The 56,508-nt window shown below is 64.6% G+C and carries 50 protein-coding genes, 1 tRNA gene and 1 pseudogene (1 of these 52 running past the window's edge); 26 read left to right on the top strand and 26 right to left on the bottom strand.

Annotated features, from left to right (window positions below; genetic code table 11):
- Nucleotides 1-1,098, top strand: partial view of an EAL domain-containing response regulator gene (locus tag ABIB66_RS09625; protein WP_354254722.1) — the 3' portion only. It extends 111 nt beyond the left edge of the window; 1,098 of the gene's 1,209 nt are visible here — the last part of the coding sequence; its start codon lies beyond the left edge, outside the window; the stop codon is at nt 1,096-1,098.
- A 20-nt stretch (nt 1,099-1,118) separates the two neighbouring features.
- Here the strand turns inward: ABIB66_RS09625 and ABIB66_RS09620 are convergent, their stop codons facing one another.
- Nucleotides 1,119-1,973, bottom strand: a complete 855-nt coding sequence (locus ABIB66_RS09620; RefSeq protein WP_354209634.1) for an NAD(P)H-dependent oxidoreductase — start codon at nt 1,971-1,973, stop codon at nt 1,119-1,121.
- Between the two features lie 93 nt (nt 1,974-2,066).
- On the opposite strand from ABIB66_RS09620, the gene ABIB66_RS09615 reads away from it, so the two are divergent.
- Complete coding sequence (locus ABIB66_RS09615) at nt 2,067-3,002, top strand: LysR family transcriptional regulator (protein ID WP_354254721.1); 936 nt, start codon at nt 2,067-2,069, stop codon at nt 3,000-3,002.
- An 18-nt stretch (nt 3,003-3,020) separates the two neighbouring features.
- On the opposite strand, the gene ABIB66_RS09610 is transcribed toward ABIB66_RS09615, so the two are convergent.
- From ABIB66_RS09610 to ABIB66_RS09600, 3 genes and pseudogenes are all read right to left on the bottom strand, one after another.
- Nucleotides 3,021-3,881, bottom strand: coding sequence for a DMT family transporter (locus ABIB66_RS09610; RefSeq protein ID WP_354209636.1), 861 nt, complete (start codon nt 3,879-3,881; stop codon nt 3,021-3,023).
- Nucleotides 3,882-4,135: 254 nt separating this feature from the next.
- Nucleotides 4,136-5,116: a Bug family tripartite tricarboxylate transporter substrate binding protein gene (locus tag ABIB66_RS09605; protein WP_354254720.1), complete on the bottom strand. Its 981-nt coding sequence runs from the start codon at nt 5,114-5,116 to the stop codon at nt 4,136-4,138.
- A 108-nt stretch (nt 5,117-5,224) separates the two neighbouring features.
- A pseudogene (locus tag ABIB66_RS09600) lies at nt 5,225-6,239 on the bottom strand (FAD-dependent monooxygenase).
- Between the two features lie 62 nt (nt 6,240-6,301).
- Here ABIB66_RS09600 and ABIB66_RS09595 point away from each other — a divergent pair.
- Nucleotides 6,302-7,213 (top strand): LysR family transcriptional regulator, encoded by a 912-nt coding sequence (locus ABIB66_RS09595; RefSeq protein WP_275174487.1) that lies wholly within the window; start codon nt 6,302-6,304, stop codon nt 7,211-7,213.
- A 44-nt stretch (nt 7,214-7,257) separates the two neighbouring features.
- On the opposite strand, the gene ABIB66_RS09590 is transcribed toward ABIB66_RS09595, so the two are convergent.
- Together ABIB66_RS09590 and ABIB66_RS09585 are read right to left on the bottom strand one after the other, a co-directional pair.
- Nucleotides 7,258-7,347 (bottom strand) — tRNA-Ser (locus ABIB66_RS09590).
- A gap of 527 nt (nt 7,348-7,874) precedes the next feature.
- Entirely contained in the window at nt 7,875-9,002 is a 1,128-nt protein-coding gene (locus ABIB66_RS09585) for an ROK family protein (protein WP_275174160.1), read from the bottom strand.
- 332 nt (nt 9,003-9,334) lie between these two features.
- On the opposite strand from ABIB66_RS09585, the gene rplU reads away from it, so the two are divergent.
- The 3 genes from rplU (at nt 9,335) to ABIB66_RS09570 (ending at nt 10,842) form a co-directional block, all read left to right on the top strand.
- The gene (gene rplU / locus ABIB66_RS09580) at nt 9,335-9,727 is read left to right on the top strand and encodes a 50S ribosomal protein L21 (protein ID WP_027566432.1); all 393 of its coding nucleotides are present in this window, start codon (nt 9,335-9,337) and stop codon (nt 9,725-9,727) included.
- A gap of 97 nt (nt 9,728-9,824) precedes the next feature.
- Nucleotides 9,825-10,094, top strand: coding sequence for a 50S ribosomal protein L27 (gene rpmA, locus ABIB66_RS09575; protein WP_007598923.1), 270 nt, complete (start codon nt 9,825-9,827; stop codon nt 10,092-10,094).
- 154 nt (nt 10,095-10,248) lie between these two features.
- Nucleotides 10,249-10,842, top strand: a complete 594-nt coding sequence (locus tag ABIB66_RS09570) for a GNAT family N-acetyltransferase (protein ID WP_354209639.1) — start codon at nt 10,249-10,251, stop codon at nt 10,840-10,842.
- Nucleotides 10,843-10,992: 150 nt separating this feature from the next.
- On the opposite strand, the gene ABIB66_RS09565 is transcribed toward ABIB66_RS09570, so the two are convergent.
- Complete coding sequence (locus ABIB66_RS09565) at nt 10,993-11,907, bottom strand: DMT family transporter (RefSeq protein ID WP_354209640.1); 915 nt, start codon at nt 11,905-11,907, stop codon at nt 10,993-10,995.
- Between the two features lie 273 nt (nt 11,908-12,180).
- Between ABIB66_RS09565 and ABIB66_RS09560 the strand changes: the two genes are divergently transcribed.
- From ABIB66_RS09560 to ABIB66_RS09550, 3 genes are all read left to right on the top strand, one after another.
- A complete protein-coding gene (locus ABIB66_RS09560; protein ID WP_354209641.1) occupies nt 12,181-12,660 on the top strand; it encodes a MaoC family dehydratase in 480 nt (159 codons plus the stop codon).
- Between the two features lie 101 nt (nt 12,661-12,761).
- On the top strand, nt 12,762-13,802 hold the full coding sequence (gene obgE / locus ABIB66_RS09555; protein WP_027515026.1) for a GTPase ObgE: 1,041 nt from the start codon (nt 12,762-12,764) through the stop codon (nt 13,800-13,802).
- Nucleotides 13,803-14,036: 234 nt separating this feature from the next.
- Nucleotides 14,037-15,671: an alkaline phosphatase family protein gene (locus tag ABIB66_RS09550; protein WP_354209642.1), complete on the top strand. Its 1,635-nt coding sequence runs from the start codon at nt 14,037-14,039 to the stop codon at nt 15,669-15,671.
- A 247-nt stretch (nt 15,672-15,918) separates the two neighbouring features.
- On the opposite strand, the gene ABIB66_RS09545 is transcribed toward ABIB66_RS09550, so the two are convergent.
- On the bottom strand, nt 15,919-16,884 hold the full coding sequence (locus ABIB66_RS09545; protein WP_354209643.1) for a Bug family tripartite tricarboxylate transporter substrate binding protein: 966 nt from the start codon (nt 16,882-16,884) through the stop codon (nt 15,919-15,921).
- 166 nt (nt 16,885-17,050) lie between these two features.
- On the opposite strand from ABIB66_RS09545, the gene proB reads away from it, so the two are divergent.
- The 10 genes from proB to ABIB66_RS09495 all read left to right on the top strand — a co-directional run bounded on the left by proB (nt 17,051) and on the right by ABIB66_RS09495 (nt 26,823).
- A complete protein-coding gene (proB, locus tag ABIB66_RS09540; protein ID WP_354209644.1) occupies nt 17,051-18,172 on the top strand; it encodes a glutamate 5-kinase in 1,122 nt (373 codons plus the stop codon).
- Between the two features lie 266 nt (nt 18,173-18,438).
- Complete coding sequence (locus tag ABIB66_RS09535) at nt 18,439-19,734, top strand: glutamate-5-semialdehyde dehydrogenase (RefSeq protein WP_354254719.1); 1,296 nt, start codon at nt 18,439-18,441, stop codon at nt 19,732-19,734.
- Nucleotides 19,735-19,754: 20 nt separating this feature from the next.
- A complete protein-coding gene (locus tag ABIB66_RS09530) occupies nt 19,755-20,399 on the top strand; it encodes a nicotinate-nucleotide adenylyltransferase (RefSeq protein WP_354209646.1) in 645 nt (214 codons plus the stop codon).
- A gap of 238 nt (nt 20,400-20,637) precedes the next feature.
- Nucleotides 20,638-20,994: a ribosome silencing factor gene (rsfS, locus tag ABIB66_RS09525; RefSeq protein ID WP_007604366.1), complete on the top strand. Its 357-nt coding sequence runs from the start codon at nt 20,638-20,640 to the stop codon at nt 20,992-20,994.
- 94 nt (nt 20,995-21,088) lie between these two features.
- Entirely contained in the window at nt 21,089-21,571 is a 483-nt protein-coding gene (gene rlmH / locus ABIB66_RS09520; protein WP_354209647.1) for a 23S rRNA (pseudouridine(1915)-N(3))-methyltransferase RlmH, read from the top strand.
- 33 nt (nt 21,572-21,604) lie between these two features.
- Nucleotides 21,605-22,951 carry a murein hydrolase activator EnvC family protein gene (locus ABIB66_RS09515; RefSeq protein ID WP_354209648.1) on the top strand — a complete coding sequence of 449 codons (1,347 nt, stop codon included), beginning with the start codon at nt 21,605-21,607 and terminating at the stop codon, nt 22,949-22,951.
- Nucleotides 22,948-24,303, top strand: coding sequence for a S41 family peptidase (locus ABIB66_RS09510; RefSeq protein ID WP_018459850.1), 1,356 nt, complete (start codon nt 22,948-22,950; stop codon nt 24,301-24,303). Before ABIB66_RS09515 ends, ABIB66_RS09510 begins: the two co-directional genes overlap by 4 nt.
- Nucleotides 24,304-24,447: 144 nt before the next feature.
- Nucleotides 24,448-25,680 (top strand): divergent polysaccharide deacetylase family protein, encoded by a 1,233-nt coding sequence (locus tag ABIB66_RS09505; RefSeq protein ID WP_354209649.1) that lies wholly within the window; start codon nt 24,448-24,450, stop codon nt 25,678-25,680.
- Nucleotides 25,681-25,755: 75 nt separating this feature from the next.
- Complete coding sequence (locus tag ABIB66_RS09500; protein ID WP_007604352.1) at nt 25,756-26,259, top strand: RNA pyrophosphohydrolase; 504 nt, start codon at nt 25,756-25,758, stop codon at nt 26,257-26,259.
- Between the two features lie 63 nt (nt 26,260-26,322).
- Nucleotides 26,323-26,823: an RNA pyrophosphohydrolase gene (locus ABIB66_RS09495; protein WP_275174176.1), complete on the top strand. Its 501-nt coding sequence runs from the start codon at nt 26,323-26,325 to the stop codon at nt 26,821-26,823.
- 189 nt (nt 26,824-27,012) lie between these two features.
- Here ABIB66_RS09495 and ABIB66_RS09490 read toward each other — a convergent pair whose 3' ends face one another.
- From ABIB66_RS09490 to ABIB66_RS09470, 5 genes are all read right to left on the bottom strand, one after another.
- The gene (locus ABIB66_RS09490) at nt 27,013-27,420 is read right to left on the bottom strand and encodes a F0F1 ATP synthase subunit epsilon (RefSeq protein ID WP_354209650.1); all 408 of its coding nucleotides are present in this window, start codon (nt 27,418-27,420) and stop codon (nt 27,013-27,015) included.
- Nucleotides 27,421-27,506: 86 nt separating this feature from the next.
- A complete protein-coding gene (atpD, locus tag ABIB66_RS09485; protein WP_275174178.1) occupies nt 27,507-28,949 on the bottom strand; it encodes a F0F1 ATP synthase subunit beta in 1,443 nt (480 codons plus the stop codon).
- 52 nt (nt 28,950-29,001) lie between these two features.
- Nucleotides 29,002-29,877 carry a F0F1 ATP synthase subunit gamma gene (locus tag ABIB66_RS09480; RefSeq protein ID WP_007604344.1) on the bottom strand — a complete coding sequence of 292 codons (876 nt, stop codon included), beginning with the start codon at nt 29,875-29,877 and terminating at the stop codon, nt 29,002-29,004.
- Between the two features lie 152 nt (nt 29,878-30,029).
- A complete protein-coding gene (atpA, locus tag ABIB66_RS09475; protein ID WP_106945574.1) occupies nt 30,030-31,559 on the bottom strand; it encodes a F0F1 ATP synthase subunit alpha in 1,530 nt (509 codons plus the stop codon).
- Nucleotides 31,559-32,119 carry a F0F1 ATP synthase subunit delta gene (locus ABIB66_RS09470; RefSeq protein WP_007604340.1) on the bottom strand — a complete coding sequence of 187 codons (561 nt, stop codon included), beginning with the start codon at nt 32,117-32,119 and terminating at the stop codon, nt 31,559-31,561. The genes atpA and ABIB66_RS09470 overlap by 1 nt, the downstream gene beginning before the upstream one ends.
- A 646-nt stretch (nt 32,120-32,765) precedes the next feature.
- Between ABIB66_RS09470 and ABIB66_RS09465 the strand changes: the two genes are divergently transcribed.
- A complete protein-coding gene (locus ABIB66_RS09465) occupies nt 32,766-33,275 on the top strand; it encodes a septal ring lytic transglycosylase RlpA family protein (protein ID WP_354254718.1) in 510 nt (169 codons plus the stop codon).
- A 161-nt stretch (nt 33,276-33,436) separates the two neighbouring features.
- On the opposite strand, the gene ABIB66_RS09460 is transcribed toward ABIB66_RS09465, so the two are convergent.
- On the bottom strand, nt 33,437-35,647 hold the full coding sequence (locus tag ABIB66_RS09460) for a primosomal protein N' (RefSeq protein ID WP_354209651.1): 2,211 nt from the start codon (nt 35,645-35,647) through the stop codon (nt 33,437-33,439).
- A 111-nt stretch (nt 35,648-35,758) separates the two neighbouring features.
- Here ABIB66_RS09460 and ABIB66_RS09455 point away from each other — a divergent pair, with 111 nt between their 5' ends.
- Nucleotides 35,759-36,724 (top strand): tyrosine recombinase XerC, encoded by a 966-nt coding sequence (locus tag ABIB66_RS09455; RefSeq protein ID WP_354209652.1) that lies wholly within the window; start codon nt 35,759-35,761, stop codon nt 36,722-36,724.
- Nucleotides 36,725-36,824: 100 nt separating this feature from the next.
- A complete protein-coding gene (locus tag ABIB66_RS09450; RefSeq protein WP_354209653.1) occupies nt 36,825-37,415 on the top strand; it encodes a DUF4337 domain-containing protein in 591 nt (196 codons plus the stop codon).
- A gap of 160 nt (nt 37,416-37,575) precedes the next feature.
- On the opposite strand, the gene ABIB66_RS09445 is transcribed toward ABIB66_RS09450, so the two are convergent.
- The 10 genes from ABIB66_RS09445 to zapE form a co-directional block, all read right to left on the bottom strand.
- On the bottom strand, nt 37,576-38,106 hold the full coding sequence (locus ABIB66_RS09445; protein ID WP_275174187.1) for a hypothetical protein: 531 nt from the start codon (nt 38,104-38,106) through the stop codon (nt 37,576-37,578).
- A 33-nt stretch (nt 38,107-38,139) separates the two neighbouring features.
- Nucleotides 38,140-39,537: a dihydrolipoyl dehydrogenase gene (lpdA, locus tag ABIB66_RS09440; RefSeq protein ID WP_354209654.1), complete on the bottom strand. Its 1,398-nt coding sequence runs from the start codon at nt 39,535-39,537 to the stop codon at nt 38,140-38,142.
- 56 nt (nt 39,538-39,593) lie between these two features.
- Complete coding sequence (locus ABIB66_RS09435; protein ID WP_473321716.1) at nt 39,594-40,355, bottom strand: SDR family oxidoreductase; 762 nt, start codon at nt 40,353-40,355, stop codon at nt 39,594-39,596.
- A gap of 52 nt (nt 40,356-40,407) precedes the next feature.
- Nucleotides 40,408-41,652, bottom strand: coding sequence for a 2-oxoglutarate dehydrogenase complex dihydrolipoyllysine-residue succinyltransferase (gene odhB, locus ABIB66_RS09430; protein ID WP_354209655.1), 1,245 nt, complete (start codon nt 41,650-41,652; stop codon nt 40,408-40,410).
- Between the two features lie 184 nt (nt 41,653-41,836).
- A complete protein-coding gene (locus tag ABIB66_RS09425) occupies nt 41,837-44,806 on the bottom strand; it encodes a 2-oxoglutarate dehydrogenase E1 component (RefSeq protein WP_354209656.1) in 2,970 nt (989 codons plus the stop codon).
- Nucleotides 44,807-44,943: 137 nt separating this feature from the next.
- The gene (gene sucD / locus ABIB66_RS09420) at nt 44,944-45,828 is read right to left on the bottom strand and encodes a succinate--CoA ligase subunit alpha (RefSeq protein ID WP_275174194.1); all 885 of its coding nucleotides are present in this window, start codon (nt 45,826-45,828) and stop codon (nt 44,944-44,946) included.
- A 34-nt stretch (nt 45,829-45,862) separates the two neighbouring features.
- Nucleotides 45,863-46,342, bottom strand: coding sequence for a DUF1579 family protein (locus ABIB66_RS09415; protein ID WP_275174195.1), 480 nt, complete (start codon nt 46,340-46,342; stop codon nt 45,863-45,865).
- Between the two features lie 4 nt (nt 46,343-46,346).
- Complete coding sequence (gene sucC / locus ABIB66_RS09410; RefSeq protein ID WP_027566399.1) at nt 46,347-47,543, bottom strand: ADP-forming succinate--CoA ligase subunit beta; 1,197 nt, start codon at nt 47,541-47,543, stop codon at nt 46,347-46,349.
- 219 nt (nt 47,544-47,762) lie between these two features.
- Nucleotides 47,763-48,731: a malate dehydrogenase gene (mdh, locus tag ABIB66_RS09405; RefSeq protein WP_354209657.1), complete on the bottom strand. Its 969-nt coding sequence runs from the start codon at nt 48,729-48,731 to the stop codon at nt 47,763-47,765.
- A 262-nt stretch (nt 48,732-48,993) separates the two neighbouring features.
- Nucleotides 48,994-50,178 carry a cell division protein ZapE gene (gene zapE, locus ABIB66_RS09400; RefSeq protein ID WP_354064670.1) on the bottom strand — a complete coding sequence of 395 codons (1,185 nt, stop codon included), beginning with the start codon at nt 50,176-50,178 and terminating at the stop codon, nt 48,994-48,996.
- Nucleotides 50,179-50,317: 139 nt separating this feature from the next.
- Here zapE and ABIB66_RS09395 point away from each other — a divergent pair, with 139 nt between their 5' ends.
- Nucleotides 50,318-50,572, top strand: coding sequence for a type II toxin-antitoxin system VapB family antitoxin (locus ABIB66_RS09395; RefSeq protein ID WP_354209658.1), 255 nt, complete (start codon nt 50,318-50,320; stop codon nt 50,570-50,572).
- A 53-nt stretch (nt 50,573-50,625) separates the two neighbouring features.
- On the opposite strand, the gene thpR is transcribed toward ABIB66_RS09395, so the two are convergent.
- On the bottom strand, nt 50,626-51,162 hold the full coding sequence (gene thpR, locus ABIB66_RS09390) for an RNA 2',3'-cyclic phosphodiesterase (RefSeq protein WP_007598862.1): 537 nt from the start codon (nt 51,160-51,162) through the stop codon (nt 50,626-50,628).
- Nucleotides 51,163-51,335: 173 nt separating this feature from the next.
- Entirely contained in the window at nt 51,336-51,983 is a 648-nt protein-coding gene (locus ABIB66_RS09385) for an arylesterase (RefSeq protein WP_354209785.1), read from the bottom strand.
- A gap of 55 nt (nt 51,984-52,038) precedes the next feature.
- Here ABIB66_RS09385 and ABIB66_RS09380 point away from each other — a divergent pair, with 55 nt between their 5' ends.
- The 3 genes from ABIB66_RS09380 (at nt 52,039) to ABIB66_RS09370 (ending at nt 56,390) form a co-directional block, all read left to right on the top strand.
- Complete coding sequence (locus tag ABIB66_RS09380) at nt 52,039-52,761, top strand: ABC transporter ATP-binding protein (protein ID WP_354064674.1); 723 nt, start codon at nt 52,039-52,041, stop codon at nt 52,759-52,761.
- A complete protein-coding gene (locus ABIB66_RS09375) occupies nt 52,758-55,328 on the top strand; it encodes an ABC transporter permease (RefSeq protein WP_354209659.1) in 2,571 nt (856 codons plus the stop codon). The genes ABIB66_RS09380 and ABIB66_RS09375 overlap by 4 nt, the downstream gene beginning before the upstream one ends.
- 270 nt (nt 55,329-55,598) lie before the next feature.
- Complete coding sequence (locus ABIB66_RS09370; protein ID WP_007604312.1) at nt 55,599-56,390, top strand: Bax inhibitor-1/YccA family protein; 792 nt, start codon at nt 55,599-55,601, stop codon at nt 56,388-56,390.
- The last annotated feature ends 118 nt before the right edge of the window (nt 56,391-56,508 follow it).

Below are 56,508 nucleotides of genomic sequence, written 5' to 3'. Positions count from 1 at the left end.
CTCGCGGAGGTGCTGGAGGATCTCGGCTTCGTCACCACCGAATGCGCCAGCGCCGAGGAGCTGCAGAGCGTGCTGACGAGCGAATTGCCCGACCTGATCCTGCTCGGCATCGCCGCCGACGGCATCGAGCCCGGCAAATTTCTCGAGACGCTGGTGCGCGAGGCCTTCGACGGCAGGGTTCTGACTGTCGGCGCCCGCGAGTCGATTATCGTCAGGGCCGTGCAGCAGGTCGGCGAGGAATACGGCCTCAAGATGCTGCCGCCGCTGACCACGCCCTTTGCCGCGGAGACGTTGCGCGAGCGCGTCGCGATGCTGTTGCCCGAGGAGCCGGCGCCGAGCCCGGCCGTGCATGTCGGCGAGGCCCTGCACGCCGGCTGGCTCGAGCTGTGGTATCAGCCCAAGATCGATGCGCGCACGCTGATCCGCAATAGCGCCGAGGCGCTGGTGCGGATGCGGCATCCGACCTGGGGCCTGGTGCCGCCGGCCTATTTCATCCCCGAAGAGGACGACCCGAATCTGCGCGACCTCTCCGAATTCGTGATCGAGCGCGCCATGCAGGACTGGCACTATCTGCTGGAGCAGCAGAGCCCGGTCGATCTCGCGATCAATTTGCCGTCGTCCTATCTGAAGGAGCCTCAGGCCGTGCGCGATCTCTGCCGCCGCATGCCGACGCATCCGGCATTCGGCGGGCTGACGATCGAGATCGACAGCGAGGAGGCGATCCGCGACCTCGATCTCCTCGTCGAGGTCGCCCGCGAACTGCGTCTGCACAATGTCGGCCTGTCGATCGACAATCTCGGCGCCAACTGGCCGTCGCTGATGGACCTCGGAAAAATTCCCTTCATCAAGCTGAAGGCCGACCGGCACTTCGTCACCGGCAGCGGCACCGATCGCCTCAAGCGCACCGTGTGCCGCCACATCGTCGAGCTTTCGCATGGCTATGGCGTGCGCGCCGTCGCCGAGGGCGTCGAGAGCCGCGCCGACCTGGTCGCTGCCAACGAGCTCGGCTTCGACCTCGTGCAGGGTTTTCTGTTCGGCAAGCCGATGCCGCTGAAAAAGTTTGCGCGGAGCACGCTGACGCGAACGGTGATGGGGTGATGTCATGCGCGGGCGGCGGATTACGCCGTTGCCGCGCAATCCTCCGTCGCCGAGCGCATGGAGCTCACCTCGCCATTGGGGCTGCGTGCCTCGGCCTGCTCGACGTGAAGCGCGAAGCCGGTCGCGCCGGAATGCTCGAGTCCCGCGCGGAGCTGCATGCTCGGAATCAGGTAATCGCCGCCATTCTGGCGCCGATAAGGAATCGGCGATGTCGTCGCAAGCGTTCGCATCCTCTCGCGCAAACGTTCGGCCGTCGCCTGGAAACCGGCTTCGTCCAGCTTGTCGGCCTTGTAGACAACGAACGGCGGAAGCACGTCGTATCCCGGATAATAGAGGATGCCGTGATTGATCGGGAACAGCAGGTCGTCGATCGGCCCGTTGATCCCGCGCGCCGAATAATGCTCCTGCCAGCCGCCGGCGCTCACGATCAGCATCGCGCGTTTGCCCGCTAGCCTGCCTTCGCCGTAACGGTCGCCCCACCGCTTGTCGCTGTGCTCGCCGACGCCATAGGCGAAACCGTAGGCGAACACGCGGTCGACCCAGCCCTTGAGAATGGCGGGCATGCTGAACCACCACAGCGGAAATTGCAGGATCAGGACGTCCGCCCACAGCAGCTTCTCGATCTCGGCCTTGACGTCCGCGGTGAGTGTGCCCGATTCGAACGCCTGCTTGGAGGCGGCGGCCGGCGCCAGCCGCGCGTCCCGCGGCAGCAGCGGAAAGTCGGCGCGACCGATTTCGGATGTCCAGCCCTGGGCGTAAAGGTCTGACACCCGCACCTCGTGTCCCTCAGCCTCGAGTTCTCTGACGGCGACATCGCGGAGCGAGCCATTGAGGGAGCGCGGCTCGGGATGAGCGAAGACGATCAACACTTTCATGATCAGCTCCTTGGTTGATGATTTCGAGCCACCAGGTAGCGTGCACCGCTGCAATTCGGTAGTTGTCGCCAATGGATAGGATCATGCCGAAATATGGATAGATCGGACGTTACGCTCGAACGCATGCGCAGCTTCGTGCGGGTCGCCGAGCGCGGCAGCCTGTCCGCGGTCGCGCGCGAGCTTGTTCTCGGCCAGTCGACAGTGACGCGGCATCTTCGGGAACTGGAGCAGGCCGTCGGCGTGCCGCTGCTCACGCGGACCACGCGCAGCGTGACGATGACGGAGGAGGGACGCCGCTACTATGCCGACTGCGTGCAGATCCTGCGCCTGGTCGAACTGGCGGTCGACGAGGCGCGCAGCACGCGCGGCGCGCCGGCCGGAACGGTGCGCGTCTCCTGCACCGCGGCCTTCGGTGTGCTCCATGTCAGTCGTTTCGTGTTCGCGTTCCAGGACCGCTATCCTGACGTGACGGTTGATCTCAGCCTGACCGACGAACGGATCGACCTTGTGCGGGAAGGTGTCGATATCGCCCTGCGTCTGGGGCCGCTCCCCGACAGTTCGATGAAGCTCAGGCTGCTTGGTCAGTCGCGGCGGGTGCTCGTGGCCGCACCCGACTATCTGGCTTCGCACGGAAGGCCCACGCGCCCGCAGGATCTCGCCAGCCACGAGGGTGTCAGGATGTCGAACATCGCCGGCAGCGACGTGCTCGTGCTGCACGGGCGGCGCGGCGGCCGCCATGTGGTCCCGTTCGCAGGGCGGCTGCGGGTGGATCACGGGCTTGCCGCACGCGAGGCGCTCGCGGCCGGTCGTGGCAATGCGCCGGCCCATCTTTGGCTCGTCGACGACCTGCTTGCCTCAGGCCAACTTGAGCACGTGCTTCAAGACTACGCGCCGCCTTCCGTTCCGCTCAACATGCTGATTGTCCCGGAGCGGTCCGGCATCGCGCGGGTACGGCTGCTGATCGATTTTCTCGCCGAGAGGATCGCGCGGCTGCCGGGGATCGAAAAGCCGCAACCGGGCAAGAACTAAGGTCACATCAATTCGGCCTCAGGCAAACCGCCGCGCGAAGAAGACGCAGGCGACCACCAGCGCGGTCGCGACGATCATGCTCCAGGCGACGGGTTCGTGCAGAAGCAGGCCGGCAAGGGCGAGGCCGAAGAACGGCTGGAGCTGCTGCAACTGGCCGACGCGGGCGATGCCGCCGATCGCAAGCCCGCGGTACCAGAAGATGAAGCCGACGAACATGCTGAAGACCGAGACGTAGGCGAGCCCGATCCAGGCGGGCACACTGATGCCGCTCCATGTCGAGGGCCAGGTGAGAATCGCGACCGGCAGCATCAGCGGCAGCGACAGCAGCAGCGCCCAGGAGATGACCTGCCAGCCGCCGAGCCGGCGCGACAGCGCGGCGCCTTCGGCATAGCCGAGCCCGCACAGCACGATCGCCGCGACCATCAGGAGATCGCCGGTGAGCGATGCGGTGCCGTCGTTGGACAGCGCAAAGCCCGCGACGGTGGCGCTGCCCAAAATCGCGAACAGCCAGAACATCGGCTGCGGCCGCTCGCCGCCGCGCAGCACGCCGAAGATCGCGGTCGACAGCGGCAGCAGCCCGATGAAGACGATCGAATGCGCCGAGGTGATGTGCTGGAGCGCGAGCGCCGTCAGCAAGGGAAAACCGACCACGACGCCGATGGCGACGATGGCGAGCGAGACGAGATCTCCGCGCGCCGGCCGCGCCTGACGGAGCAGGCCGAGCACGGCCACGCCGATCAGCGCCGCAATGACCGCGCGCACCGAGGTCAGGAACAGCGCGGAGAACCCGCCGACCGCCACGCGCGTCGCCGGCAGCGAGCCGCTGAAGATGATGACGCCAAGAAGCCCGTTGCCCCAGCCGCTGCCGGAAGATTGCATGGTGGTCTCGCCCTTGTCGGTGGTGATCCCAACTGGAGCGGCCAGCCGGGGTGGCGTGACGATTACCTGTAAGCTTTCCAACGCCCAACAACAAAAAGCGCGAAAACAACCCCATGCACAGTAGCCGGGGGCTGCAAGATCAATGACTTACGTGGGGGCGAAATCGCCTGACTAGACCGCGATCGTGATGCGGCGGGCGCTGAGGGCGAGCCGGGGATGACCGTCGACGAGCAACGGGGCTACGCAGACGATACTTAATTCGCCTTGATGCCCGCTTCACTGATCAGCTTGCCCCATTTCGAGCTTTCGCTTTGGATGAAGTGGCTGAACTGCTCGGGCGAGGTCGGTGCAGGCTCTGCGCCAAGCGTCCGGATCTTCTCGACCACCGACGGGTCCTTCAGGGCTTTTCCGAAGGCTTCGTTCAACCGGCCGACGATATCGGCTGGCGTGCCGGCCGGAGCAACCAGCCCGAACCAGCCAACGGATTCGAAACCCGCAATCCCGCTCTCGGCTAGTGTCGGCACATCGGGCAAGGACGACAGACGCTGCGCAGACGACACACCGATGGCGTTGAGCTTGCCTTCGAGGATCAGTTGCCTCGATGCGGGGATTTCCAGTACCGCGAAGGGGACATGGCCTGCGAGAACGTCGACCGTCGCCGGCGCGGTCCCGCGATAGGGGACCAGCTCCATGGCGATCGCGGTCTTCTGCGTGAACAGTGCTGCGGTCAAGTGCATGGCTGTCGAATTGCCGCCATGTCCGATCGACAACGCGCCCGGCTTGGCCTTGGCGAGCGCGATCGTTTCCGCGACCGTATGCGCCGGCACGTTCGCTGACGCAACCAGCACGAAGGGAATTTCCGCGAGCAGGGTGATCGGCGCAAGATCCTTCAGATCGAACGGCATCGACGAATTGAGATGCGGATTCACCGTCAGGCTGCCTGCCGGCGCGACGCCGAGCGTATAGCCATCAGGCTTGGCCTGCGCGACCGCGGCCATGCCGATGTTGCCTCCAGCACCCGCGCGGTTCTCGATCACGAGACCCTGTTTGAGCTCGGCAATGACCAGCGGTTCGAGCGCGCGGATGACGGTATCGGCGCTGCCGCCGGGCGGAAAGGTCACGATGATCTTGATCAATTGCTCGGGATAGGCCGCTCGGCCCGCCTCCAGCGGCAACACGGCGAAACTCGCGGCCGTCAGCACGGCCATAATGCGGCGGCTTACAACGTGAAACACGTTTCCCTCCCCGGTGCGTTCTTGTTTGTGAACCACGCCTTTGTGAACTACGACTTTGTAAACCACGTCCTGACGGACTCGCCGCGAGACCGTCCGCTTCAAATCGCGTTACGCCGAAGCGCCAGTAATGCGCGTCAGCAAGCCTTGTGGGTCCGCCGGCGCGGCCTGCCCGCGCCAGGCGATGTGCTGATCGGGCCGCGCCAGCACCAGCTTCTCGGCATACGCGCCGTTCGCTTCGTCCGGCGCGATGTCGAGCAGCGCGAGCGGAATGCCGCGCTGCTCTGCGGCAGACTTCAATGGCGCCACATCGATCGCCGGATCGAACCGCAGCAAAGTGTAGCCGGCGCCGAAGGCATCGTAGAGCGATCGCCCGTCCCGCAGAAACAGGTGCGGCGCGCGAGCGCCCGGCACGGTGGAGGGCGTGAAGCTGCCCATCGCGTAGGCCGGCGGCGTCTCGCCGTCATAGGCGATGATCGGCGAGGCATCGTAATAGTAGCCGAAGTTCAATCCGGCACAGCAATATTGCTGAACGTTGAGATCGTAGGCCGCCCTGGCCAGCGCTGCGCGCGCCGCGTGGCCGCGCGGCGTGTCGTGCTCGATCTCCGCGGAGACTCCGCCACGCTGCGCCATCATCTTCATCGCATGGTCCATGGCAAAGCGAGCGCGGTTGAGCGGCGGCATGGCTGAACAGGATCGGCTCGAGATAGACTTGGTTGATCCGGTGGGGCGGCTCCGGCGTCGGCCACCAGGTATCGGGGCCACCAGTGGCGCTGTAGCGGCGTGCGCGCGAGGGAATGTCGATGCGGCACAGCTCGATGCCGGTCGCCGTGGTCCGGTAGGAGCAGTCGTTCGGGAAATCTGCGGGCAGGCCTGCGTCGCGCAGCTTTGCGGCGACGCCGAGCCGGCGGAAGATCTCCATCGAACGCGCCGAGACGTGATTGCATTTGACGCTGGGCGGATCGCCGGCATGGCGGATCTCCGCGACCACGACGTCGATCCCACGGGAAGCCAGATCCATCGCCGCGGTCAATCCGACGGGCCCGGCGCCCACCACCAGCACCTGTGTCCTCATGTTCGTTTCCGATCCCTTGGCGATCGTGGCTTCACCGTCCACGACATGCATTTTATTGCATGCTCGCTTATGTGATAAGCCGGAAAGAACTCATCAATTCATGAGCTTTACCTATGAACGTCACCTTGCGGCAATTGCAGGCCTTCACCGGCGTGTACCGCACGCGCAGCATCACGCGGGCCGCGCGCGAGCTGGGGATCACGCAATCGGCGGCGAGCCTGTTGATCCAGCAGCTCGAAGCGCAGCTTGGCGTCAAACTGTTCGATCGCTCCACTCGTTCGGTGCAGCCGACGCTGGCCGCTGACGAGGCAGTTCATGCCGCCGAACGCATGCTGGGCGATGCGCTGGGCCTGTCGCGGCGCATGCGCGACCTGGCGCAGGCGCGCGCCGGCCGGGTCGCGTTTCTCGCCTCAGCCGGTACCGCATCGGCGCTGCTGCCCTCGGTGCTCGCAAAATTCCGGGCAGGCTATCCCGATATCGAAATCGACATGCGCGATGTCGCCGCCGACGATCTCGTTCCGCGTCTGATCGCGACGGATGCGGAGTTCGCGATCGGCAGCGTCGAGGGAGAATTCGCGGAGCTGACGGTCGAGACGCTGACCCGCGGCCGCCTGAGCGCCATCGGCCGGCGCACCGCCGACTTCGCGGCACGCCGCTCGCTGACATGGGACGAGTTGGCTCAGATGCCCACGATCGCGATGCGGGGCGAGACGCGGATTCGCATGCAGATCGATCAGGCGCTGGGCACCCAGGGCAAGCACCTCAACCCAACCTATGAAGTGACGCTGATCAACACCGCACTCGCCATGACGGCGCAGGGTCTCGGCCTCGCGATCCTTCCTGCGACGATGCTGCCGGCGGATCAATTTCCGACTCTGATCGCAAAGCCGCTGATACGTCCTGCCATCACCCGCCCGGTGTCGCTGCTGCAGCGCCAGGGGCGGACGTTGTCGCCAGCCGCGCAGGCGTTTGTGGCGACGGCGCGGACGGCGCTGGCGGAGCGAGAGCCGGCAAGATCAGACTGATCTGCCGAGCTTTCTGGAAGCCGTTTTATTGTGGCGGATGATATTGGCGGAGAGGGAGGGATTCGAACCCCCGATAGGCTTGCACCTATGCCGCATTTCGAGTGCGGTGCATTCGACCACTCTGCCACCTCTCCTGAAGGCGCCAAGTCAAGGAGCAGGGCCCCTGTGGTTCGGGCGTTAATAGGCGAGGATGGCGGGCCAGACAAGGCTGGGAGGACGAAAATCGGGCCGGTTTTGCGGCTGGGCCCCATGATGTCGCGGTGGTGATGGGGACGACCGCGGATTTCGGCGGCGGTTTGCGCGGAATTTGGTCTGGACCGTTCGCTAATGACCCGGCGCGAGGTCGAGCCGGTAGCATCGAGGCTCGAATCACTGGTGCCTGAAAAGGCGGGGTGGGACCGCCAGACGCGGTAAACACTGGCGGTCCCGTGCCGCTCATTGAAATACTGGCTGGGAAGGGCGGCTTCGCCGGCCAGGTGAGGCGACGGTTCCGACCGTAGCGTGCGGCCCGTGCACCGCAACGCAATCCGGTCCTTAACCTAACCAGTCAAGGTTACTCTGGAGCCGTTTACGTTCCGATGGGATCGGAACGGGGCTCCAGATTCCTGTTTTTGACGCGTTTTCTTCACGCGAACCGGTGTCCACTTCGCTCGAAAACGCTTCAGTCGGACTTGGCTTTTTTCTTCCCGTTGCCCGTGGAATCGCCGTCTTTGTCCTTGCCGTTGTCCTTGCGGCGGTTGGTGAAGCGGGCATTGCCCAGCCCGGTGCCGATGGTGAGCACGCCCCAGCGATCGACGTCCTGCATGAACGGCACCTCTGAGAGGCCCTGAACCACGCCGTCATTGTGCATCAGGATCGCGGTGTCGTGCTCGCCGATCTGCGGAATGCCCTCGAGCAGGCTCGCCGGCAGGTTGAACTTGCTGCTCTCCCAATTGCCCGGCAGGTTCTGCGCGCCTTTCTCGATGGAGCCGTCCGCGTTGATCACGCCGGGACAGGCGATGCCGATGAACGGCGCCAGCTTGAAGCCTTCCTTCTCGGCCTCGGTGATCAGCCCCTTCAGCATCTTGGTGAGCCGCTTCACCGCGCCTTCGCGCGTCGGCTCGTCGTCGGCATGACGCCACAGCTCGGACTTCACGACCTTGGCTTTCGACAGGTCTTTTGCCTTCTTCCAGCTGGTCTCCACCAGGCCGCAGCGGATGTTGGTGCCGCCGATATCGACGGCGAGGATGCTGTCATGGGCTTCGAAGATCCATGACGGCGCCAGATGCAGCGCGCCGATCAGGCCGGCCTCATCGGGGTGATGGCGGATCGGCACCATGTCCATCTTGAAACCCTCGGCCATGAGGATGATCTCGGTGCGCGCGATCGCGAGCTCGCCGAGCCGGGAATCGCGAAAGCCGCCGCCGACCACGATGCGCTCGGTCTTGGCCCAGGCCTTGGACTTGAGGAAACGCCGCGTGACATAAGCGAGCTCCTGGGCGAAGTCCTCGATGGCGCTATGCACCACCGCCCAGGCCTCGGTGTCGTCGCCGACCAGGATGGCATCCAGCGTCTTCTTGCTGATCTCATCCGACGGCTCCTTGCCGAACGGGTCCTCGCCGGACTTGCGCAGCGGCTTGCGCCAGCGCTCGAGAATCTCCCGGAACGCGCCCTTGCTGGCGCGGTCGCCGATGAAGCCGTCCTCGTCCTTCATCTCGATGTTGAAGCTGTCGATATCCACCGACGGCAACCGCTCCGCGCCGTGATGGGCGATGCCCGTCGTCGTCTTGACCAGCTCGTCTGTTGCCATGGTAAGCCCCTTGCCCGTGTGACCTAATTCGCGGGGACAACGGCGGCGGAACCCGTTGGTTGCGGTGCCGTCGGAAATTCGCTGCGGGGCCGGATCGGGCCCAAATGCTTCAAATCGGGCCGTTTTCGCCGGCTTTTCCTTGACTCTGCGCGGTCAGCGGCTATAAATCCCGCAACCGGCGCGGGGCGTTTCTCGCGCCGCTTGTTTTTGCGTGGGTTTTCAAAGGGATAACTCCCGCCCGCACAAAGCTCGCATAAACCCATAACGACTGACAAAAAGCCGGCCCCGACACCATGTCGCGAGGCCGGGAATGAACACGAAGGAAAACAACGATGTTCGCAGTCATCAAAACCGGCGGCCGGCAGTACCGCGTCGTTCCGGATGATGTCCTGGAAGTAGGCAAGATCGAAGGCGAAGTCGGCTCGATCGTGCAGCTCAATGAAGTTCTCCTGGTCGGCGGCGACACGCCGATCCTGGGTCTGCCCACGGTCGCAGGCGCGTCCGTTGCGGTCGAGGTGCTCGACCACAAGCGCGGTCCCAAGGTCATCGCTTTCAAGAAGCGCCGCCGCAAGAACTCGCGCCGCAAGCGCGGCTATCGCGACGAGATCACCGTGCTGCGCATCTCGGAGATCCTGACGGACGGCGCCAAGCCCACCAAGGGGCCGCGTCCGAAGCGGGAGAAGGTCGTCAAGCCAGAGACCACGACCGAAGAGGCCGCCGCATAATTTGATCACGCATCATCACGAATTGATGCGTGAGAAATTGTGAAATGATTCCGTCAAGGAATTGATCTAGAAATACTCAGGATTTCGGAGACGAGCCATGGCTCACAAAAAAGCAGGCGGTTCATCGCGTAACGGTCGCGATTCCAAGGGCAAGCGCCTCGGGATCAAGGCGTTCGGCGGGGAAGTTGTGATTCCCGGCAACATCATTGCGCGTCAGCGCGGCACCACCTGGCATCCCGGCCTTAATGTCGGCATGGGCACGGACCACACCTTGTTCGCCAAGGTCGAAGGCCGCGTAACGTTCCAGGCCAAAGCCAACGGCCGCACCTTCATCTCGGTGCTCCCGCTCGCAGAGGCGGCTGAATAGACGGTGGATCAAATTTGGAGTCCGCCGGGTCCCAGACCGAACCGGCGGAGTCCTTGAGATCATAGAGATCGAAGGCTCCAGGGGAGGCGGGAAACCGGCCTCCCCTTTCGTTTGCGTGCTCACTTTTCACTTAGTGACTTCGACGGAGCCGGACATGTTGCAGGATTTCTCGAGCGTGACCTTGCGGGAGGCGAGACCCAGCGTCGTCGCCACCGAGCGGCTGACCTTGCGGCGGCCGACCCTCGCCGACGTCAGGACCATCGCCCTCCTCGCCAACGACCGCCGCGTCGCCGAAAACACAAGGCGCCTCCCGCATCCCTATTCGCAGGACGACGCCGTCGCCTTCATCCGCGCCACCGCCGCGCCCGGCAGCGAGACGGTGTTCCTGATCGAGCATGACAGCGGGCCCGTCGGCATGGTCGGCATCGACTGCTCCACGCCCGACAATGCCGAGCTCGGCTATTGGCTCGGCGTCGAGCATTGGGGCCGGGGCTTTGCCACCGAGGCCGCGCGCGGCGCGATCGACTTCTTCTTCGAGGAGTTCGAGGACGATCATCTCTATGCAGGTGCGCGCGTCACCAACCCGGCGTCGCGCAACGTGCTGGAGAAGTGCGGCTTCCAGTGGAGCGGCGTCCAGCTGCATCGCTTCATGGCGCTGGGCTCGTCCACGCCCGTCGACTGCTTCCGCCTGTCACGCGGCGTGTGGGCATCGCTGAAGAGCTGGAGCAGTGCGCGAAGGGTGAGGTAGCCAGCCTAGCCATACGATGTCGTCCCGGCGAAGGCCGGGACCCATGACCACGACCGTTGGTAGCGCGAAGGCTCCCACTCCGAGTCTTCGCCAAACTGCACCCTGTGGGTATGGGTCCCGGCCTCCGCCGGGACGACACCGTAGTTGTGGTTACGCCGGCGGATTCACATCCACGTCCCCACGCCCGAGATCGCGTTCACGCAAGTAAATATAGAACCCGGCGCCGATGATGATGGCGGCGCCGACTATGGTGGCGATTTCGGGCACGTCGCCGAACACGACGAAGCCGAAGATCACCGCCCAGACGATCATCGAATATTGATAGGGCACGACGACGCTGGCCGGCGCGAGCTTGAGCGAGCGGTTGACGCAGAACAGCGCCGTGACCGAGACGCATCCCGCCAGCGCGAAGATCACGAGGCTACCTGATGTCGGCGGCACCCAGTTGAACGCCGACAGCACCGCACCCAGCAGGAACGTGCCGACGAATTGCGACGACGCCATCACGATATCGGGCGTCTTGCGCAGGCTGCGCGTGATCAGCATCAGCGTTGCGAAGGACAGGCTGCCGCCAAGCGCGATCAGCGCCGGCAGGCTCACCGTCTGTGCCGACGGCCGCAGCGCGATCAGCACGCCGCAGAAGCCGATCAGGATCGCCGTCCAGCGCCGCCAGCCGACCTTCTCGCCGAGAAAGATCGCCGACATCGCGGTGACGAAAATGGGCCCGGCGAGATAGTAGGTGATGACGTCGGCGAGCGGCAAATAGACCGTCGCAAGGAAGAAGGCCGCCACTTCCAGCGTCGACAGCACCACCCGAAACAGCTGGAGGCCCGGCCGCTCCAGATGCAGGAACTGGTGACGCTGCCGCCAGACCAGCGGCGACAGCAGCAGCAGCGCCGCGCAGGCGCGCAGGAACAGCAGCTGCCCCACCGAATAAGTCCCGACCAGGAACTTGCCCATGGCATCGCCGAACGAGAACATGAAGATCGACAGCACCATGAGCCCAATGCCGGCAAGGCGCGCCGAGCGTTCGTCATAGGCCGAGAGATTCTTGAAGAGGGGCATTGCTGTCGTTCGTGGAAACGCGTCATTGCGAGGAGCTCTTGCGACGAAGCAATCCAGACTGTTTCCACGGAGACAGTCTGGATCGCTTCGCTTCGCTCGCAATGACGAGCGGAGAGAGCGTCGGGATGGCGACCGGAGTCGCTTGCGGTCGTTTTAATGACGTGAGCGCCCGCGACAAGCCCACGCCAGCCGAATTGAACGGATTGCCGCACTCTTCGCGTCGCGGTAGCGATAGGCGTCACCCGAACGAAAGAGCCAGGAAAGAGCCTCGCCATGACCGACTTCGACCCGGCCCGGCATCGCATGATCCCCGCGCAACGCTGGTTTGAGGATTTCGCGGTCGGCGAGCGTTTCGTGCTGCCGAGCCGCACGCAGACGACGGCCGTGTTCGCGGCGTTCCAGACCGCGAGCGGCGATACCCATCCGGTGCATTACGATGTGGAGTATTGCCGCAGCCGCGGCATGCCGCATCTGCTCGCCCACGGTTTCCAGACGCTGATCCACACCGCGCCCGGCGCGGGCCTGTTTCCCTTCATGGTCGAGGACTCGCTGGTCGGCTTCCTCGAGCAATCCAGCCGGTTCCTCAAGCCGGTGTTCGCCGACGATACAATCTATCCCGCGCTCGAGGTCACCGAGCTGGTGCCGGGACGCTCGACCGGCGCGGTGACGCTCAAAAGCACCGTGTTCAACCAGCGCAAGGAGCTGGTGCTGGAGGGCACGCAGAAATTCCTGATCCGGCGCCGGCCCAACTAACGTTGTGCCGGGGTTAAGCACGCCCCAAAATCGCGGAAATTCAGCCGATTTGCGGGTCTATCCGGGTTGCCGCGCGGGACCGGCTGGCCTACCTATGGCCCATGAAATTCCTTGACGAAGCAAAGGTCTATATCCGCTCCGGCGACGGCGGAAACGGCTGCGTGGCGTTCCGCCGCGAAAAATTCATTGAATTCGGCGGCCCCTCCGGCGGCAATGGCGGCCGCGGCGGCAATGTCATCATCGAGGTCGCAGACGGCCTGAACACGCTGATCGACTATCGCTACCAGCAGCACTTCAAGGCCCAGAAGGGCGAGAACGGCTCGGGCTCGGACCGCCACGGCGCCAATGGCAAGTCGATCGTGCTGAAGGTCCCCCTGGGCACGCAGATCTTCGATGAAGATCGCGAGACCATGATCCACGACTTCACCACGGTCGGCGAAAAGTTCGTGCTGGCCGAAGGTGGCAATGGCGGCTTCGGCAACGCCCATTTCAAGACCTCGACCAACCGCGCCCCGCGCAATGCCAATCCCGGCCAGCCCGGCGAGGAGCGCTGGATCTGGCTGCGGCTGAAGCTGATCGCGGATGCCGGCCTCGTCGGCCTGCCCAATGCCGGCAAGTCGACCTTTCTCGCCAAGGTCAGCGCGGCCAAGCCGAAGATCGCCGACTATCCCTTCACCACGCTGCATCCGCAGCTCGGCGTCGTGAATGCCGACGGCCGCGAATTCGTGCTGGCCGACATCCCCGGCCTGATCGAAGGCGCGCATGAAGGCGTCGGTCTCGGCGACCGCTTCCTTGCCCATGTCGAGCGCTGCCGCGTGCTGCTGCATCTCATCGATGCGACCTGCGAGCACGCCGGCAAGGCCTACAAGACGGTGCGAACCGAGCTGGACGCCTATGCCGGACAGCTCACCGACAAGATCGAGATCGTCGCGCTGAACAAGATCGACGCGGTCGAGCCGGACGAGTTGAAGAAGCAGAAGGAGCGGCTGAAGCGCGCCGCCAAGAAGACGCCACTGCTGCTCTCCGCCGCCACCGGCGACGGCGTGCAGGAAGCGTTGCGCGCATTGGCGGATGTGATCGGCGAGAGCCCGGTCTCCGCCAAGGCAAAGAGCGCGGCGGAAGCGGAGCCTTGGTCGGTTTGATCTCTCGCCGTCGTCCCGGCGAATGCCGGGACCCATAGCCACAGGCAGAGTTTTGGCGAAGACTCGTGGCTCGGTACTCCCGCCGACCACGATTGATAAATCACGCGGTATGGGTCCCGGCCTTCGCCGGGACGACGTTGGAATGTGAAGTTGCGAGAAGGCGCATCACCCCCTTCTTGTCTTCGCGCCTTCGATAGCGCAGCATCGGCAATCAAGATACGGCAGGGATGATTCATGGCGCGCGCGAAGAACGTTCTCTGGATCATGTGCGACCAGCTTCGCTATGACTATCTCGGCTGCACCGGCCATCCCACGCTGAAGACGCCGAACATCGACGCCATGGCGAAGCGCGGCGTGCTGTTCAGCAAGGCCTATGTGCAGTCGCCGATCTGCGGCCCGTCGCGGATGTCGTTCTACACCGGGCGCTACATGCGCTCGCACGGCTCGCACTGGAACGGCTGGCCGTTGCGGGTCGGCGAGCCCACCCTCGGCGATCACCTCAAGAACCTCGGCGTGCGCAACGTGCTGGTCGGCAAGACCCACATGGCGCCCGATCTCGAAGGCATGAAGGCGCTCGGCATCCCGCCGGAATCGATGATCGGCGTGCACGTCGCCGAATGCGGGTTTGAGCCCTATGAGCGCGACGACGGCCTGCATCCCACGGGGCGACCGCGTCCGAAATACGACGAATATCTGCGCCAGCAGGGTTTTGATGCGCCCAATCCCTGGGAGCATTGGGCCAATTCCGGCGCGGCCGAGGACGGCTCGCTCCAGAACGGCTGGCTGCTCGTGCACGCCGACAAGGCCGCGCGCGTGCCGGATGAGCATTCCGAGACGCCCTACATGACGCGCCGCGCGATGGACTTCATCGGCGAGGCCGAGACCGACGGCAGGCCATGGTGCCTGCATCTGTCCTACATCAAGCCGCACTGGCCCTATATCGCGCCCGAACCTTACGCCAGCATGTATTCGGCATCGGACATGATCCCGGTGATCCGCTCCGAGCGCGAGCGCCAGAATCCGCATCCGGTGTTCGGCGCCTATATGGACATGCGCTACTCCCGCAACATGGCGCGCGACGATGCCCGCGAGAAGGTGATCCCGACCTATATGAGTCTGATCACCCAGATCGACGACCAGATGGGCGTGCTGATGAAATTTCTCGAGGAGCGCGATCTGCTGGACACCACCATGATCGTGTTCACCTCCGATCACGGCGATTATCTCGGCGATCACTGGATGGGCGAGAAGGACCTGTTCCACGAGCAGTCGGCGAAGATTCCGTTGATTGTCATTGATCCCTCGAAGGAGGCGGATGCGACGCGCGGCACGTGCAACGATGCGCTGGTCGAAGCCATCGATCTCGCGCCGACCTTCGTCGACTATTTCGGCGGCAAGGTGCCGGGCCACATCCTCGAAGGGCGCTCGTTGCTGCCGCTGCTGCGCGGCGAGAGCCCGCCGGATTGGCGCAAGGTGGCGTTCTCCGAATACGACTATGTCATGCAGGACGTGCGGCTGAAGCTGAACCAGCCGATCGAGCGCTGCCGCCTGTTCATGGTGTTCGACGGCCGCTGGAAATACATCCACGCCTCCGGCTTCCGTCCGATGCTGTATGACCTCGAAACCGATCCGGAAGAGTTTCTGGATCGCGGCGACGATCCTGAGTGCGCCGGCATCATCGCGCGATTGCAGGCGGAATTGTTCGACTGGGCGCTGCATCCCAACGACCACATCACGACACCGCGCGAGAAGATCGCCGCCTACGCCGACAACCAGCTCCAGGTGAAGGGCGGCATCCTGATCGGCATCTGGGATGAAGCAGAGCTGGCGTCGATCAAGGACGGCATCGCGCAGCGCGCGAAGCTGTGAGGTGCGGGCAGCGTCTCAGTTTCGAGCTTGTGGCAACAACTCACAGATCTGAGCCAACAAGGCGCGAAGATCACTCCGCTCGAACGCTAATCGGGTTTGAAATGCGTTTTCATGAATGTGAACGCCGTTACAGACCTCATTCAGCGCATTGTTCAGCATGTACAATTCATCACGAGTCACTCGGAGATCAGCTTCTTCTTCATTGATTCTCAAACAGATCATCGTCCCAAGACCTCCCTTGCGAAGCTCAATTCTCGATCTTGTATCCCGTCGCCTTCACGATCGGCTGCCAGAACGCGGCGTTGGCGGCGAGCTCCTTCGTCAAGCCATCCGCACTGCTGCCCACCGGAATGAGCCCGATCGCGGTGAGTTTTTCCTTCACCTCGGGCTTGGCGAGCGCGGCGCTTGCGGCCGCGCCGAGCTTGCTCGCGAATTCCGGCGAGCTGCCGGCGGGAAGCCACATGCCGTACCAGGCGTCCGCGACGAGATCGATGCCGCTCTCCTTCAGCGTCGAGACTTCCGGAGCGAACGGCGAACGTTCGGCGCTCGCGACCGCGATGATCTTCACGCCCTTGGCGCGATGCTGCGGCAGCGCATCGGCCAACGTGACGATGCCGAACGAGATGTGACCGCCGATGATGTCGTTGAGGATGGGCGCGCTGCCCCGATAGGGCACGCGCGTCATGGGAATGCCGAGGTCTTTCTCGAGCTTGGAGCCCATGAAATGCGGGATGGTGCCGTTGCTCGGCACACCGAACGACGCCTTGTCCGGATGCGCTTTCAGCCAGGCAACAAATCCCTTGAAATCCGCGGCGTCGATCGCCGGACTGATGACGACGGCGAACTCAAACCGCGCCAGCAGCGACACCGGCACGAAATCCTTTGCGGTATCGAAGCTCGGGGTCGTCTCCACCATCGGCAGCAGGTACATCGTCGGCCCGGTCGTCACCAGCACCATGCTGCCGTCGGGGCTGCCCCCCTTCACCGCCTTGATGCCGATCAGACCGTCACCACCGGTGCGGTTCTCGACCACGATGGTCCGCTGCAGCGCCGGCGCCATCTCCTGCGCGATCAGCCGGCACAACGTGTCGCCGCCCGCTCCGGCCGCGAACGGGAAGATCATTTTTGTCAGCCCGACCTGAGCTTGCGCCGCGCCCGCTTGCGCCAACAACGGCAACCCGAGGCATCCGGCGATGAAGTTGCGGCGATCCATTGGTTTCCTCGTTGAGTCTATTATGGTTGGCGACAGTTAGAGCCAGACGAGCGTTCCGGACAAGCGCCGTTTACCGGGCCTGCCGCCTTGCGCCGGCCATCGTCCTGCTGCAAAAGCAGGCCTTACCGGCGCCGCTCTCCAGCACATACACACACCACATACACAGATGGCCAGCCCCGAACTCAGTCAATTCCGCCGCATCGTCGTCAAGGTCGGCTCCGCGCTGCTGGTCGATTCCGACAAGGGCGAGGTGCGCGCGTCCTGGCTTGCCGCGCTCGCCGACGACATGGCTAAGCTGCATCGCGAGGGGCGGGACGTTCTCGTCGTCTCTTCCGGCTCGATCGCGCTCGGCCGCAGCCGCCTGAAATTGCCGCGCGGCCCGCTGAAGCTGGAGGAGAGCCAGGCGGCCGCCGCCGTCGGTCAGATCGCGCTGGCGCGGATCTGGTCGGAGGTCCTTGGCGCCCACGGCATCGGCGCCGGCCAGATCCTGGTGACGCTGCAGGACACCGAGGAGCGCCGCCGCTATCTCAACGCGCGCTCCACCATCGGCAAGCTGCTGGAGTGGCGCGCGATCCCCGTGATCAACGAGAACGACACGGTCGCGACCAACGAGATCCGCTACGGCGACAATGACCGCCTCGCCGCGCGCGTCGCCACCATGGCGAGCGCCGACCTGCTGGTGCTGCTGTCCGACATCGACGGGCTTTACGATGCCCCGCCGAAGAACAACCCGAACGCCAAGCTCATTCTGGTCGTCGACAGCATCTCCTCGGAGATCGAGGCCGTCGCAGGCGACGCCGAGTCCGAGCTGTCGCGCGGCGGCATGCGCACCAAGGTCGAAGCCGCAAAAATCGCGACCACCGGCGGCACGCATATGCTGATCGCCTCCGGCAAGATCGAGCATCCCCTTCAGGCGATCGCCGATGGCGGCCGCTGCACCTGGTTCCTGACGCCCGCCAATCCCATTACGTCGCGAAAGCGCTGGATCGCGGGCTCGCTGGAGCCGAAAGGCACCCTGACGATCGACGCCGGCGCCGTCGCGGCGCTGCGCGCCGGCGCCAGCCTGTTGCCGGCCGGCGTGACCAAGGTCGAGGGCCAGTTCGCCCGCGGCGATGCCGTGATCGTGCGCGGCCCCGACAGCAGCGAGGTCGGCCGCGGCCTGATCGCCTACGACGCCGACGATGCCGAGCGGATCAAGGGCCACTCCTCCCCGGACGTCATGGCCATCCTCGGCATCAGCGGGCGGGCGGAGATGATCCACCGGGATGATCTGGTGGTGGGCGGGTAGCGCTCGGCAGGCGCCCAAACCGTCATGCCCGGGCTTGTCCCGCCTGCGCGGCCGAAGCCGCTTCGGCGAGGCGAAGGCCCGGGCATCCACGTTGTTTGGACCGCGTGGCAATCCGTGGATGGCCGGGACAAGCCCGGCCATGACGCCGTAGATGGGTCATTGGTCCAGCCGAACCAGCAAGTGAACCCCTGCCATACCCTCCCGACCCTTCGCAAAAGCGGGATTTCCGTGCTAGGACACCGCCTTAGCAGAAGGTTGAAACTCCCATGGCCGCCCCCCTCAAAGCCGTCGACGGCAATGCCGATCTTCAGGCGCTGATGACCGATCTCGGTACCCGTGCCCGCGCTGCCGCGCGCGTGCTGGCGCTGGCGCCGCCGGAGCAGAAGAACCGGGCGCTCGAGGCCATGGAGCGGGCGATCCGCAACAATGCAGCCGCGATCCTTGCCGCCAATGCCGAGGACGTCGCCGAGGCCCGCGCCTCCGGCAATGCCACCTCCTCCTTCATCGATCGCCTGACGCTGACGCCGGCGCGGGTCGAGGGCATGGCCGAGGGCATCGGCATCGTGCGCGGCATTGCCGATCCGGTCGGCATCGTCACCGAGAGTTGGCAACGGCCGAACGGCATGACCATCGAGCGCGTGCGCGTGCCGCTCGGCGTCGTCGGCGTGATCTTCGAGAGCCGGCCGAATGTTGCGGCGGACGCCGGCGTGCTGTGCCTGAAGTCGGGCAATGCCGTGATCCTGCGCGGCGGCTCCGACAGTTTCCGCTCCTGCCGCGCGATCCATGACTGCCTGGTGCAGGGCCTGCGCGAAGCGGGTCTCCCCGAGGCCGCGATCACGCTGGTGCCGACGCGCGACCGCGCGGCGGTGGGCATGATGCTGTCGGGATTGAACGGCGCCGTCGACGTGATCGTGCCGCGCGGAGGCAAGAGCCTCGTTGCGCGCGTCGAGCAGGAAGCGCGCGTGCCGGTGTTCGCGCATCTCGAAGGCGTCAACCACGTCTACGTCGACGGCAGCGCCGACCTCGCCATGGCAAAGTCGATCGTGCTCAACGCCAAGATGCGCCGCACCGGCGTCTGCGGCGCCGCCGAGACGCTGCTGGTCGATCGGGCCGCTGCCGGTAAAAACCTGAAGCCGCTGATCGAGATGCTGATCGAGGCCGGCTGCGAAGTGCGCGGCGACGACGCCGTGCAAAAGACCGATCCGCGCGTCAGACCTGCCAGCGCGGACGATTGGGACACCGAATATCTCGATGCGGTCATCGCGGCGAAGGTGGTGGACGGCGTCGACGGCGCGATCGCGCATATCCAGAATCACGGCTCGCACCATACCGATGCGATCGTGAGCGCCGATGAGAGCGCTGCGAAGAAATTCCTGAGCGAGGTCGATTCCGCGATCGTGCTGCACAACGCCTCGACGCAGTTCGCCGACGGCGGCGAGTTCGGCTTCGGCGCCGAGATCGGTATCGCCACCGGCAGATTCCATGCCCGCGGCCCGGTTGGCGCCGAGCAGCTGACGAGCTTCAAATATCGCGTTCACGGCACCGGGCAGACGCGGCCGTAGACGACGCAGGGCGCGGGGCATTGAGCAACAATTTCGTCGCGCCACGTTTCTTCGCGCAGGCCATACCGACCCATACCTCGGGCATGCGCATCGGCCTGCTCGGTGGCTCGTTCAATCCGCCGCACCAGGCCCATCGCGCGATCAGCCAGTTCGCGCTGAAACGCCTCCAGCTCGATCGGGTGTGGTGGTTGGTGACGCCAGGCAATCCGCTGAAGGAGAACGGCGCGCTGCACGAACTCGGCGAGCGCATGCAGGCGGCGCGCAACGTGGCCGACGATCCCAGGATCGAGGTGAGCTGTCTCGAATCCGTCATTCGCACGCGCTATACCATCGATACGATCAACACCTTGCGCCGCCGCCTCTCGGGCTTGCGCTTTGTCTGGATCATGGGCGCCGACAATCTCGCTCAATTCCATCGTTGGCAGCACTGGCGGCGCATCGCCGGTCAGGTGCCGATCGCGGTCATCGACCGCCCGCCACAGAGTTTTCGTGCCCTCGCCTCTCCCGCCGCCCAGGCGCTCAGACGCTACCGCTTGCCGGAGAATGAGGCGCCATTGCTTGCGGATCGGGCCGCGCCGGCCTGGGTGTTCCTGACCGGTATGAAGCTGAATCTCTCGTCGACCGGCTTACGGAACCCGGACGGAAGCTGGAAAGGTACGAAGTGAGTCAGATTGTGCGAACGCCATGCGGCCTTCGGGCTCTCTGGCATATTGAAACCCTTAACCCCACATGATGTAGTGTAACCAGTGGGCGCCGGATTCGGCGTTCGCGATACAGTGAAAGGAATGGTCCCTGACCACATCTGTATTGTCCAAGACAGCCTCACCCAAGACGGCTTCACCGAAGTCGGTTTTACCCAAGGTTGCCAAGCCTACGCGTAAAACATCGACCAAAGCTGCGGCCTTGAAGGCGCAACCCGACGCCGACAAGACGCTGAGCCTGATCCTCTCCCGCCTCGATGACATGAAGGCGGAAGAGACGGTCACCATCGACCTTCGCGGCAAATCGGCCTACTCCGACTACATGATCGTCACCACCGGCCGGGCCAACCGGCACGTTGGCGCGATCGCGGAGAACGTCGCCAAAGGCCTCAAGGAAAACGGCATCAAGAACATCCACGTCGAGGGCTTGCCCAATTGCGACTGGGTGCTGATTGATTCCGGCGATGTGATCGTGCACGTGTTCAGACCCGAGGTCCGCGAGTTCTACAGTCTCGAGAGATTGTACACGCAAGGCCCAGGGGCGGCGAAGGCGATCTGAGAGGCTGCTGGCCGATTTCGATCGGCTGACGCGCATGCTAGCGTCGTGCGCGCGCAGATCGCGCGCGGTCCAGAAAACGCGACCTGAACATATCATGCGCATAGCCGTCATTGCGGTGGGCCGGCTGAAGCAGGGCCCCGAACGGGAGCTTGCCGAGCGCTATTCCGAGCGGTTCGACGAGGCCGGCCGCAAGCTCGGATTCCGCGAGCTCGTCATCCACGAATTGCCCGAAAGCCGCGCGCGCGATACGGCGACGCGGATGGCCGAAGAGGCCGCGGCGATCTCCGCGCATATCCCCGAAAAATCGGTGCTGGTGGCGCTGGACGAACGCGGCCAGAATCTGGATTCGACCGTATTCGCACGGCATCTCGGCCGCTGGCGCGACGAGGGTGCCGGTCATACTATCTTCATGATCGGAGGGGCGGACGGACTTTCGCCCGAATTGCGCCGTAAGGCCAAGCTCGCGATCGCGTTCGGCTCTGCGACCTGGCCGCATCAAATGGTCCGCGTCATGCTTCTGGAACAGCTTTATCGGGCCGCCACCATTCTGGCCGGCCACCCCTATCACCGCGCGTGATCCGCGCCACAACGAGCACCTTTGCCTAAAGCGATGCGAGCGCCAATTCTCAACCTGCTGCTGATCGCCGGCGTTTTGGGCTCAAGTATTTTGGGCGCAAGCCTCGCGCAAGCTCAGACGCCTGCACCGCAGACTGCGGCCGTCGCGCCCGATGCGATCAAGCAGCGCGAGCAGGAGCTCGAAGCCGCGCGCGCCAGCAAGAAGAGCGCGGAGGAGGCGCAGGCCAAGCTCAAGGCCGAGATCACCTCGCTCGGCCAGGACCGCACCCAGCTCAATCAACAGCTGATCGACACCGCTGCCAATGTGCGCAGCGTCGAGACCAAGATCGACGAGGCCGAAGCGCGGCTGCGATCGCTGAACGGCCGCGAGCAGGCGATGCGCAGCTCGCTCGATTTACGCCGCGCCGACATCGTCGAGGTGCTGGCGGCCTTGCAGCGCGCCGGAAGGCGGACGCCGCCGGCGCTTCTGGTACGGCCCGAGGATGCCCTGCAATCGCTGCGCACGGCGATGCTGCTCGGTGCCGTGGTGCCGGAATTGCGCGGCCGCGCCGAGAAGATCGCGGGCGAGCTCGGCGAGCTCGTGGCCTTGCGCAAGACCATCGCGACCGAGCGCGACCAGCTCGCCTCCGACCGCGACAAGGTGCGCAACGACCAGACTCGGCTCGCGGCTCTGGTCGACGAGCGGCAGCGCCAGCAGGCGTCGCGTGAAAAGGATCTCGACGCCGAGAACGCGCGCGCCGTCGCGCTCTCGCGACAGGTCGGCGATCTCCAGGGGCTGATCGCCAAGATGGAGCAGGATCTGCAAAGCGCCGCCAAGGCGGCCGAGAAGGCGGCTGAGGCCGCCAGGCAGGCCGAGGCCAAGGCGGCTGCAAACGCGGCCGCCAGCGCCAAGACCGGCCCCGGCGCTTTCAAGGATCGTTCCCGGACCACCCCTGCGATGGCCTTCGCCGCGGCCAAGGGCCTCCTGCCTCTTCCAGTTAACGGTAACAAGATCAGGGATTTCGGCGGTTCCGACGGGCTCGGCGGGGTCCAGAAGGGCATTTCGCTGGCGACCAGGCCCGGCTCCCAGGTCACGACGCCGTGTGATGGCTGGGTTGTCTATGCCGGCCCCTTCCGCAGCTATGGACAACTCTTGATCCTCAATGCCGGGGGCGGGTATCATGTGCTGATCGCCGGGATGGAGCGCATTTCGGTCAACATCGGTCAGTTTGTGCTCACGGGGGAGCCTGTCGCGACCATGGGGTCGACTTCTCAAGTCGCCTCCATTCTCGCCACGAACGCGAGTCAACCTGTGCTCTATGTCGAGTTCCGCAAAGACGGCACTCCAATCGATCCAGGCCCATGGTGGGCCGCAAATGAAGGCGAGAAGGTTCGCGGATGATGCGCAAGACTTCAGTTATCCTCCTCAGCGCGGCCACCGGTGCGGCGCTGACGCTGTTCGTGACGCAACCGCGCGCAGTCTTCATGGGCTCCAGCGCGCGAGCCGCCACCGCCGACACCTATCGCCAGCTCAATCTGTTCGGCGACGTCTTCGAGCGCGTGCGCTCGGACTATGTCGAGAAGCCCGACGACACCAAGCTGATCGAATCCGCGATCAGCGGCATGCTCACCGGTCTCGATCCGCATTCGAGCTACATGGACGCCAAGAGCTTCCGCGACATGCAGGTGCAGACCCGCGGTGAGTTCGGCGGCCTCGGCATCGAAGTCACGATGGAAGACGGCCTGATCAAGGTGGTCTCGCCGATCGATGACACCCCGGCCTCGCGCGCCGGCGTCATGGCGAACGACATCATCACCAATCTCGACGACGAAGCTGTGCAGGGCCTGACCCTGAACCAGGCGGTCGAGAAGATGCGCGGTCCCGTCAACACCAAGATCAAGCTCAAGATCATCCGCAAGGGCCAGGACAATCCGATCGACGTCACGCTGGTGCGCGACAACATCCGCGTCCGCTCGGTGCGCGCTCGCGTCGAGGCAGACGACATCGCCTATATCCGCATCACGACCTTCAACGAGCAGACCACCGAAGGCCTGAAGCGCGAGGTCGCCAACCTCTCGAATCAGATCGGCGACAAGCTGAAGGGCTACGTCATCGACCTCCGCAACAACCCAGGCGGCCTGCTCGAGGAAGCGGTCACCGTCTCCGACTCTTTCCTGGAGAAGGGCGAGATCGTCTCGACCCGCGGCCGCAATGCCGAGGAGACCCAGCGCCGTACCGCACATACGGGCGACCTCACCAAGGGCAAGCCGGTCATCGTGCTGGTCAACGGCGGCTCGGCTTCGGCGTCGGAGATCGTCGCCGGCGCGCTGCAGGACCACAAGCGCGCGACCATCGTCGGCACGCGCTCGTTCGGCAAGGGCTCGGTGCAGACCATCATTCCGCTCGGCTCCGGCAACGGCGCGCTGCGTCTGACCACGGCGCGCTACTACACGCCGTCGGGCAAGTCGATCCAGGCCAAGGGCATCGTGCCCGACATCGAAGTGCTGCAGGACGTGCCCGACGAGCTGAAGTCGCGCACCGACACCAAGGGCGAAGCTTCGCTGCGCGGCCATCTCAAGAACGACGGCGACGAGAAGACCGGCTCGCAGTCCTACGTTCCGCCGGACGCCAAGGACGACAAGGCGCTCAAGCTCGCCGACGATCTGCTCCACGGCATCAAGAACAGCGCCTCCGCGGCGCCCACCCCGGGCGGTGACAAGGCCACGACCGACAAGCCCAAGGCGGCGAACTAACTCGGCGCATCGCGATCTGTCGAAAAGGGCGGCTCCTCGGGGCCGCCTTTTTTGCTTGGAACTCCTGATATCCCCGGCCTATCCCGGCCTGCCGCCGCTTGACCCCGGCGTGGTATCGTCCTCCCGAGTGATTCGGGATCGCGCATGACTGAAACGGCCGATGATCTGAGCGCCCCGCTCGGACGGGACAAGCCGCGCCGGAAACGCCGGCTGCGGCTGCCGTTCACGGCCATGCAGCTGCTGGCAGTCATGCTCGGCCTGTTCCTGGTCACCTTTGCCGGCTTCGCCATCTTCAACAAGGATCCGCTCGGCGGCGAGCCGATGACGCGGCTCGCGATCCGTGAGCCCAATCCCGCAGACAAGGCCGGCGACGACAAGCCGGCCGCGGTCGGCCACGGCCAGGACAGCAAACAGGAAAGCAAGCACGAGACCAGGGACGCACCGAAGCAGGCGGGCGAGCAGAAGACCGTCACCATGATCGACGGCTCCACCGGCACGCGCCACGACGTGGTGATCGGCGGCGATGCCGCCGGCAAGAGCGAGGCGGCCTCGGCCTCCGCACCGCCGCCCGTCATGGCCGGAATCGACCCAAAACTTCTTGAGAAATCGCGCTATGGCATGATCCCCGCGGTTTCCGGGGATCTGAAGCCGTTCAACGTCTATGCGGCGGATGCCGACCGCGCCAAAGCCGCCAAGATGCCGGTGGTCGCGATCCTGATCGGTGGCCTCGGCGTCGGCGCTGCCAAGACCACCGATGCCATCATGCGACTGCCGCCGGCGGTGACGCTGGCCTTTACGCCTTATGGCTCCGATCCAGGAAAACTCGCTGAGCGCGCCCGCGCTCAGCGCCACGAGATCTTTCTCCAGATCCCGATGGAGCCCTATGACTTCCCCGACAACGATCCGGGACCGCAGACGCTGCTGACCTCGCTAACTGCCGACCAGAACATGGACCGGCTGTACTGGCATCTGAGCCGGATGCAGGGCTATGCCGGCCTCACCAATTTCATGGGCGCCCGCTTCATCGCAACGGAGCCCGCGATGCAGCCGATCATCCGCGAGGCGGCCAAGCGCGGCCTCGGCTTCTTCGACGACGGCTCCTCGCCCCGCAGCATCGCGCCCCAGGCCGCCGGCAGCCAGGCGATGCCATTCGGCAAGGGCGATATCGCGATCGACGCGGTGCCGACCCCGGCCGAGATCGACCGCGCCCTGACCAAGCTCGAAGCGGCGGCGCGCGAGCGCGGCGTGGCCGTTGGCACCGCCTCGGCCCTCCCGGTCTCGATCGAGCGCATCGGCGCCTGGACCAAGACATTAGGCGACAGAGGTATCCTTTTGGTGCCATTGACAACCGCGATGCTGAAATCAAAATCCAGCTAAATCAACGGATTGGTACGGCACAGGCCCGCGGGGCCTGCTTCAGCCTTACCGACGGCATGCGAGAGGTCTGGCGGAATGGCGCGTTACGAGGATCTGCCCTACCGGACCTGCGTCGGCGTGATGTTGCTCAACAAGGACGGACTGGTGTTTATCGGCCGGCGTGCCGGCGGCATCGAGCATGTCGACGACACCCATGTCTGGCAGATGCCGCAGGGCGGCGTCGATCCCGGTGAGGACAATTGGGAGGCCGCCAAGCGCGAGCTCTATGAGGAGACCAGCGTGCGTTCCGTCGAGCGGCTCGGCGAGGTTCCGGACTGGCTCACTTACGACATTCCGCGCACGGTCGCCGGGCGCGCCTGGAAGGGCCGCTACCGCGGCCAGCGCCAGAAATGGTTCGCGGTCCGCTTCACCGGCAAGGACAGCGAGATCAATGTCGAAAAGCCCGGCGGCGGCCACAAGGCCGAGTTCGTGAGCTGGCGCTGGGAGCCGATGAAGAACCTGACCGGGCTGATCATCCCGTTCAAGCGCCCGGTCTACGAGCGCGTGGTGAAGGAATTTTCCGCGCTGGCGCAGGATTAGTTCAAGGCGCCATTCCAGGTTGATGCTAGAGCACAGCCTGGAATGACGACGAGAGATCGACGCGTGAGCACTGAAAAACCCTACCGTCCCAATGTCGGAATCGCGCTGTTCAATGCCGATGGCCGCGTGCTGATCGGGCACCGCTTCAAGGGCGACGGTCCCGAGATCATCCTGCCGGGCCTTGATTGGCAGATGCCGCAGGGCGGCGTCGATGAGGGCGAGGATTTGCGCGATGCCGCGCTGCGCGAGCTCTGGGAAGAGACCAGCGTCAAGAGCGCAATTTATCTCGGCGAGACCGACTGGCTGACTTACGAATTCCCGCCCTATGACGGGCCGCAGACGCATCGGCTGGCGAAATTCCGCGGCCAGCGCCAGAAGTGGTTCGCCCTACGCTTCACCGGCAAGGACGACGAGATCGATCCGCTGACGCCACGCAACGGGCAGCCCGCCGAGTTCGACGCCTGGCGCTGGGAGCGGCTCGATCGTGTCCCCGATGTCGTGGTGCCGTTCCGCCGCCACGTCTACAGCGCGGTGGCACAGCAGTTTGCGCCGTTCGCAAACTGAACGCAGAGGCCTTTCACCGCTTGGGACGGGCATGGGTGACCGCACAACCAGCCGCGGGCTCGCTCAGCCTCTCCCGCTTGCGGGAGAGATCTGCGTGGTGCAACAAAGTTTCAGCGCCCGCCACTTCCGTGACGAGCGCTGAACTTATTCAGGAATTTTCAGTCGAGCCCCGGCGCGGTGCACCGGGGCTTAGTGCATAGCCGTGCTGTTGAGCTCGTGCTGGATGCTCTTGAAGTGGTCGAGCCGCGCGATGGCTTGATCGAGCTCGCTGCCTTCGTGCTCCTTCAATCCCTCTTCCATCTCCGAGACGGTCGCGGCGAACTGGGCGCGGTCGAGCTCGGCCAGCGAGGTCGCGACGTCGGCGAGCACGGTCAGGCCCTTGTCGGAGACTTCGGCGATACCGCCGAGCACGATGATCTTCTCGTGCTTGCCGCCGCTGGTCACGGTGAGAATGCCGGGCCGGATCGCGGCCACGACCGGAGCGTGTCCCGCCAGCACGCCGAAGTCACCTTCGACGCCGGGGATATCGACCTGGTCGACCTCGCCCGAGAAGGCGAGCTTTTCTGGCGAGACGAGATCGAAGTGGAAGGTGGCCATGGGAAACCTGCGAATGGTGAGTAGCGAATTGCGAATGGAGCGGGAGCAGCGCGACTATTCGCTACTCCCCGCTCGCCCTTCGCAGCTTAGGCCGCCTCGGCCGCCAGCTTCTTGCCCTTCTCGATCGCCTCTTCGATGGTGCCGACCATGTAGAAGGCGGCTTCCGGCAGGTGGTCATACTTGCCTTCGCAGAGGCCGCGGAAGCCCTTGATGGTGTCCGCGAGGTCGACGAACTTGCCGGGCGAGCCGGTGAAGATTTCGGCGACGTGGAACGGCTGCGACAGGAAGCGCTCGATCTTGCGGGCGCGGGCCACCGTCAGCTTGTCCTCTTCCGAAAGCTCGTCCATGCCGAGAATGGCGATGATGTCCTGCAGCGACTTGTAGCGCTGCAGCACCTGCTGGACCTGACGCGCGGTGTCGTAATGCTCCTGGCCGACGACGAGCGGCGAGAGCATGCGCGAGGTCGAGTCGAGCGGGTCCACCGCCGGATAGATGCCCTTTTCCGAGATCGCGCGGTTCAACACCGTGGTGGCGTCCAAATGCGCGAACGAGGTCGCGGGCGCCGGGTCGGTCAAGTCGTCGGCCGGAACGTAAATGGCCTGCACCGAGGTGATCGAGCCCTTCTGCGTGGTGGTGATGCGCTCCTGCAGCGCGCCCATGTCGGTGGCGAGCGTCGGCTGGTAACCCACGGCGCTCGGGATACGACCGAGCAGCGCCGACACTTCAGAACCAGCCTGGGTGAAGCGGAAGATGTTGTCGACGAAGAACAGCACGTCCTGGCCCTGGTCACGGAAGTGCTCGGCGACGGTCAGACCGGTGAGGCCGACGCGGGCGCGGGCGCCGGGCGGCTCGTTCATCTGGCCGAACACCAGCGCGCACTTCGACTTGACGCTCGGATCGGGATTGTGCGGATCGGCGTTGACCTTGGACTCGATGAACTCGTGATAGAGGTCGTTGCCCTCGCGGGTACGCTCGCCGACGCCGGCGAACACGGAGTAACCACCGTGCGCCTTCGCGACGTTGTTGATCAGCTCCTGAATCAGCACGGTCTTGCCGACGCCGGCGCCGCCGAACAGGCCGATCTTGCCGCCCTTGGCGTAGGGCGCGAGCAAGTCGACGACCTTGATGCCGGTGACGAGAATTTCAGCTTCGGTCGACTGGTCGGTGTAGGTCGGCGCTTCCTGGTGGATGGCGCGCATGCCCTCCGACTGAATCGGGCCGGCTTCATCGATCGGCTCACCGATCACGTTCATGATGCGCCCGAGCGTGCCCGCGCCCACCGGCACCGAGATCGGCTGACCGGTGTCGGTCACTTCCTGGCCGCGGACCAGACCTTCGGTCACGTCCATCGCGATCGTGCGCACGGTGGACTCACCCAGATGCTGCGCAACTTCCAGCACGAGGCGGATGTTGCCGTTCTTGGTTTCCAACGAATTCAGAATGGCCGGCAGATGGCCTTCGAACTGAACGTCGACGACGGCGCCCATGACCTGGGTGACACGACCGACCTGGGTAGCTGCTGTAGCCATGAAGCTCTCCTTCGAAATTCTTTACTTGAACGACCGTCGTTTTGTTCGTGCGTCAGACCGCCTCGGCGCCGGAGATGATCTCGATCAGCTCCTTGGTGATCTGGGCTTGACGGGTTCGGTTGTAGATCTGGGTTTGCTTGCGGATCATTTCGCCCGCGTTGCGGGTGGCGTTGTCCATCGAGCTCATCTGCGCGCCATAGAACGAGGCGTTGTTTTCCAGCAGCGCGCGGAAGATCTGCACCGCGATGTTCCGCGGCAACAGGCCCGAGAGGAGTTCGTCTTCCTCCGGCTCGTAGTCGTAAGACGTCGACGGCGCGTTCGCCGCCTTTTCTTCCACGGTCAGCGGAATGATCTGCTGCGCGGTCGGGACTTGGGCAATCACCGACTTGAATTGCGCGTAGAACAGCGTGCAGACGTCGAATTCGCCGTTGTCGAAGCGGGCCAGAACCTTCTTGGCGATGTCCTCGGCGTTGAGAAAGCCGAGCTGACGAACGCCGCGCAGGTCGAGGTGCTCGACGATCTGCTTGTCGTACAGGCGGCGGAGCTGCTCGTAGCCCTTGCGGCCGACGCAGAAGAATTTGACTTCCTTGCCCTGCGCCATCAGCGCCTGGGCGCGCTCGCGCGCGAGGCGCACGATCGAGGAGTTGAACGCACCGGACAGGCCGCGCTCGCCGGTGCAGACCAGCAGCAGGTGAACCTGATCCTTGCCGGTGCCGCCCAGCAGCACCGGCGCGCCGGGCGAACCGGCGGCAGCGCTGGCGATGTTGGAGATCACCGCGCTCATCTTGTCGGCATAGGGCCGCGCCGCCTCGGCCGCTTGCTGGGCGCGGCGCAATCGGGACGCCGCGACCATCTGCATGGCCTTGGTGATCTTCTGCGTCGCCTTGGTGGAGGCGATGCGGACGCGCATGTCTTTAAGTGACGCCATTCTTCGTTCACCCCGGCGGTTCGACCCCTTGGATCAAGCCGCTAGCCTATCCCAGTCGTCATGCCCGGGCGTGTCCCGGGCATCCACGTTTTCGTTTCCATGCAGTGAGGCACGGAAGGCCGGGAGAAGAAGCCCGGCCTTTGCGCGTTCTCTTATGCGAAGCTCTTGGCGAAACCTTCGACCACCGACTTCAGCTTGGCGGCGCTGTCGTCGGAGAGATCGCGGCTGTCGCGGATCGCGTTGAGGATCTCGACATTCTTGCCGCGCAGCAGCGACAACAGACCGTCCTCGAACGCGCGCACCTTGTTGACCGGCAGCGGGTCGAGATAGCCGTTGGTGCCGGCCCAGATCACGCAGACCTGCTCTTCCATCTTCAGCGGCGCGAATTGCGGCTGCTTCAGGAGCTCGGTGAGACGCGAGCCGCGGTTGAGCAGGCGCTGGGTCGAGGCGTCGAGGTCGGAGCCGAACTGCGCGAACGCCGCCATTTCGCGGTACTGCGCGAGCTCGCCCTTGATCTTGCCGGCGACCTTCTTGGTGGCCTTGGTCTGCGCCGAGGAGCCGACGCGCGACACCGACAGACCGACGTTCACCGCGGGACGGATGCCCTGGAAGAACAGGTCGGTTTCGAGGAAGATCTGGCCGTCGGTGATCGAGATGACGTTGGTCGGAATGTAGGCCGACACGTCGTTGGCCTGGGTTTCGATGACCGGCAGCGCCGTCAGCGAGCCCGAGCCCTGGTCCTTGTTCAGCTTCGCCGCGCGCTCAAGCAGGCGGGAATGCAGATAGAACACGTCGCCCGGATAGGCTTCGCGGCCCGGCGGGCGGCGCAGCAGGAGCGACATCTGGCGGTAGGCGACGGCCTGCTTGGACAAATCGTCATAGATGATGACGGCGTGCATGCCGTTGTCGCGGAAGTACTCGCCCATGGTGCAGCCGGTGAACGGCGCGATGTACTGCATCGGCGCCGGATCGGACGCGGTGGCGGCGACGATGATCGAATATTCGAGCGCGCCCTGCTCTTCCAGCACCTTCACGAACTGGGCAACGGTCGAACGCTTCTGGCCGATCGCGACGTAGACGCAATACAGCTTGATATTCTCGTCCGGCTGCGCGTTGAGCGGCTTCTGGTTGAGGATGGTGTCGAGCGCGATCGCGGTCTTGCCGGTCTGACGGTCACCGATGATCAGCTCGCGCTGGCCGCGGCCGATCGGGATCAGGGCGTCGATCGCCTTGAGACCGGTCGCCATCGGCTCGTTCACCGATTTGCGCGGAATGATGCCGGGCGCCTTGACGTCGACGCGCATGCGCTTGTCGGCCTGGATCGGGCCCTTGCCGTCGATGGGATTGCCGAGCGCGTCGACGACGCGACCGAGCAGGCCCTTGCCGACCGGCGCGTCCACGATGGCGCGGGTGCGCTTGACGGTCTGACCTTCCTTGATCTCGCGGTCGGCGCCGAAAATCACGATACCGACGTTGTCGGTTTCGAGGTTCAGCGCCATGCCGCGGGTGCCGTTCTCGAACTCGACCATTTCACCGGCCTGGACGTTATCCAGACCGTAAACGCGGGCGATACCGTCGCCGACGGACAGCACCTGTCCGACTTCGGAGACTTCAGCTTCCTGGCCGAAATTCTTGATCTGGTCCTTGAGGATCGCGGAAATTTCCGCGGCGCGGATGTCCATCAGCCTGCCTCTTTCATCGCGTGCTTGATCGAATTGAGTTTGGTGCGAAGCGAACTATCGATCATCCGGCTGCCAAGCTTGACCACGAGGCCACCGATGATCGAGGGATCGACCTTCACGTTGAGCGCGACGTCCTTGCCGGTCACCGACTTCAGGGCAACCTTGAGGGCGTCGAGATTCTTGTCCGATAGCGCTTCCGCCACGGTGACGTCGGCCGTGGCCTCGCCCTTGAACCTGGCGACCAGGGCGCGATAGGCGCGAATGACGTCAGCCACCGCGAACAGGCGACGATTGGCGGTCAGCACTTTCAGGAAATTGGCCGAGATGCCGGCGATGCCCGCCTTGTCCAGCACGGCCGAGAGGGCCCTGGACTGGGCATCGGCCGCGAACACGGGGCTGCGGACGAGGCGCTTCAGATCGGCGCTTTCGTTCAGCATGCCCTCGAATTTCTCGAGATCGGCTTTGACCTCGTCGACCACTTTCTGGTCACGGGCCAGTTCAAACAAGGCCGTTGCATAACGGCCCGACACACCGGAAACGGACGTATCTTCTGCAGCCACAGACGCGCTCTTTTTGCTGTCAAACTCGCAAGGGAAAAACCGTCGCCACGAAGCGGCGCCTAGCGATCCAAGCCCTTGGAATTCAAGCGGGACTTCGATTTTCGACCCCGCACGGAAGTGCCGGGCTCGTTAAAATCGCGGCTTTGCTAACATAGCAGGCGCGCACGTGCAACATGACGCCAAATTAAAGGCAGGGCGTTCTGTCGCCAGTTCGTCGCACTGCACGGCGACGCGACGACGACCTGCCACGCCGCGGAATTGCCACAGCGCTTAAGCCAGCCCTTGAGCCGACGTCGGCCATTAGTTCCTGCCGTCAGCGCATAGCGGCCATGAACACGGATCGCTGAGGCGTGATTCCCGGCGCGCCGGTTTCACTCGCCGAATACTTACTCAATTCTAAACGCAGGAACGGATGACTTCGTTTTACAGTATTTGCAAGTAATCCAGAGGTTAATGAATCGTTAAAATGCAAGATTACGGAATATCGGCCGAACATCCCCGCCGGTAACAAGATATTACATGAAGACACAGAACGGATTTACTGCCCAATTCACGCCTCATTAGGAATCGAAACGCGGTCCCGCTCGCAAACTTACGGGGGCTCCACTTGCCACATATGTGGCAATACTAGCTTAGGGACCAATAGATGCTTTGTTTGAAGACGCTGGGCAGTGTGACCCGGCCGCGTACGGCGATCGCTTTTGTTGCCGCAACTTTCCTTATCGGTGGAACTGCCACCGAAGCTTCCGCCAAATCCCGGCATCACCATCGGTATTCCCACCATCATCACCGCCACCTGGCCCAGAACGATGCCAAAGCGACCTCTGATTGGCGTAACGCCAATGCGTCGATGACGCCGTCGCAGGGCACCGGACGTTCCTTCTCCGGCATGGCTTCCTTTTACGGAAACGAGTCCGGCAGCAGGACTGCCTCGGGCCAGCGCTTCAACCAGAACGCCATGACCGCGGCGCACCGTTCGCTGCCGTTCGGGACCAAGCTGCGCGTTACCCACGGTGGCTCGAGCGTCATCGTCACCATCAACGACCGTGGCCCGTTCATTCGCGGCCGTGTCCTCGACCTCTCCACGGGCGCTGCCCGGGCCATCGGCCTCACCGGCGCCGGCGTCGGCCGCGTCACCGCGGAAGTCGTCTCCTAAGACGCGCGACGCGCGAAACAAGCCCGCCGTCTTGGGGGACGGCGGGCTTTTTGTTTGCATTTTCGTAGCCCGGATGGAGCGCAGCGTAATCCGGGGGTCTTTGCGCGGATCGACATGTCCCGGATTGCGCTTCGCTTCATCCGGGCTACAGGCACAGGGCCTTATAAAAAGCTCTGCGGATCGACGTCGACTTCGAGCTTTTGATTGCCCTTCGGCTTCGGGCATACGGCAAGCCAGTTGCGCAGATAATCCGACAGGTCGAACCCGCGCGCCGATTTCACCAGGATGCGGAATCGGTAGCGGCCCTTGATGACCGCGAGCGGGGCTTCCGCCGGACCCAGCACCACCACGCGCTCGTCGCGCGGCGCGAGCGCGACGAGGTGGCGGCCAAAGCCTTCGGCGCTCGGCCGGTCGCCGGCGGAAATGATCAGGCTCGCGAGCCGCCCGAACGGCGGATAGAGCGTGCGTTCGCGCAAATCGATCTCGCTGTCGTAGAAGGCTTCGCGGTCGCAGGCGATCAGCGCCTTCATCACGGGATGATCGGGCTGGTGGGTCTGGAGATAGCCGACGCCACGGCCCTGCTCGCGCCCGGCGCGGCCGATCACCTGGTTGAGCAATTGCCAGGTGCGCTCGGAGGCGCGCGGATCGCCATTGGAGAGGCCGAGATCCGCATCGACCACGCCGACCAGATTAAGCCGCGGGAAATTGTGGCCCTTGGCGACGAGTTGAGTGCCGATGATGACGTCGACGCGGCCCTCCGCAATGTCATTCAGCTCGGAGCGCATCGTCTCGATCGAGGTGATGAGATCGCTCGACAGCACCATGGTGCGCGCTTCCGGGAACAGCGCCGCCGCTTCCTCCTGCAGCCGCTCGACACCGGGCCCGACCGCGACCAGCGATTCCTCCGCCGCGCAATGCGGACAGGTTTGCGGGCGCGGCATCGAGAAGCCGCAATGGTGACAGACGAGGCGCTGGCGGAAGCGGTGATCGACCAGCCAGGCATCGCAGATGGTGCAGGCGAAGCGATGGCCGCAGGCGCGGCACAGCGTCAACGGCGCATAGCCGCGGCGATTGAGGAACAATAGCGCCTGCTCGCGCCGCTCGATCGCGGTCCTGATCTCGGAGGCCAGCCGCGGCGAGATGAAGCGGCCGCGCGCCGGCGGCTCGCGGCGCATGTCGATGGCCTCGATATGCGGCATGTGCTGGCCGCCGAAGCGCGACGGCAGCGCGATGCGCTGATAGCGGTTCTTGCGCGCATTGACCTCGGATTCGACCGAGGGCGTCGCCGACGCCAGCACGATCGGGACCTTTGCGATATGGGCGCGCACCACCGCCATGTCGCGGGCGTGATAATGCACGCCCTCGTCCTGCTTGTAGGCCTGGTCGTGCTCTTCATCGACAACGATGAGGCCGAGATTGGCGTAGGGCAGAAACAGCGCCGAGCGCGCGCCGACCACGACCGGCGCGCTGCCTTCGGAGATCGCCGCCCAATTGCGCGCGCGGGTACGCGGCGTCAGCTCGGAATGCCATTCCAGAGGACGCACGCCGAACCGCTGCGCGAAGCGATCGAGAAACTGGCCGGTGAGCGCGATCTCCGGCATCAGGATCAGCGACTGTTTTCCGCGGCGGATCGCCTCGGCCACGGCTTCGAAGTAAACCTCGGTCTTGCCCGAGCCGGTGACACCGTCGAGCAGCGCGACGTGAAAGCTGCCGTTGGCGGCGAGCGCGCGCATCGCATCGACCCCGGCGCGCTGGAGCGGCGAAAAATCGGGCCGGCTGAAATCCGGATCGGGGGCCGGCGGCGGCGGAGGCGGCGGCATCGGCTCGACCGTGAGCGTGCCTTCGTCGACGAGACCGTCGATCACGCCGGCCGAGACGCCGGCCTCCTTGGCCGCCTCGGATTTGCCGTGCAGCAGCCGGTCCGACAGCACCTCGATCAGGCGCTGCCGCGCCGGCGTCAGCCGCCGCGGGGGATCGCCGACCAGGCGCACGCCGGCGCGCACCCGCTCGGGGCCGAGGTTCTCACCCATCCGCAGGCACATGCGCAGCACCATGCCGCGCGGGCTCAGCGTGTAATTGGCGATCCAGTCCACGACCGCACGCAGCTCGGGCTTCAACGGCGGGATGTCGAGCTTTTCGCTGACCTCCTTGAGGCGGTTGTGCAGGCGCGGATCCGGATTGGCGTTTTCGGCCCAGACCACGGCGAGCACCTCGCGCGGGCCGAGCGGCACGCCGATAATATCGCCCGCCTTCAGCTCCATCCCGCGCGGCACCTTGTAGGAATAGGTCTGGTCGAGCGCGACCGGCACCAGCACGTCGACCATGCGGGTCGCGTTGGCGGAGACGGCGTTGCTGCGCGACGTGTGATCCATGGAGGGGGAATCGGAACCTGGGGCTTCAAGGCTAGCGCCCGGAGGCGGCCTTAGCGAACGATAAACGAGTGTGATGCGATATACTGAGTGGAATCACCACGTCCAGAGCGCATGAGCAAAGCGGCCGCCCCACAAATCGAGCTCGCCAGCGCCGATCCTGATATCGCGCAGGAGATGACGCGCTGGCTGTCGCATCTCGGCGCGGAGCGGCGGTTGTCGCCGAAGACGCTGGAAGCCTATGCCCGCGATTTGCGGCAGTGCCTGGATTTTCTCTGCGGACATTGGGGCGAGCGGGTGACGCTCAAGCGCTTCGCCGCGCTGGAGGCCACCGATGTCAGGGCCTTCATGGCGATGCGCCGCGCCGACGATATTGCCGGCCGCTCGCTGATGCGCGCGCTCGCGGGCCTGCGTTCGTTCGGCCGCTTCCTCGAGCGCGAAGGCAAGGGCAAGGTCGGCGCGCTCTCGGCGATCCGCGCGCCGAAAGTCGCAAAGAGCCTGCCAAAGCCGCTGCCGATGGCTTCCGCCAAACGTCTTGCGGACGCCGACGAGCGCGCCGGCGAGGACCGCGAGACCTGGATTTTGGCGCGTGACGCCGCGGTGATGGCTCTCCTCTACGGCTCGGGCCTGCGCATCTCCGAAGCGCTGGGGCTGACGCGCCGCGAGGTGCCGCGTCCCGGAGAAGGCGACGTGCTGATCGTCACAGGCAAAGGCAACAAGACCCGCATGGTGCCGGTGCTGCAGAACGTACTCGCGCTCGTGCAGGAGTACGTCGCGATGTGCCCGTATCCGCTGCCAGCCGAGGGCCCGATCTTCGTCGGCGCGCGCGGCGGGCCGTTGAGCCCGCGTATCATCCAGCTCGCGATGGAGCGGCTGCGCGGCGCGCTCGGCCTGCCCGACAGCGCCACGCCGCACGCGCTCCGGCATTCCTTCGCCACGCATCTGTTGTCACGCGGCGGCGATTTGCGCGCGATCCAGGAATTGCTCGGCCATGCCTCGCTCTCGACCACGCAGATCTATACCGGCATTGATGCCGAGCGTCTGCTGGAAGTCTATGCCAGCGCGCATCCGCGGCGGTGATGCTGACATGAAGCTGTCATAGCAAGCCTCCAGGCGCGCATGCCTCTTGCGCGGCGCCCGCGGTTCGGTCAATCGTGGCGAACCGAGCCAGGAGGGACTTATGAGCGCACATGAAAGCATGGAGCATGCCGAGCACGCCGAACACGCGTCCGGCTCGAACAAGAAGATCGCGCTCCTGATCGCTGTCCTGGCGCTTTTCCTGGCGATCTCCGAGACGCTCGGCAAGGGCGCCCAGACCGAATCGATCAGCAAGAACGTCGAGGCTTCCAACCTCTGGGCCTTCTTCCAGGCCAAGAGCATCCGCCGCACCATGGTGCAGAGCATGGCGGACCAGGGCAAGCTCATCCTCGGCGCGGCGAGCGACGAGGGCAACAAGGTGGCGGTGCAGAAGCAGATCGAGGACTGGCAGAAGACCGCGCAGCGCTACCGCTCCGAGCCGGAGACCGGCGAAGGCACCGAGCAGCTGGCCGAAAAGGCCAAGCACGCCGAGCATGAGCGCGACGAGGCCACTGCGAAATATCATCACTTCGAACTGGCGTCCGCCGCCTTCCAGATCGGCATCGTTCTGGCCTCAGCCACCATCATCACCGGCATGATCGCGCTCGCCTATGTCGCTGGCCTGCTGACGATCGGCGGGCTCGTCATGACCGGGCTCGGCCTGTGGTTGCCGCATCTGCTGCATTTGCATTAGCGAAAACGAGACGCGTGGTTTGACGCCGCACAAGCAGTGTCATGCCCCGGCTTGACCGGGGGCATCCAGTACGCCGCGGCTTCTCCGTATCCATTGCCGTCTCTGGAATACTGGATCGCCCGGTCAAGCCGGGCGATGACAGCGAGTGTGCGGTGAGGCTTCAGCGCGCTTCGTGCACGCTCTTGCGAAAACGCTGGATCAGGCGGAGTGTGCGGGAGGACCAGCCTTCGCCGTTGCCGGCGATCAGCTCGCGGATGCGCCGCTTGATTGGATCGACCAACTCGGCGGCCTTAGCACGCAGCTTCAGCACCAGAGCATAAAGCCGCTCGAACCAGGCCATCTCCATCAGCTTGTCGCGCGTCACGTCGAAGACGAAGGCGGTGACGCCGACGCCGAGCAGCTTTGCGAACACGATGGTGAAGACCGCGCTGGTCCAGTATTCGTGCGTGAGCAGCCACAGGCCGACCAGCTTGAGCGGAAACAGCGGAACGATCGGCACCGCGAACACGATCAGGGTCATCGCCGGCGACAGCGCATCGACGCGGTCCGACAGCCATTGCTTGAACCGGGCGAGCGGGACGATTGCGACAACCCGCGCGACGATCGGTTCGAGATGGTCCCACAGCCAGGCTTCGATCAGGAAGATGATCGCAAGCAGGACCCAGAGCGGTTGAAGCAGGCGGCGTAGCATGTGTTTCCCGCCCGATTCGGCGCTGGGCGCGACCTACATATGGATGGCCCGCTTGCCGACTGCAAGCGCGGCTTCCTTGATGGCCTCCGAGCGCGTCGGGTGGGCGTGGCAGGTGCGCGCGAGATCCTCCGCACTGCCGCCGAATTCCATGAGAACGCACGCCTCATGGATCATTTCGCCGGCTTCACGACCGATAATGTGCACGCCGAGCACGCGATCGGTCTTCGCATCTGCGAGAATCTTCACAAAGCCGTCAGTGGTCTGATTGACCTTGGAGCGGCCGTTGGCGGTAAAGGGAAACTTTCCGACCGTATAAGCCACACCGGCCTGCTTCAGCTCTTCCTCGGTCTTGCCGACGGAGGATACTTCCGGCGTGGTATACACGACGCCTGGGATAACATCGTAGTTCACGTGGCCGGCCTGCCCTGCGATGATCTCGGCAACCGCGACGCCCTCGTCCTCGGCCTTGTGCGCGAGCATCGGGCCCGCGACGACGTCGCCGATGGCATAGACGCCCTTCACGCTGGTGGCGAAGTGCGGATCGATCTGCACGCGGCCGCGATTGTCGAGCGCAACGCCGGCTTCCTTCAGGCCCAGCCCATCCGTGTACGGCACACGGCCGATACAGACGAGAACGACGTCGGCTTCCAGCGTCTCGGCAGCGCCGCCGGCGGCGGGCTCGACCGTCGCCTTCAGCGTCTTGCCGGAGGTGTCCACGCCCGTGACCTTGGCACCCAGCTTGAAGGCAAAGCCCTGCTTCTCCAGGATGCGCTGGAATTGCTTGGCAATCTCGCCGTCCATGCCGGGCAGGATGCGGTCGAGGAATTCGACGACGACCACTTCGGCACCGAGACGGTGCCAGACCGAGCCGAGCTCGAGGCCGATCACGCCGGCGCCGACGATCAGCAGCTTGCCGGGCACCTTGTCCAGCGACAACGCGCCGGTCGACGACACGATGCGGGTCTCGTCGATCTCGATGCCCTTGAGCCGCGCGATGTCCGAGCCGGTGGCGATCACGATGCTCTTCGTTTCGATGACTTGCGACTTGCCGTCGGCGGAGACTTCGACCTTGCCGGTGCCGAGAATCTTGCCGGCGCCCTTGAGCACGTCGATCTTGTTCTTCTTCATCAGGAATTCGACGCCCTTGACGTTGCCGTCGATGCCCTGCTGCTTGAAATTCATCATCGCAGGCAGATCGAGCTTCGGCGCGGAGACGCTGACGCCCATCTTGGCGAAGGAATGCCCGGCTTCCTCGAACATTTCGGAAGCGTGCAGCAACGCCTTCGACGGCATGCAGCCGACATTGAGGCAGGTGCCGCCGAGCGTGGCGTTCTTTTCGACCACGGCGACTTTCATGCCGAGCTGCGCTGCACGCACCGCGCAGACATAACCGCCCGGTCCGGTGCCGATGACGACGAGATCGTATGCCATGAGAGAAAGTCCCGTAAGTTTAGCGTTGAGTGATGTGTCAGCGTCCGCGCGGCGCGTCAGCGTCCGCCGGACACATCGAGAATGGCTGAGGTAACGTAGGAGGCATCGTCCGACATCAGCCAGACGATGGCATTGGCGACTTCATCGGCAGTACCGACGCGCTTCATCGGCACCATATGGGCCAGACGGTGGTGCCGATCGGGCTCGCCGCCGGAGGCGTGGATTTCGGTATCGATCAGGCCGGGGCGGATGCCCGCGACGCGAATGCCTTCGCCGGCAACCTCATAGCCGAGGCCGATGGTGAACGAATCGATCGCGCCCTTGGACGCGGCATAGTCGACATAGGTGTTCGGCGCCCCGAGCTTGGCGGCAACCGACGACAGATTGACGATGACGCCGCCCTGGCCGCCGTGCCTGGTCGACATCCGCTTCACCGCTTCGCGCGCGCAGAGGATGGAGCCGGTGACGTTGACCGCCATCACGCGCTGGATGCGCTCGGCCGACATCTCATCGACGCGCACGCCGCTGGTCCCGACAATACCGCCATTGTTGACGAGTGCGCCGAGCGTGCCGAACGCGTCCGCGGCCTTGAACAGCGCCAGGATGTCGCTTTCCTCGGCGACGTCGCATTTCACCGCGATGGCCTTGCCGTTGCTGGCCGCGATCTCGGCGACCACCTCGTCGGCGGCCTTGTTGTTGCTGGCATAGCCGACCACGACACGGAAGCCGCGCGCGGCCGCAGCAATCGCAGTCGCGCGGCCAATGCCGCGGCTGCCGCCGGTGATGACAACGACTTTATCCGTCACGCGCGCCTCCATGGTTCGACACGCGCCGTCGCGCAAGGCGACGGCGCTCGCAGAGCATCAGCGATCAGAGATCGAGCACCAGGCGCGCCGGATCTTCCAGGCTCTCCTTGACGCGAACAAGGAAGGTCACGGCTTCCTTGCCGTCGATGACGCGGTGATCGTAGGACAGCGCCAGATACATCATCGGGCGGACCTCGATCTTGCCGCCGACGACCATCGGCCGCTCCTGGATCTTGTGCATGCCGAGGATGCCGGACTGCGGCGCGTTCAGGATCGGGGTCGACATCAGCGAGCCGTAGATGCCGCCATTGGTGATGGTGAAGGTGCCGCCCTGCATCTCGTCGATCTTGAGCTGGCCGTCACGGGCGCGGCGGCCGAAATCGGCGATGCCCTTCTCGATGTCCGCGATCGACTTGTTGTCGCAGTCGCGCACCACGGGCACGACGAGGCCCTTGTCGGTGCCGACGGCGACGCCGATGTGATAGTAGTTCTTGTAGATCAGGTCGGTGCCGTCGATCTCCGCGTTGACGGCCGGGATGTCCTTCAGCCCCTGCACGACGGCCTTGGTGAAGAAGCCCATGAAGCCGAGCTTGCTGCCGTGCTTCTTCTCGAACGCATCCTTGTAGTGGGCGCGCAACGCCATGACGTTGGTCATGTCGACCTCGTTGAAGGTCGTGAGCATCGCGGCGGTGTTCTGCACGTCCTTGAGGCGGCGCGCGATGGTCTGGCGCAGCCGGGTCATCTTGACGCGCTCTTCGCGGGCAGCGTCATCGGCCGGCGACGGCGCGCGGACCTGGACCGCTGCGGCCGGCTGGTTGACCGGGGTCGGCGCCGAAGCCGCACGTTCGATCGCAGCGAGCATGTCGCCCTTGGTGACGCGGCCGTCCTTGCCGGAGCCGGGAACCGTCGAGGCGTCAATGCCGGTCTCGGCCGAGAGCTTGCGCACGGAGGGAGCGAGCGGCGCATCGGCCGGCGGCGCCTTCGCCGCGGCGGGAGCAGCCGCAGCGGCGGCAGCAGGAGCGGCAGCCGCGGGCTTTGCGGGCGCAGCGGGCGCCGGCTTGGCAGCGCCGGCGGCACCTTCAGTAATCTGGCCAAGCAGCGCGCCGACCGCGACGGTGGCACCATCGGCGGCGATGATCTCGCTCAGCGTGCCGGCGGAGGGCGCCGGGACTTCGATGGTGACCTTGTCGGTCTCAAGCTCCACCAAGGGCTCGTCGACGGCGACGGGATCGCCGGCCTTCTTGAACCAGCGGCCGATGGTGGCCTCGGTGACGGATTCGCCGAGGGTCGGCACACGAATTTCAGTCATGGTCTTTTCCTTAAGGAGATCGCCAATGCGGTCATGAATTTCACAGGTGTCATGCCCCGCGAAGGCGGGGCATCCAGTACTCCGCGGCGTTCGTGGTCATCACGGCCGTCACGGCGTACTGGATCGCCCGCCCCAGTGCGCAATTGCGCACAAGGCGGGCGATGACAGCGTCCTAAAAAACGTCTCAGCTCAATGCTTCGTCCAGGAACGCCTTCAACTGCGCCTGATGCTTCGACATCAGACCCGTGGCGGTCGCGGCGGAGGCGGCGCGACCGACATAACGCGGACGCCGGCTCACACCGTTCACCTGGTTCAGCACCCATTCCAGATAGGGCTCGATGAAGTGCCAGGCACCCATGTTGCGCGGCTCTTCCTGGCACCACACCACTTCGGCCTTCTTGAAGCGCGACAGCTCGGCCACCAGCGCCTTGAGCGGCACCGGATAGAGCTGCTCGACGCGCATCAGGTAGATGTCGTCCATCCCGCGCTTCTCGCGCTCCTCGTAGAGGTCGTAATAGACCTTGCCCGAGCAGAGCACGATGCGGCGGATCTTCTCGTCGGGAACGAGCTTGATCGCTTCGCTCGGCAGCATCTGGGCGTCATCATAGAGGATGCGGTGGAAGGTGGTTCCCTTCGCGAGCTCCTCGAGACGCGACACCGCCCGCTTGTGACGCAGCAGCGACTTCGGCGTCATCACGATCAGCGGCTTGCGGATCTCGCGATGGAGCTGGCGGCGCAACACGTGGAAATAGTTCGCCGGCGTGGTCGGATAGACCACCTGCATGTTGTCTTCCGCGCACATCTGGAGATAACGCTCCAGACGCGCCGAGGAATGTTCCGGTCCCTGGCCTTCATAGCCGTGCGGCAGAAGGCAGACGAGGCCGGACATGCGCAGCCATTTGCGCTCACCCGAGGAGATGAACTGGTCAAACACGACCTGCGCGCCGTTGGCGAAGTCGCCGAACTGCGCTTCCCACAGGGTCAACGTGTTCGGCTCGGCGAGCGAATAGCCGTATTCGAAGCCGAGCACGGCTTCTTCAGACAGCAGCGAGTTGATGACCTCGTAATGGCCCTGCTCGTGACCGAGATGGTTGAACGGCGTGTAGCGGCTCTCGTCTTCCTGGTCGATCAGGACCGAGTGGCGCTGCGAGAAGGTGCCGCGCTCCGAATCCTGTCCGGACAGGCGGACATGGTGGTTCTCGTTGAGCAGCGTGCAGAACGCCAGCGCCTCGCCGGTCGCCCAGTCGATGCCCGTGCCGCCGTCGATCGCCTTGGCGCGGTTTTCGAGGAAGCGCTGGATGGTGCGGTGGACGCGGAAACCATCCGGCACCTTGGTGATCTTGCGGCCGATGTCCTTCAGGGCGGCGATGTCGACGCCGGTAACGCCACGCCGCGCATCTTCTTCCTGATCGGCGATCTTGAAGCCGGCCCATTTGCCGTCGAGCCAGTCGGCCTTGTTGGGCTTGTAGCCGGAGCCGGCCTCGAGCTCGGCATCGAGCCGCGCGCGCCAGTCCGCCTTGGCCTTCTCGACCTCGCCCTCGGTCAGCACGCCTTCGCTGATGAGGCGGCGGGCGTAGAGCTCGAGCGTCGATGGATGGGCCGCGATCTTCTTGTACATCACCGGCTGGGTGAAAGCCGGCTCGTCGCCCTCGTTATGGCCATGCCTGCGGTAGCAGAACATGTCGATGACGACGGGCTTGTGGAATTTCTGCCGGAACTCGGTCGCGACCTTGGCCGCGAACACGACGGCTTCCGGATCGTCGCCGTTGACGTGGAAGATCGGCGCGTCGATCATCTTCGCCACGTCGGACGGGTAAGGCGACGAACGGGAATAACGCGGATAGGTGGTGAAGCCGATCTGGTTGTTGACGATGAAGTGGACGGAGCCGCCGGTGCGGTAGCCCTTCAGGTCCGACAGGCCGAAACATTCGGCCACCACGCCCTGGCCGGCAAATGCTGCGTCGCCATGCATCAGCAGCGGCATCACCGAGATGCGCATATCCGGCGGATCGCCGTGCTGGTCCTGCTTGGCGCGGACTTTTCCGAGCACCACGGGATCGACGATCTCGAGATGCGAGGGGTTGGCGGTCAGCGACAGATGGATGCGGTTGCCGTCGAACTCGCGATCCGAGGACGCGCCGAGGTGATATTTGACGTCGCCCGAGCCTTCGACCGCATCAGGATTGGCCGAACCGCCCTTGAACTCGTGGAACAGCGCGCGATGCGGCTTGCCCATCACCTGGGTCAGTACGTTGAGGCGGCCGCGATGCGGCATGCCCAGCACGACCTCCTTCACGCCGAGATTGCCGCCGCGCTTGATGATCTGCTCGAGCGCGGGGATCAGCGATTCAGCACCGTCCAGGCCGAAGCGCTTGGTGCCGGTGAACTTGGTGTCGCAGAATTTCTCGAAGCCTTCGGCTTCGACCAGCTTCATCAGGATGGCGCGGCGGCCTTCGCGGGTGAACGAGATTTCCTTGTCAGGCCCCTCGATGCGCTCCTGGATCCACGCCTTCTGGGCCGCGTTGGTGATGTGCATGAACTCGACGCCGAGCGTCTGGCAGTAGGTACGCTCGCAGATCGCGGTGATTTCGCGCAAGCTGGCGTATTCGAGACCGAGCACATGGTCGAGGAAGATCTTGCGGTCGAAATCGGCTTCACTGAAGCCGTAGGTCCGCGGGTCGAGCTCTTCGCGATTGCGCTGGGCTTCGATGCCGAGCGGATCGAGTTTGGCGTGGAAGTGCCCGCGCATGCGGTAGGACCGGATCAGCATCAGCGCGCGGACCGAGTCGCGGGTGGCCTGGAGCAGGTCTGCGGAGGAGAGGCCGCCGGCCTTGTCCCCGCCCTTGGCCTGCGCCATGGCGGCAATCTTGGCTCCGACCGTCTTCTCGACTTCGGCCCAATTGCCGTCGAGCGCGGAGGTCAGATCGTCCTGCGGGGTCAGCGGCCAGTTGGCGCGCTCCCAGGACGGGCCCTGGGCGTTCTTGCTGATGTCCCCCGGCTGGTCGTTGAGGCTCTTGAAGAAGTCCTGCCACTCGGCATCAACCGAGGACGGGTCCTTCTCGTAGCGGGCGTAGATTTCGTCGATGTAGGTGGCGTTGGTGCCCTGCAAAAAGGAGGAGAGGGCAAAGGCTGCGTTCGCGTCTTGGCGAGACATACTTGAGTTCCTGGCGATTTCGGTTCGCGCATAACAAACGGCGCTGGCGCTGGGCTCCCCGGCAGAGGACCAGCGCGACAGGCACCATTTACCCTATTTGCTGCGAAACTTCGCCCGGAAAATTACGAAGGTGTGAATCAGGCCTTCAATTTTTCGGCAAGCGTGTGGCCAAGGCGAGCGGGAGACGGAGATACTGTAATTCCTGCCGATTTCATCGCGTCGGTCTTGGAACCGGCGTCACCCTTGCCGCCCGAAATGATCGCACCGGCATGGCCCATGCGGCGGCCGGGAGGGGCCGTGACACCGGCGATGAACCCGACCATCGGCTTCTTGCGGCCGCGCTTGGCTTCGTCCTTGAGGAACTGGGCGGCGTCCTCCTCGGCGGAACCGCCGATCTCGCCGATCATGATGATCGACTCGGTCTGGGGGTCGCCGAGCAGCATTTCCAGCACGTCGATGAACTCGGTTCCCTTGACCGGATCGCCGCCGATGCCGACCGCAGTGGTCTGGCCGAGGCCTTCCTGGGTGGTCTGGAACACGGCTTCGTAGGTCAGGGTGCCGGAGCGGGAAACGATGCCGACGCTGCCGGTCTTGAAGATGTTGGCCGGCATGATGCCGATCTTGCACTCGCCCGCAGTCATGACACCCGGGCAGTTCGGCCCGATCAGGCGCGACTTGGAGCCGGCCAGCGAGCGCTTCACCCGGACCATGTCGATGACCGGGATACCTTCGGTGATGCAGACGATCAGCGGGATCTCGGCGTCGATGGCTTCGCAGATCGCATCGGCCGCGCCCGGCGGCGGCACGTAGATCACCGACGCATCCGCGCCGGTCTTCTCACGCGCCTCGCGCACGGTGTCGAACACCGGCAGGCCCAGATGCGTCGCGCCGCCTTTGCCGGGCGAAGTGCCGCCGACCATCTTGGTGCCATAGGCAATCGCGGCCTCCGAATGGAAGGTGCCGTTCTTGCCGGTAAAGCCCTGGCAGATGACCTTGGTGTTCTTGTCGATCAGGATGGACATGAGGTCTGCTTTCGCGAAACTAACGAGTGAGAGGTCAGTGGATGCGGCGGTAGACGCCGGTGAGCACGTCGGCCCAGCCTTCCGCGTCCGGCGAGAACTGGATCTTCAACGAATAGGAATCGTCGTCGATGATTTCATAGACGTGGCGCGCATTGCCGCGGAGCGAGCCGCGCACCAGCGTCAGGGTCTTGCCGACCCACCCGCCGGAGGCGGGCGAGGGCGGCGTGTAGCCGAGCGAGTCGTACCAGAACAATTTGTAGGTCCGGTCTTCGCGGTCGAAGGTGAAGATGCCGTGGGTGGCGAAGCTCTGCTTGCCGTCGCGGGTCTGGACCGAGTCCTGGATCAGATAGAAGCCATTGAGATCCATGTGGGCCACGACGCGAGAAGTCGCCGTTCCCCCGTCCGTCCAGCGCGACGGAAAGACCACCTCTTCGCCATTCCATTCACCGGCGAACGCGGCAAGACGCGCGTGCTCCGGCAGCGGAGATGATGCAGCGAGATGGTCCTGGGTCATGGCCTCAGCCTCCCTTGACGGCCTTCACAATCTTCTGCGCGGCGTCGTCGAGATTGTCGGCCGGCACCACGTTCAGGCCGGATTCACGGATGATCTTCTTGCCCAGCTCGACATTGGTGCCTTCGAGGCGAACCACCAGCGGCACGCTGAGGCCGACTTCACGAACCGCAGCCGTCACGCCCTCGGCGATCACGTCGCACTTCATGATGCCGCCGAAGATGTTGACCAGGATGCCCTTCACGTTGGGATCCGCGGTGATGATCTTGAAGGCGGCCGCCACCTTTTCCTTGCTGGCGCTGCCGCCGACGTCGAGGAAGTTCGCCGGCGCCATGCCGTAGAGCTTGATGATGTCCATCGTCGCCATCGCGAGGCCGGCGCCGTTGACCATGCAGCCGATATTGCCGTCGAGGGTGACGTAGTTGAGGTCGTATTTCGAGGCCTCGATTTCCTTGGCGTCTTCCTCGGTCTCGTCGCGCAGCGCGAGCACCTCGGGGTGACGGAACAGGGCGTTGTCGTCGAACGACACCTTGGCGTCGAGGACGCGGAGCTGGCCCTGCTTGGTCACGACCAGCGGGTTGATCTCCAGCATCGACATGTCCTTGGCGACGAACGCCGCATAGAGCTGCGCGGTGAGCTTCTCGGCCTGCTTGGCGAGATCGCCGGAGAGTTTCAGCGCGTTGGCGACGGTGCGGCCGTGATGGCCCATGATGCCGGTTGCGGGATCGATCGAGAAGGTCACGATCTTCTCAGGCGTGTTGTGCGCGACGTCCTCGATGTTGACGCCGCCCTCGGTCGACACCACGAAGGAGACGCGGGAGGTCTCGCGGTCGACCAGGATCGAGAGGTAGAATTCCTTGTCGATGTCGGAGCCGTCCTCGATGTAAAGGCGGTTGACCTGCTTGCCGGCGGGTCCGGTCTGGATGGTGACGAGCGTTGCGCCGAGCATCTGCTTGGCGAATTCGGAAACTTCCGCGGCCGACTTGGCGATGCGGACGCCGCCCTTGTCGCCGGCGGATGCTTCCTTGAACTTGCCCTTGCCGCGGCCGCCGGCGTGGATCTGGCTCTTCACGACCCAGACCGGGCCCGGGAGAGCCTTTGCCGCCGCGTCCGCATCGGCCGCCTTCAGGACCGGAACGCCCTTCGAGATCGCGACACCGAACTCGTTCAGCAGCGCTTTGGCCTGATATTCATGGATATTCATTTAGTCGCTCCCTGAACCCGCGGGCGGTGACCTCGTAGGCCCACCTCAGTCTTGTGGCTGGCATACCATATACCACAGGAACTGCAACCCGGATTCTCTGACATCGATCTCTGGACTGCCGATCCGGAACCCGCCAGCCCTCAACAAGAGTTGCAGCGGGGGCCCGGAAGTGAAACCGCCGAAGACCGGGTTTTCGATCTTCGGCGGGGATTGTTGGGTTTAGCGGCCCAGAAGGTCGGGTGCGATCTTCTTGCAGGCGTCAACCAGACCCTGCACCGCGCCGACTGACTTGTCGAAGGCTTCGCGGTCCTTGCCGACGAGCTCGATCTCGACGACGCGCTCGACGCCCTTGGAGCCGATCACGACGGGCACGCCGACATACATGTCCTTCACGCCGTATTCGCCGTTCAGGTAGGCGGCCGAGGCCAGCACGCGCTTCTTGTCACGCAGATAGCTCTCGGCCATCGCGATCGCGGAAGCCGCCGGCGCGTAGAAGGCCGAGCCGGTCTTGAGCAGATTGACGATCTCGGCGCCGCCGTTGCGGGTGCGGTCGACGATCTCGTCGAGGCGCGCCTGCGAGGTCCAGCCCATCTTGACGAGATCGGGCAGCGGAATGCCGGCGACGGTGGAGTATTTTACCAGCGGCACCATCGTGTCGCCATGGCCGCCCAGCACGAAGGCGGTGACGTCTTCGACCGAAACGTTGAACTCGTCGGCCAGGAAGTAGCGGAAGCGCGACGAATCCAGCACGCCGGCCATGCCGACGACCTTCTTGTGCGGCAGGCCGCTAGCCTTCTGCAGCGCCCAGACCATCGCGTCGAGCGGGTTGGTGATGCAGATGACGAAAGCGTCGGGGGCGTACTTCTTGATGCCGGCGCCGACCTGCTCCATGACCTTGAGGTTGATGGAGAGGAGGTCGTCGCGGCTCATGCCGGGCTTGCGGGGCACGCCGGCGGTGACGATGCAGACCTTTGCATTGTCCAGCGCCTCGTAGGAGTTCGCGCCGATATAGTGCGCGTCAAAGCCATCGACCGGCGAGGACTGTGCGATGTCGAGCGCCTTGCCCTGCGGCACGCCCTCGGCGATGTCGAACATCACCACGTCGCCCAGCTCTTTCAGGCCGATGAGATGAGCCAGCGTTCCGCCGATCTGACCGGAGCCAATCAAAGCAATCTTGTCGCGCGCCATGTGAACCTGTCCTTTAGACACGTAAGGAGGGGAAAACTGAGACGGGTGGTTATCCCTTTCGCCTCCCCCGTTCAAGTCGGTGGATGCCCAATTGTCGGGCTCGCCGCGAAAGCAGCCAGAATACCCCCCGAACCGTCAGCCTATCCCAACGGTCATTCCGGGGCGCGACGAAGTCGCGAGCCCGGAATCCATAACGACGATCGGGAGTATGGATTCCGGGCTCGTCGCTTGGCGACGCCCCGGAATGACGGCCGCATAGGACTTAAGTCTCCACCAGCCCCTTGGTCGAGCCGCTGGCGGTGGAATCCTTGCGGCCGTGGGGCAGCGCCAGATAGGATTCCGAGCTCATTTCGATCAGGCGCGACGCGGTGCGCTTGAACTCGTTGGCCTCGTTGCCCTCGTTGGCAAGATAGAGCGAGATCGGGTTGGCATCGGCCGAGGCCATCAGCTTCACGGCATTGTCATAGAGCGTGTCGATCAGCGTGATGAAACGCTTGGCGGCGTTGCGCTGAGAGATGTCCATCACTGGAATGTGGTCGACCAGGATGGTGTGATAATCGTGCGCCAGCCTGAGATAGTCGGATGCCCCGAGCGGCTTCTCGCAGAGATCGGCGAACGCGAAGCGCGCCACGCCGTGGGCCGAGCACGGCACGTGCAGGATGCGGCCCTTGATCGAAATATCGCGCGACTTGCATTTGGCGCTGCCTGACATCTTCGACCAGGCGCGGTCGAGCGCGGTGTCCGCCTCGGTGTCTGCCGGTGTCAGCCACATCGGCACGCCCTGAAGCTTTTCCAGCCGGAAGTCGGTGCGCGCGTCGAGCCGCAGCACGTCCATGTGGTCGGTGATCTGCCTGATGAAGGGCAGGAACAGCGAACGATTCAGACCGCCCTTGTAGAGGTCGTCAGGCGCGACGTTGGAGGTCGCCACCACCACGGTGCCGAGCTCCAGCAGCTTTGCGAACAGGCGGCCGAGGATCATCGCGTCCGCGATGTCGGTGACGTGGAATTCGTCGAAACAGAGCAGCCAACTCTCCTCGAAGATCGCATGCGCGGTCAGCGCGATGACGTCGCCGTCGGCGATCTCGCCGCGCGCGATGCCCTGGCGATAATCGTAGATGCGCTCGTGCACATCGGCCATGAATTCGTGGAAATGCGCGCGCCGCTTGTGCTCGACGGTCGAGTGCTGGAAGAACAGATCCATCAGCATGGTCTTGCCGCGGCCGACCTCGCCATGGACGTAGAGCCCGTGCGGCGCCTCGTCCTTGTCGCTGCTGAACAGGCGGCTGAGCAGGCCCTGCTTGCGCGCCGGCTTGTAATCGGCGAGCCGCTGGTCGAGCGCCGCATAGGCGTCGGCGATTTCAGCCTGGGCAGCGTCGGGCTCGATCGCGCCGGACGCGATCTGGGCCTGATAGGCCTCGCGGAATGAGGAACTGGGGGTCGAGAGCATGCTCTTTACCGCCAGAGATGAGCGGAAATTGCAACTCCGTATTGGCGCAAGGGGCGTATGCGCTTACCCTCATACATGTGGGTGTGGGCGGATGATTGAGATATCAGTAAAGTAAAGCGGCTACTTTGTGGCTCCTGACATGGCTCTTAATATCGAAGACCCCGAGACCGAGCATCTCGCATGCAGGCTGGCGCAACTCACCGGCGAGACCGTTGTGGTCGCGACGAAGCGAGCTAGCGAGGAGCGGCTTAGCCGTATCGACAATCAGCACCGCAAGACTGCTCTATTGGACGATATGGCTGCGATCCGCCAACGCTGGAGCGTACTGCCGGTGATAGCCGACCAGACGGCAGACGAAATCGTTGCCTATGACAAACACGGATTGCCACTCTGAGCGCGATAGACGCTACCGGTCGACGCGCCAGGGCCTCGGCTTGTTAGCCAAGCTCACTCACACAGCTCGTACGCGTCCTCGACCACATACGGTCCGCCGCCGGTGGAGGCGCGGGACGAGAACAGCACGAAACGTTCGGCCGTGAACGCCTTGCTGGGAAAATAGCCGCGCAGCGAGAGATAATCGGCGACGTCACGGTCGGTGGCGTCGTGGAGCCGGGCCAGCGTGACATGCGGGATGAACTTGCGACCCTCAGGATCGAGGCCGATCCGCTGCATCAGGCGCTCGAGCTCGGCTTGCAATTCCATCAGCGGCTTGCTCGGCACGATGGTGGCGACCACCGCGCGCGGCTTGCGTCCGCCGAAACTCTGCAAGCCCTGCACCTTCACCTCGAACGGCTTGCGGTCAACGCGAAACAGCATCGAGGCGATTTCGTTGGCGGACATGCCGTCGATATTGCCGATGAAGCGCAGTGTGACGTGGTAATTTTCGGGATCGATCCAGCGGGCGCCGGGAAGGCCGCCCCGCAAATTGGAAAGCGACTGGCCAATCTCGGCCGGAATTTCCAGACCAGTGAACAAACGCGGCATCGTTTCGCACTCCCGATGCTTGGGCATGATCCAGGGAAAGATCATATCCAAATTTTAGAGCCGGCGACGAATCACCGGTACCTCAATTCCTATCGCAGTTGTGTGACTCTGCGAAGCATCGCGCGCCTTACTCCGGTAAAACCCTGGGAATTACGGTTAGCGTTGCCTGCTTTTCAACGCCGTTGCTCAGCTATGGTGCCAAGGAATGCCTCAACCGTGGGCAAGATATTCCTGACGATGATGTCGACGCCGGGCGCGGTCGGATGAATGCCGTCGGCTTGGTTGAGCTTGGCATCGGCCGCGACACCGTCGAGAAAAAACGGATAGAGCGGCACGCCGTATTTTTTCGCCAAATCCGGATAAATCGAATTGAAGCGCGCGGCATAGTCCGCGCCGTAGTTCGGCGGCGCCAGCATGCCGCACAGCATCACCGCGATCTTGCGCGCCTTGAGACGCTGGACGATCTCGGTGAGCGCAGCGCGCGTCAAATCGGGATAGATGCCGCGCAGCGCATCGTTGGCGCCGAGCTCGATGATCACACCGTCGGTTCCGTCAGGGACCGACCAGTCGAGCCGGTCACGGCCCCCCGAGGAGGTGTCGCCGGACACCCCGGCATTGCTCATGCCGACCTCTATCCCTTTGTCTTGTAGAGATTTTTGAAGTTTTGCGGGGAACGCCTCCTGGGCCGGGAGGCCGAGGCCGGCACTCAGGGAATCGCCGAGAACCACCAGCCTGATCGGCTTCGCCGCTTCGGCCCATGCCGGAGCCCACGCCGGATTTGCCACCGTCATCAAACCGAGCATCAACACGGCTATGTGCATGAACAATCCGTAACGCCTCTCGACCGCGCGTGCGGAGTTGCCATATGACCGGACCATGGACACTCGCATCTCTTCCTCTTCGCTCGCCGACAGTTCGGCGGACACCATCGCCATCTCCAACGTCAATCTGTCATTGGGTACGGGCGCGGCACGCGTTCACATTCTCAAGGATATCAGCTTGCGCGTCGGCCGGAGCGAAACGATCGGCCTGATCGGCCCGTCAGGTTCGGGCAAATCCACGCTGCTGATGGTGATGGCGGGGCTGGAGCGTCCTGATAGCGGAGAGGTGGTGGTCAGCGGCACGCCTTTCAATGCCCTCGACGAGGACGCGCTGGCCCGCTTCCGCGGCCGCCAGGTCGGCATCGTCTTCCAGTCCTTCCATTTGATCCCGACCATGACCGCGCTGGAGAACGTCGCGGTGCCGCTCGAGCTTGCAGGCAATCCCGACGCCGCCAGGCGCGCGGCGGAGGAGCTGCAATCGGTCGGCCTTGGCGACCGTCTGCACCATTATCCGACGCAGCTCTCCGGCGGCGAGCAGCAGCGCGTCGCGCTGGCCCGCGCGCTGGCACCCGATCCCGCGATCCTCGTTGCCGACGAGCCGACCGGCAATCTCGACGAAGCCACCGGACAACAGATCGTCGACCTGCTGTTCAGCAAGCATGCCGAGCGCGGCATGACGCTGGTGCTGGTCACGCACGATTCCTCGCTCGCGCATCGCTGCGATCGCGTGATCCGCCTGCGCTCCGGGCGCATCGACACGCAGTCGGCGCCGGCATGAGCATTGCTGCCGAACCGTTCGCGAAGCCCAACGGCGTCGCGCTGTCGCTGCGCTACGCGCTGCGCGAATTGCGCGGCGGCCTGCGCGGCTTCTACGTCTTCATTGCCTGCATCGCGCTCGGCGTGATGGCCATCGCCGGTGTCGGCTCGGTGTCGGCGAGCCTGAGCGACGGCCTCGCCCGCGAGGGCCGTACGCTGCTCGGCGGCGACGTATCGTTCGTCTTGTTTCAGCGCGAGGCGAAGCCGGAGGAAGTCGCCTTCCTGCGTTCGCGCGGCACCGTCTCGAGCGCCGCCACTCTGCGCGGAATGGCGCGCTCGGCCGAGGGCAAGCTGGCGCTGGTCGAGATGAAGGCGGTCGACGGCACCTATCCGATGCTGGGCCAGTTGACGCTGGCGCCACCGCTGCCGATGTCCGACCTGCTCGCGGAGCGCGACGGCGCGTTCGGCGCAGCCGCCGATCCGACGCTGCTGACGCGGCTATCGCTCAAGACCGGCGATCGCGTCACCGTCGGGGCTGCGACGTTCCAGATCCGCAGCGCCGTCGAAGCCGAGCCCGACAAGCTCGCCGGCGGCATCGGCTTCGGCCCGCGCTTCCTGATCAGCGAAGCGGGCCTGCGCGCCACCGGGCTGGTCCAGCCCGGCAGCCTGGTGCGCTGGGTCTACCGGGTGAAGCTGCCGGAGATCGCCAATAGCGAGCGCGCCACCGACGCCTTCATTGCGGATTCGCGCAACGCCGCGCCGCAGGCCGGCTGGGAGGTCCGCAGCCGCTCCAATGCCTCGCCGCAGCTCGAGCGCAACATCAACCGCTTCACGCAGTTCCTGACGCTGGTCGGCCTCGCCGCGCTGCTGGTCGGCGGTGTCGGCGTCGCCAATGCCGTCAAGGCCCATATCGACCACAAGCTCGAGGTGATCGCGGCCTTCAAGGCGGTCGGCGCCACCGGGCGCGACGTGTTCGGCATCTATCTCGCCCAGGTTCTCCTGCTCGCCGCGATTGGGTCGCTGATCGGGCTCGCGCTCGGCGCCGCCATGCCCTTCGCGATCGTCGGCCTGTTCGGCAAGCTGCTGCCGCTGCCGGTGGTGCCGGCGGTGCATGCCGACGAGCTTGCGCTGTCGTTCGTCTACGGGCTGCTCACCGCGCTTGCCTTCGGCCTGTGGCCGCTCGGGCGGGTACACGACGTGCCGGTGGCCGCGCTGTTCCGCGACACCATCAGCTCCGAATGGCACCGGCCACGCTGGAGCTATCTCGTCTTCATGGCCGTCGTGATCGCGCTGCTCATCGCGGTCGTGATCGGGCTCTCCTTCGACAAGCGCATCGCCGCGGTGTTCGTGGCCTCCTCCGTGGTCGTGTTCGCGCTGCTGCGCGGCATTGCCGCCCTGCTGATGACGATCGCACGGCGACTGCCGCGCACGCGGTGGCCGATGCTGCGACTTGCGATTGCCAACATTCACCGGCCGGGCGCGCTGACGCCCTCGGTCGTGCTCTCGCTCGGGCTCGGACTCGCCGTGCTCGTCACCATCACCCAGATCGACGGCAATCTGCGCCGGCAGTTCCTGGCGGCGCTGCCCGAGCACGCGCCATCGTTCTTCTTCATCGACATTCCGAGCACGCAGGCCGAGCAGTTCGACTCCTATCTGCGCCAGCTCGCCCCTGGCGCGAAGGTCGATGACGTGCCGATGCTGCGCGGGCGGATCGTCGGAGCCCGTGGCGTCCGCGCCGAGGAGCTCAAGCCCAGCACCGATTCCGAGTGGGTGCTGCAGAGCGACCGTGGCCTGACCTATACCGCCGATCTGCCGAAGGGCTCCAAGGTGGTCGAGGGCGCGTGGTGGAGCGCCGATTATTCCGGCCCGCCGCTGGTTTCGATGGAGAAGAAGATCGCGGACGGACTCGGCCTCAAGCTCGGCGACGAGGTCGTGGTCAATATCCTCGGCCGCGACATCCCCGCCAAGATCAGCAATCTGCGCACCATCGACTGGCAGGGCCTCGGCATCAATTTCGTCCTGGTGTTCTCGCCGAACGCCTTCAAGGGCGCCCCGCACACCCACATCGCGACGCTGACGGAAGCCGGAGGCGATGCGGCCGGCGACGGCAAGATCATCAAGGAGGTCGCTGACGCCTATCCGATGGTGACGAGCGTGCGCGTGCGCGAGGTGATGGAGACGGTCGGCTCGGTCGTGACCAACCTTGCGCTGGCGATCCGCGGCGCCAGCGCGGTGACCCTGATCTCGGCGATCCTGGTGTTGGGCGGCGCGCTCGCCGCCGGCCATCGGCACAGGGTCTACGATGCGGTGATCCTCAAGACCCTGGGCGCGACCCGACTGCGGCTGCTCGGCGCCTATGCGCTCGAATACCTCCTGATCGGGCTCGCCACCGCGGTGTTCGGCGTTTTCGCCGGCAGCGTCGCGGCCTGGATGATCGTGACCCGGCTGATGACCCTCACTTTCGTCTGGCAGGGCGGCAGCGCAGCCGGCGTGGTCGCGGCTGCTTTGGTCGTCACGGTCGGGCTCGGGCTCGCCGGCACGCTCCTGGCGTTGAACAAAAAGCCCGCCACGGTGTTGCGGAATTTGTGACAAATGGTAGCGGGCGGCTGCGCGGGAGCGAAATCGCACGATTCCAGCGATTAACCACGTCTGCTCGCCAGGATTGCGGGCGAGGGCGACATTCAGCCGCGCGTGGAAGGTTGCAGCGGATGTGTTAGTTTCCCACATATCGAGTGGGTTCGGAGTCCCGATTGTTAGCCAAAATTTAGTCGGCAGACGTCGGTATCCGAGATAGAATTTGACGAACCGGCGGCATGGCGACCCTCATGCCGGACCGGACCAACCAACGGGAATTCGACCATGTCGGACCTAGACCGCAATTACGCTTCTCCTTTCGGCAGGGCCGCCGGGCGTGTTGACGCCGCGACGGTCGATGCCGGCCTGCGCGCTTACATGCTGCGCATCTACAACTACATGAGCATCGGCCTGGCCATCACCGGCCTTGCCGCGCTCGGCGTCTACATGGCCGCCGTGACTGACGTTCCGACCCCGGAAGCCGTCCGCGTCGGCAAGCTGTTCCTGACGCCGTTCGGCTACGCGATGTTCGTCAGCCCCCTGAAGTGGCTGTTCATGCTCGCGCCGCTCGCCATGGTGTTCGTGATCTCGGCAGGCATCAATCGGCTCGCTCCCTCGACCGCCCAGATCCTGTTCTGGGTGTTCGCGGCGCTGATGGGCATCTCGCTGTCCTCGATCTTCCTGGTGTTCACACACACCTCGATCGTGCGGGTGTTCTTCATCACCGCGGCGACCTTCGGCGCGCTCAGCCTCTACGGCTACACCACCAAGCGTGACATGAGCGGAATGGGTTCGTTCCTGTTCATGGGCCTGATCGGCATCGTCATCGCCAGCCTGGTGAACCTGTTCCTGGCGAGCTCGGTGCTGCAGTTCGTGGTGTCGGTGGTCGGCGTGCTGGTGTTCGCGGGCCTCACCGCCTGGGATACCCAGCGGCTGAAGAACGACTACATCTACGGCTACGCCTCGGCCGGCGGTGACATCGCAGAGCGTGCGGCCATCACCGGCGCGCTGTCGCTGTACCTGAACTTCATCAACCTGTTCACGCTGCTCCTGCAGCTCCTCGGCCAGCGCGACTAAGCGCCAGCCCAGAGCGAACGACACCAGCCCCGGCCGAGAGGCCGGGGTTTTTGTTTGGCCGTGATGTTCCCTCAACCACCGTCATTGCGAGGAGCTCTTGCGACGAAGCAATCCAGAG

The organism is Bradyrhizobium sp. F1.13.3 (assembly GCF_040548265.1).
Taxonomy (GTDB): Bacteria; Pseudomonadota; Alphaproteobacteria; order Rhizobiales; family Xanthobacteraceae; genus Bradyrhizobium.
The sequence above is the reverse complement of the archived record's forward strand: the minus strand, read 5'-3'. Positions and strand labels throughout refer to the sequence as shown.

What these genes read in the sequence shown, in the direction of transcription:
- ABIB66_RS09620 (WP_354209634.1), bottom strand. Translation starts at nt 1,973, where the DNA reads ATGAAAGTGTTGATCGTCTTCGCTCATCCCGAGCCGCGCTCCCTCAAT.
- ABIB66_RS09615 (WP_354254721.1), top strand. Translation starts at nt 2,067, where the DNA reads ATGGATAGATCGGACGTTACGCTCGAACGCATGCGCAGCTTCGTGCGG.
- ABIB66_RS09610 (WP_354209636.1), bottom strand. Translation starts at nt 3,881, where the DNA reads ATGCAATCTTCCGGCAGCGGCTGGGGCAACGGGCTTCTTGGCGTCATC.
- ABIB66_RS09595 (WP_275174487.1), top strand. Translation starts at nt 6,302, where the DNA reads ATGAACGTCACCTTGCGGCAATTGCAGGCCTTCACCGGCGTGTACCGC.
- ABIB66_RS09585 (WP_275174160.1), bottom strand. Translation starts at nt 9,002, where the DNA reads ATGGCAACAGACGAGCTGGTCAAGACGACGACGGGCATCGCCCATCAC.
- rplU (WP_027566432.1), top strand. Translation starts at nt 9,335, where the DNA reads ATGTTCGCAGTCATCAAAACCGGCGGCCGGCAGTACCGCGTCGTTCCG.
- rpmA (WP_007598923.1), top strand. Translation starts at nt 9,825, where the DNA reads ATGGCTCACAAAAAAGCAGGCGGTTCATCGCGTAACGGTCGCGATTCC.
- ABIB66_RS09570 (WP_354209639.1), top strand. Translation starts at nt 10,249, where the DNA reads ATGTTGCAGGATTTCTCGAGCGTGACCTTGCGGGAGGCGAGACCCAGC.
- ABIB66_RS09565 (WP_354209640.1), bottom strand. Translation starts at nt 11,907, where the DNA reads ATGCCCCTCTTCAAGAATCTCTCGGCCTATGACGAACGCTCGGCGCGC.
- ABIB66_RS09560 (WP_354209641.1), top strand. Translation starts at nt 12,181, where the DNA reads ATGACCGACTTCGACCCGGCCCGGCATCGCATGATCCCCGCGCAACGC.
- obgE (WP_027515026.1), top strand. Translation starts at nt 12,762, where the DNA reads ATGAAATTCCTTGACGAAGCAAAGGTCTATATCCGCTCCGGCGACGGC.
- ABIB66_RS09550 (WP_354209642.1), top strand. Translation starts at nt 14,037, where the DNA reads ATGGCGCGCGCGAAGAACGTTCTCTGGATCATGTGCGACCAGCTTCGC.
- ABIB66_RS09545 (WP_354209643.1), bottom strand. Translation starts at nt 16,884, where the DNA reads ATGGATCGCCGCAACTTCATCGCCGGATGCCTCGGGTTGCCGTTGTTG.
- proB (WP_354209644.1), top strand. Translation starts at nt 17,051, where the DNA reads ATGGCCAGCCCCGAACTCAGTCAATTCCGCCGCATCGTCGTCAAGGTC.
- ABIB66_RS09535 (WP_354254719.1), top strand. Translation starts at nt 18,439, where the DNA reads ATGGCCGCCCCCCTCAAAGCCGTCGACGGCAATGCCGATCTTCAGGCG.
- rlmH (WP_354209647.1), top strand. Translation starts at nt 21,089, where the DNA reads ATGCGCATAGCCGTCATTGCGGTGGGCCGGCTGAAGCAGGGCCCCGAA.
- ABIB66_RS09515 (WP_354209648.1), top strand. Translation starts at nt 21,605, where the DNA reads ATGCGAGCGCCAATTCTCAACCTGCTGCTGATCGCCGGCGTTTTGGGC.
- ABIB66_RS09510 (WP_018459850.1), top strand. Translation starts at nt 22,948, where the DNA reads ATGATGCGCAAGACTTCAGTTATCCTCCTCAGCGCGGCCACCGGTGCG.
- ABIB66_RS09505 (WP_354209649.1), top strand. Translation starts at nt 24,448, where the DNA reads ATGACTGAAACGGCCGATGATCTGAGCGCCCCGCTCGGACGGGACAAG.
- ABIB66_RS09500 (WP_007604352.1), top strand. Translation starts at nt 25,756, where the DNA reads ATGGCGCGTTACGAGGATCTGCCCTACCGGACCTGCGTCGGCGTGATG.
- ABIB66_RS09490 (WP_354209650.1), bottom strand. Translation starts at nt 27,420, where the DNA reads ATGGCCACCTTCCACTTCGATCTCGTCTCGCCAGAAAAGCTCGCCTTC.
- atpD (WP_275174178.1), bottom strand. Translation starts at nt 28,949, where the DNA reads ATGGCTACAGCAGCTACCCAGGTCGGTCGTGTCACCCAGGTCATGGGC.
- ABIB66_RS09480 (WP_007604344.1), bottom strand. Translation starts at nt 29,877, where the DNA reads ATGGCGTCACTTAAAGACATGCGCGTCCGCATCGCCTCCACCAAGGCG.
- atpA (WP_106945574.1), bottom strand. Translation starts at nt 31,559, where the DNA reads ATGGACATCCGCGCCGCGGAAATTTCCGCGATCCTCAAGGACCAGATC.
- ABIB66_RS09465 (WP_354254718.1), top strand. Translation starts at nt 32,766, where the DNA reads ATGCTTTGTTTGAAGACGCTGGGCAGTGTGACCCGGCCGCGTACGGCG.
- ABIB66_RS09460 (WP_354209651.1), bottom strand. Translation starts at nt 35,647, where the DNA reads ATGGATCACACGTCGCGCAGCAACGCCGTCTCCGCCAACGCGACCCGC.
- ABIB66_RS09455 (WP_354209652.1), top strand. Translation starts at nt 35,759, where the DNA reads ATGAGCAAAGCGGCCGCCCCACAAATCGAGCTCGCCAGCGCCGATCCT.
- ABIB66_RS09450 (WP_354209653.1), top strand. Translation starts at nt 36,825, where the DNA reads ATGAGCGCACATGAAAGCATGGAGCATGCCGAGCACGCCGAACACGCG.
- ABIB66_RS09445 (WP_275174187.1), bottom strand. Translation starts at nt 38,106, where the DNA reads ATGCTACGCCGCCTGCTTCAACCGCTCTGGGTCCTGCTTGCGATCATC.
- lpdA (WP_354209654.1), bottom strand. Translation starts at nt 39,537, where the DNA reads ATGGCATACGATCTCGTCGTCATCGGCACCGGACCGGGCGGTTATGTC.
- ABIB66_RS09435 (WP_473321716.1), bottom strand. Translation starts at nt 40,355, where the DNA reads ATGGAGGCGCGCGTGACGGATAAAGTCGTTGTCATCACCGGCGGCAGC.
- odhB (WP_354209655.1), bottom strand. Translation starts at nt 41,652, where the DNA reads ATGACTGAAATTCGTGTGCCGACCCTCGGCGAATCCGTCACCGAGGCC.
- ABIB66_RS09425 (WP_354209656.1), bottom strand. Translation starts at nt 44,806, where the DNA reads ATGTCTCGCCAAGACGCGAACGCAGCCTTTGCCCTCTCCTCCTTTTTG.
- sucD (WP_275174194.1), bottom strand. Translation starts at nt 45,828, where the DNA reads ATGTCCATCCTGATCGACAAGAACACCAAGGTCATCTGCCAGGGCTTT.
- ABIB66_RS09415 (WP_275174195.1), bottom strand. Translation starts at nt 46,342, where the DNA reads ATGACCCAGGACCATCTCGCTGCATCATCTCCGCTGCCGGAGCACGCG.
- sucC (WP_027566399.1), bottom strand. Translation starts at nt 47,543, where the DNA reads ATGAATATCCATGAATATCAGGCCAAAGCGCTGCTGAACGAGTTCGGT.
- mdh (WP_354209657.1), bottom strand. Translation starts at nt 48,731, where the DNA reads ATGGCGCGCGACAAGATTGCTTTGATTGGCTCCGGTCAGATCGGCGGA.
- zapE (WP_354064670.1), bottom strand. Translation starts at nt 50,178, where the DNA reads ATGCTCTCGACCCCCAGTTCCTCATTCCGCGAGGCCTATCAGGCCCAG.
- ABIB66_RS09395 (WP_354209658.1), top strand. Translation starts at nt 50,318, where the DNA reads ATGGCTCTTAATATCGAAGACCCCGAGACCGAGCATCTCGCATGCAGG.
- thpR (WP_007598862.1), bottom strand. Translation starts at nt 51,162, where the DNA reads ATGCCGCGTTTGTTCACTGGTCTGGAAATTCCGGCCGAGATTGGCCAG.
- ABIB66_RS09385 (WP_354209785.1), bottom strand. Translation starts at nt 51,983, where the DNA reads ATGCACATAGCCGTGTTGATGCTCGGTTTGATGACGGTGGCAAATCCG.
- ABIB66_RS09380 (WP_354064674.1), top strand. Translation starts at nt 52,039, where the DNA reads ATGGACACTCGCATCTCTTCCTCTTCGCTCGCCGACAGTTCGGCGGAC.
- ABIB66_RS09375 (WP_354209659.1), top strand. Translation starts at nt 52,758, where the DNA reads ATGAGCATTGCTGCCGAACCGTTCGCGAAGCCCAACGGCGTCGCGCTG.
- ABIB66_RS09370 (WP_007604312.1), top strand. Translation starts at nt 55,599, where the DNA reads ATGTCGGACCTAGACCGCAATTACGCTTCTCCTTTCGGCAGGGCCGCC.